We start from the raw sequence: 57671 nt of genomic DNA on the forward strand, positions 1-57671 counted from the left end.
CATCGACGAAGCCGTTGGAGAACCGGAACGCAACGCCGTCATCATGTGTGCGCCGGAGCGTCGGCTCGAGCTGGATGAGGACTCCTTTCCCGCGGTCATCGCCGCGGAATTCCAGAGCTGGTCCATCCGGCGCCCGCGGCTACGCTCGATCACGCTGCGTTCGGACTAAATCGTCCAAACGCAGCGTGATCGACTCTCATAGCTTAGAGCATGCTCTGGCGGCGGGCCGCGAGCGTCACAGCGAGGCGCCTGCCTTACCGTACACCATGAGTGCAAGCAGCCCCTTGAGCAATGCGACCGGGGTCGGCGGGCAGCCGGGAATGCGCAGGTCGACCGGAACGACCGCCGAGACGCCGCCGAGGCAGGCATAGCCGCTGGCGAAGACGCCGCCATCGCAAGCGCAGGCTCCGGCGGCCACGACCCATTTGGGCGCGGGAGTCGCTTGGTAGGTCCTCAGCAGAGCTTCGCTCATGTTCCTGGTGACGGGCCCGGTCACGAGCAGGACGTCGGCATGCCGCGGCGAGGCGACGAACCTCAATCCAAAACGCTCCAGATCGTAGAAGGCGTTGCCGAGGGCATGGATCTCAAGTTCGCAGCCATTGCACGAGCCGGCATCGACCTGCCGGATGGACAGGCTGTGGCCGAGCCTGGTTCGGGTGGCGTGGTCGAGCTGGGCTGCGAGCGCGGCGATCTCGGCGTCGGCCTCGCTGCGGATGGGTTCGGTGAGCGGGGCCTTGACGAGGCTTTCGAACAGGATCTTCCGCATGGCGCCTACCTAGAGGTCGTGCCCGGAATAGGAGCAGTTGAACGATTTGTTGCAGAGGGGGAAATCGGCGACGATGTTGCCCTCGATCGCCGCCTCCAGCACAGGCCACTGGAACCAGGACGGATCGCGCAAATGGCAGCGGTCGACGCTCCCGTCGGCCCGCAGGCGCAGCCAGGCGAGAACATCGCCACGGAACCCTTCGACCAGCGCCAGACCCTCGGCAGGCTTGCCCGTCGCTCCCAAAGGCGCGCGCAGCTCGCCGCCCGCCGGTAAGGCGTCGAGAATCTGCTCGATCAGTGCGAGGCTCTGCAGGACCTCCTGGATGCGGATCCAGACCCGTGCATTGACATCGCCATCGCCGCGCACGGGAACATCGAAGCGCAAACTGTCATAGGGCGCATAGGCGAGGTCGCGGCGGGCATCGAAGTTCCGCCCGGATGCCCGACCGACATAGCCTCCGCAACCATAGTGCCGGGCCAGCGTCGGGCTGAGAAACCCGGTTCCGACCGTCCTGTCCTGAAGCGAGGCGGTATTGTCATAGAGCTCKACCAGCGCCGGAAAGGCCTTCCCGGCGATACCGGCCAATTCGCGGATTTGCCCGGCGCCCTCCGCAGTGAGATCTGCAGCGCTGCCGCCGGGCACGATGCAGTCCATCATCAGGCGGTGCCCGAAGCAGGCAGCCGCGGTCCGCAGCACGCGCTCGCGCAGGACGCTGGTATGGGCATGCAGGAGCGCGAAGGCGGCGTCGTTGCAGATCGCGCCGATATCTCCGAAATGATTGGCGAGACGCTCGAGCTCGGCCATCAGGGCCCGCAGCCAGACGGCGCGCGGCGGCACGTCGACGCCAAGCGCCGTTTCGACGGCCCGGGCGAATGCGAACGCATAGGCGACCGTGCTGTCGCCCGAGGTGCGGCCGGCGAGGCGCGCGGCCTGTTCGATGGAGGCGCCCGCCATCAGCGACTCGATGCCCTTGTGGGTGTAACCCAGCCGCTCCTCGAGCCGCACCACCGTCTCGCCATTGGCGGTGAAGCGAAAATGGCCCGGCTCGATGATGCCTGCGTGCACCGGGCCGACCGGAATCTGATGCAAGCCTTCGCCTTCCGCGCCGAGGAATGGATAGGCTGCCGGCTCTCCGGCTGCTTCGGTATGGTGAGCCAATGGCTTGCGCAGCTCCCACCGACCATGATCGAGCCAGGGCCGTGCATCCGGCAGCCCCGCCGGCTCGATCCCGAACAGATCCCGGAGCGTGCGCTCCAGGCGGAGGGCCGGAGGATGGACCTGGCTGACCGAGGGGACCGGTCCCTCGGTCAGCGGCATCGTGACAACAACGACGCTTCCTCCGTCCTCGTCGAGGAGGGCCATGTGAACCGCTTCGGCCTCCCCCCAAAGCCCGAGCAAGGTGCAATGCCCTTGGGCAAGCCACAACATCACGGTCTGCCAGAGGGATTGGCTCACCACGACCCGCGGGCATGGTCGATGCGCTTCGATCAGGCGGCCGGTCGCGACCATGTCGAGCAGCGTCGGCATCCGCTCAGTCCTCCCATCCTATCCGAGCAAGCTTGCGACGTGCCGGAACCAAGCGACGAGCGGTGGCGGCAGGTAGATGCCCGCCATCAGGACGAGGCCGAGATGTCCTATCATCGGCAGATAGGATGCCTGCACCGGCTCGCTGCTGCCAGTGGGCTCGCCGAATGCCAGCCCATGCACCCGCAGCAGAAGGGCGCCGAAAGCGACGAGCAATCCCACGACCAGCGGCAACGCAAGCAAGGGCTCGCGGGCGAAGGTCGAGCTGACCACCAGGAACTCGCTCATGAAAATGCCGAGCGGGGGCATTCCGGCGATGGCGACGACACCGACGACGAGGCCCCAGCCGAGGAGAGGGTGGGTCACCGTCAGGCCGCTGATGTCGGCGATCTTCTGCGTGCCCTTGGCTTGGGCAATATGGCCAACGGCGAAAAAGATCGCCGATTTTGTCAGGCTGTGCATCGTCATGTGCAGAAGGCCTGCGAAATTGGCCAGCGGCCCGCCCATGCCGAATGCGAACACGATGATGCCCATGTGCTCGATCGACGAATAGGCGAACATCCGTTTGATGTCGCGGCGGCGATAGAGCATGAAGCCCGCGAACACGAGCGAGATCAGGCCCAGCGTGACCATCAACGGTCCGGGCGTCAGCGCCGCCGGATTGGCCGCGAGCAGCAGCTTGAAACGCAGGACGGCATAGAGCGCGACATTGAGCAGCAGGCCGGAAAGCACGGCTGAAATCGGCGTCGGACCCTCGGCATGGGCATCCGGCAGCCAGGCGTGCAATGGTGCCAGGCCCACTTTGGTGCCGTAGCCGAGCAGCAGGAAAACGAAGGCGAGGTTGAGCAGCGCGGGATCGAAGGTAGAGACGCGTTGGATCAGCACGCTCCAAACCATGCCGTCGAGACCTTCGCCGACCACGGGGCGGGCGGCCATATAGACGAGGATCGTCCCGAAGAGCGCGAGCGCGATGCCGACGCTGCCGAGGATGAAGTATTTCCAGGCCGCCTCGATCGCGGCGTCGGTGCGGTAAATGCCGACCATGATTACCGTGATGAGCGTCGCCATCTCGATCGCCACCCACATCAGGCCGATATTATTGGCCACCAGCGCCAGGTTCATGGCGAACAGCAGGGCCTGATACATGGCGTGGTAGAAGCGCAAATGAGCCGGGGTGAGCCGCTCCGTCTCCAACTCGTGGGCGATGTAACTGGCGCTGAAGACGCTGGTGGTGAAGCCGACGAAAGTGTTGAGAACGACGAAGACGATGTTGAGATCGTCGACCAGGATGTAGGGACCGGGCTCGGGCTTCGACGCGAACAGGGACAGCGCCGCGAGGAGGGTCAGGAAGGCCGAGAGCATGTTGAGCCGCGCCGACAGGCGATAGCCTGGCAACAGCGCGAGCAAGACGGCCGTCGCGGCGGGAACGACCAGGATCAGGGTGACGCCGTCGACCGGAACCGGGTTCATCGCTGGTCCCCGCGGAAGCGATCGAGCGCGTGGACATCGACGGTGTCGAAGCGTTCGCGAATGCGAAACAGGAAGATGCCGATGACGATGAAGGCGACGAGAACGGAAAAGGCCACGCTGATCTCGACCACCAACGGCATGCCCTTGGCGCCGGTCGCGGCGAGGATCAGTCCGTTCTCCAGCGACATGAAGCCGACGACCTGACTGACCGCATTGCGGCGCGTCACCATCATCAGCAGGCCGAGCAAGATGACGGATAGGGCAAAGGCCAGGTCTTCCCGCGCGAGCGGGTCGGCGTCGGCCGTCACCTTCAGCATGACCACCATGGACAGGGCGACAAGTCCGATGCCCGCCAGCATGGTGGGGCCGATGCTGACGACGTTCTCGATCTCGCGGTGGATGCCGAGCCGGGCGATGATCCTATGCAGCGCGACCGGGATCACGATCGCTTTGACGATAAGTGCGATCATCGCGGTGATGTAGAGATGCGGGGCACCCTGGACCCAGGCCTGCCAGGCAACCGACAAGGCGAGTACGGTCGCCTGCAGGGCGAACACGTTGAGAAGCGCGTAGAGACGGTCCTGATACAGCAGCATCAGGCTGACCAGCACCAGGCCGCCAGCGAGCAAATGGGCGATATCGAAGGCCAGGTTGCCCATCTAGAGGCTCCGCGACACGAAGAGCAGCAAGGTCCCGAGCAGACCGAGCATGAGGGCGGCTCCAAGGAAGTCCGGCACGCGGAAGACCCGCATCTTGGCGATGGTGGTCTCGAACAGGGCGAGCAGAAAGCCGCCGAGGGCAAGCTTGGCTATATAGGCCGCGACGCCTGCGATCTGGGCGCTTGCGCTGGCACCGGGCGGCGCCAGGCCCCGGGGCAGGAACACGCAGCTGATCAGCGACATGTAGAGCAGGAGCTTCAGCGAGGCCGCGAACTCGATCATGGCGAGATGACGCCCGGAATATTCCAGCACCATCGCCTCGTGGACCATGGTCAGTTCGAGATGTGTCGCCGGATTATCGATCGGGATGCGCGCGTTTTCGGCGATGGCCACCATCACGAGGGCGACGAGCGCAAGCGCGAGCGAAACCCGCACGCCGACCGACGGGGACAACATGAAGCCCGCGACGTTCGAGAGCTGGGTCGATCCGGCGAGGAGCGCCAGCGTGAACACGATCATGATCATTGCAGGCTCGGCGAGCGTCGCGATCATCACCTCCCGGCTCGAGCCGATGCCGCCGAAGCTGGTGCCGACATCCATCCCTGCGAGGGCCAGAAAGAACCGCGCGCTGCCGAGCAGGGCGATGATCGCGATCAGGTCGGCGGACCAGCTGAACAGCAGGCCGGCCGCGAAGGTCGGCACGAGCGCAGCGGCCACCCAAGTCGCCGCGAAGATCAGGTAGGGGATCACCCGAAAGAGCCAGGACGCGCTTTCGGCAAGGATCACCTCCTTGCGCAGCAGCCGCAGGAGATCCCGGTAAGGCTGCACGATCGGCGCGCCGCGGCGGCGCAGCAGCCGCGCCTTCACCTTGCGGACGAAGCCGGTGAGCAACGGCGCCAGCAGCAGAACCAGCAGCATCTGCGCGCCCTGAATGGCGAGATCCGCGATCACGACCATAGCGCCAGCACCAGCAGAAGGAAGACGAGGGCGGAGAAGACCAGGCTGAGATATTGGCGGATGGTCAGGAACTGAAACCGGTTGAGCCGCTCGGCCGCGACGGAGACGGCGCTGGTGACGGGGATATAGATCAGCTCCCAGGCGAGATCGCGCAGATCGACCTGGAACCGGGCCGGACGCAGGTCTCCCGGCGGAGGCATCTCGACGCGTTCCCGGGCCTGAAAGGCGTAGCCGCCGAAGACGCGGCGGATCGGCTGGGCGAAGCTGCTGGCGGTGTATTGCGTCGCCGGGCTGGATTGCGGAAAGCCGCAATCCCATGCCGGTCCGCGGCGCAGCGCATGCGAGGCCAGGCGGTGGATGGCGTAGGCCGCGAGCGAAGCGGACGCCGCGATGAAGCAGAAGACCAGGAGGCCGTTATAGGAGCTCCGGCTTTCGGCGATTGGCACGATCGAGAGCCAGCCGATTCCGGCCTGTGTCGGCATCCGGCCGCCCACGACGCCCTGCACCACGGGCGCGATGGCGTCGATCACGAAACCGGGCAGGATTCCGGCGAGAATGCACAGTCCGGCGAGGATGACCATTGCACTGAGCGAGAAGCGGTCGACCTCCGCGGCCTGTTCCGCTGCCGGCGTGCGGGGCCGGCCGAGAAAGACGATCCCGAAGACCCGGACGAAGCAGGCTGCGGCGAGCGCGGCTGATAGGGCAAGCATCGCTCCGACGGCAGGCACGAGCAGCTTCAGTCCCCATAGCGGAAGCTGCGGGCTGAGCAGGACCGCCTGGAAGGCGAGCCATTCGGAGGCGAAGCCGTTCAGGGGCGGCAGGGCTGAGATCGCGGCGCAGGCCACCAGCACCACGGCGCTGGTGACAGGCATGCGGTGGATCAGCCCCCCGAGATCCTCCATCTGGCGCTTGCCGGTCGCGGTGAGCACGGCGCCGGCTCCGAAGAACAGAGCACTCTTGAAGAGAGCGTGGTTGAAGGCATGGAACAGCGCCGCGGTCAGCGCCAGCGCGCCCGCCGCGGACAGGTCGTTCGCGCGGAAGGCGAGTGCGAGGCCAAGCCCGACGAAGATCAGGCCGATATTCTCGATCGTACTGTAGGCGAGCACACGCTTGAGATCATTCTCCATCAGCGCATGGAGGACGCCGAGCACGGCGGTCCAGCCGCCGATCGCCAGAACGGGAAAACTCCACCACCAGGCTGTCGGGCCGAGCAGGTCGAAAACGATCCGGATGAAGCCATAGACCGCGACCTTGGTCATCACCCCGCTCATCAGCGCCGAGACGTGGCTCGGCGCAGCCGGATGGGCGAGCGGCAGCCAGACGTGCAACGGCACCAGGCCGGCTTTCGAGCCTGCGCCGAGCAGTGCAAGGCCGAGGACGAGCCCGGCGGGCAGCGGTAGGAGATGGTGAGCACGGATCGATGCGAAAGCGTAGCTTCCGTCCGGCCCCGCCAGCAGGCCGAAGGCAAGCAGCAGGGCGAAGGTGCCGAAACTCGCCATCACGATGTAGACGTAGCCGGCGCGAATATTATCGCGCTCCTGGTGATGCGCCATGACCAGCGCCCAGGATGCAAGCGACATGAATTCCCAGGACAGCAGGAAACTGAAGGCGTCATCCGCCAGGAGGACGAGATTCATGCCGGCAAGGAACGCTGGAAAGAATGGCAGCACGCGTTGCGGGGCGTGCTCGTGCTGGCCGTAGCCGATACCGTAGAGGCTAGTGACCGCTCCGCCGAGATTGATCACGGCCAGGAAGAAGGCCGACAGCGCGTCCATGCGGAAATGCGCGCCGATCCAGGGCAGGCCAAGAGGCAATACGACGCCGGGTGATGCGCCGGCCCCCTCGACAAGATGGAGCAGCGCCGTGATCAGCGCGATGGCACTGGCGATGCCGGCCGCGCCATAGACGATGCGTGACCCTTGGCGCCAATTGCTTGCGACGATGCCGACCCCCGCGATGCCCAGCAGCGCCGCCACGCACCACAGTCCGACGATCGTGACCATCGCGCTTGCTCCTAGGCTGCTCTAGCCTTGGCCGTCTGCGGCATTTTGCGGGAGTGTGGTTCGGCACTGGCGGCAGCTTCCTTGAGCCGAACGCCGCGCCCCTCACCCTGACTCGGCGCTCCTTCTCCGATGAGTTCGATTCCGGCCGTGTTCAGCGCGCCGACCAGCTTCATCAGTGAATCGACATTCCCGCGGATCACACCGTCGCTGCCTTCCATGCGCTGGATCGTCGGCACAGAAAGCTGGGACAGCGCTGCAAGGCCGCGCTGATCGATCCCGAGAAGGGCGCGTGCGGCCCTTAGTTGCGCTCCGGTGATCATGGGCTTGCCAGTGATAGCTGCGCACCGAATGTCGAAAATAATTTGTACGCCCTGAGGAGCTTTGCTTCAACTATGGCTTTCGATGTCTAGAGCATCAAACTGCAGGACCATTCGTTGACGTGGAGCAACGCCAAATGGCCAAGCCTGAGGGATTGATGAGCTTCTGGGCGTACGGCTCGCACCTCAGTGCAGATTCCTTGACCCGAGCGCGAGCGACCATCGGAGCAATTCGCAATAGGTCCAACTTGGATGCCGCCTGTGTGATTATGTTCGTTCAACTATATAGGCGGTGAGGGAGAGGCGATGCTTAAGGATATTCGGACTGGTATAATCCTGGTTGCAGCAATTGCGCTCTCCTGGGGTGCAATTTACATTTTAATGGGCGTCACACCCATCTCTGCTGTCTTGGCTGCTGTTATTGCAGGCGCCATTCGAATTTATGCTGCCAGGTAATGACTTTAACCGATACCAGAATATGTTGTTTATTGGTGATTGTGAGTCGATTTCTGCCGCGCATGAATATTGGATACGTTTGAGGTTCATGAGGCTTGATTCTGTGCGAACGTTGCTGGAATCATGGACTTGCCATTGAATGCTATGCGCCGAATGTCGATTTGAGACGCCCGGCGACCCGCAGTCGTCACAATGAAACCAGTCCTGTCTCAACTTGCCCCTCCGGGAAACGCTCATCGACACTGCGGCGACCATCGCGCCGCGTGTCATCGTCCGGCAGGGCAAATGACTGGTCCCTGAACACTACGCATCGACGAGAGCCTGTGCCGTGCCGAATTGTTCCCGGCCGAGCGCGCGGTACAGGCGGATAGGGCGCGCGACCAAGAAGTTGATTGAGATCAACCAGCCCATGCTCGAGGTGCATATAGTCCCGCCGCAACGAGCATAGATCAGCAGTCATTGCACATCGGATAATGCCCGCACGCGATGCGCGCTAGGGAGGCGCATATGACGGGAAAAACCTACGCGGAATGGCTGAAACAGCTAGAGAAACTGGAGCGAGAGCAACTCCGCCACTATGCCGCCAACCGTCAGAAGGAAGGCGACGCCGTTGGCAAACAGATCGAACAATGGATCTGCGGCGGGCGCGCGCACGGTTTCTGCACGCCAGACGGGCGGCCATTGCCCAAATGGCCACGCCCATGTTGAGCAGACGGCGCGGCGCAAGGCCGCTTTCGATTGAGGGCGAGAACGCCGCATGAGCGGCGGGGTCAGGATGCAAAGCCTCAACTGCCCACAAGCAGACGCTGCGAAGGGCAGCTAAGGGCCAGAGAATGCCCTGAGCGGCGAGCGGCAACCAAACAATTCTCACGTGTTGTAGCCCCATTCATTTCCCCAGATCATGACCGAGTGCCCCGTCGAGACCGCCCGGTACTGGCGGTCTGGTGGCTCGAAATCGGCCGGCCTGATCGGGCTCCTGATCTCTGCGTTCGAGACGAACCGGGGTTGATGGCGGCGGGCGGGATCCGCAATCGGGACCGCAGCGAGCAATCGTTTCGTATAGGGATGCTGCGGGTTGCCGAAGATCGCGGCGCGGGGCCCGATTTCGACGATCTCGCCGAGATACATGACCGCGACCCGGTGGCTGAGCCGCTCCACCACGGCCATGTCGTGCGAGATGAACACGTAGCTCAACCCCATCTGGGCTTGCAGATCGAGCATCAGGTTGACGACCTGGGCCTTTACCGAGACGTCCAGCGCCGAAACGGACTCGTCGGCGACGATCAGGCGCGGTTCGAGCGCCAGCGCGCGGGCAATGCAGATGCGCTGGCGCTGCCCTCCCGAAAACTCGTGAGGGTAGCGGCGGGCCATGTCGGCCTGCAGGCCGACACGCTCCAGCAGGTCCGCGACCTTGTCTCGGGCTCCAGCCCGCGTGGCGAGACCATGGATGACGAGTGGCTCGGCGATCGCCGCACCCACCGTCTCGCGCGGGTTGAGGCTTCCGAACGGATCCTGGAAGATCATCTGGATGCGCCGGCGCTGCTCGCGCAATTCGTCCGCCCCCAGCTTCAGCACGTCCACGCCGTCGAGGAGGATCGAGCCGGCCTCGGGCTCGACCAGCCGCAACAGGGAGCGCCCGGTCGTCGACTTGCCGCAGCCGGATTCCCCGACCAGCGCCAGTGTCTCTCCCGAGCGGACATCGAAGGAGACATTCTCGACCGCATGGACCCGCCCCGTGACGCGGCCGCGGATGGCGGAACGGATGGGGAAGCGCGTCGTCAGGTTGTTGACCTCCAGAACAGAGCGCTCGTGATCCTTCACGGTATCGGGCACCTCGACCGGGACATCCGACGTACCGGTGCTGCGATCGACGATCGGGAAGCGCATGGGCCGCTCGCGGCCGTTCATCGAGCCGAGCTTCGGCACGGCCGCGAGAAGCGCCTTGGTGTAGGGATGTTGCGGCTGCCGGAAGATTTCGGCCGTGGGGCCGGACTCGACCGCCTCGCCGTTGTACATCACCACGGTTCGATCGGCGATTTCGGCGACCACCCCCATATCGTGTGTGACGAAGAGGATCGACATGCCCTCTTCCTGCTGAAATTCCTTTATGAGCTCCAGGATCTGCGCCTGGATAGTGACATCGAGGGCCGTGGTCGGTTCGTCTGCGATCAGGAGCTTCGGCTTGCAGGCGAGTGCCAGGGCGATCATCACGCGCTGGCGCATGCCTCCCGACAATTCAAAGGGGTACTGATCGAGACGACGCTCCGGATCCGAAATGCGGACCTTCCGCAGCATGTCCAAAGCGAGGTCGCGCGCTTCCGATTGCGAACAATCCCGATGCGCCAGGATCGCCTCGGCAATCTGATCGCCGATCCGATAGACCGGGTTGAGGCTGGTCATCGGCTCCTGGAAGATCATCGCGATGTCGCTGCCGCGGAGCGAGCAGGCTGTCTCCTCCGAGAGCCGGGCGAGATCGTAGGTTCTGCCCGATTTCGCAGCGAATTCGATCCGCCCGCCGGTCACGCGCGCAACGCCTTTCGGCAGAAGCCCCATGATTGACAGGCTGGTGACCGACTTGCCCGAACCGGACTCGCCGACCACCGCAAGGGTCTCGCCGCGCCGCAGATCGAAGGAGATGTCCTTCACCGCGGCCACCGCGCCGTTCGGCGTGGCGAATTCGGTTCGCAGCCCCGCTACGGAAAGCTGGACGTCCTGGGGAAGAGGAGCGTCGGTCCGATCCTGAAAATCGCCTTTGCGTTCTCCGCCCTCGGGCAGGCCCCTCAGTTTGGTCGTGCGGGGATCGAACACGTCGCGCACGGCGTCGCAGAGCGCGTTGACGACGAAGATCGTCGTCACCAGTGCAGCGCAGGGCCAGACGAGGCCGAGCGGATTGATCTCCAGATAGGCGCGCGCTCCACGGATCATCAGGCCCCAGGATGGCGTCGGCGGCACGATGCCGAGCCCCAGGAAGCTCAAACCGGATTCGACGACGATTGCCGATGCGACCACCAGCGAGAACTGCACGAAGAGCGGCGCGGCGATATTGGGCAGGATCGTCCGCCGCAGGATGCGGGAGGGGCCCGCTCCAAGGGCGCGCATCGCCTCGACATATTCCTTCTGCTTGACGGCGCGGACCTCGCCATAAGCGATCCGGGCGAATTCCGGGGCGTAGAAAACGGCGAGTGTGACGATTAGGGTCGCAGTGCCCGGGCCGGTCAGGGCAATGACGAGCAGGGCGAGCAGGATCGGCGGGAAGGCCAGCATGAATTCCGCGGTGCGGACGGTGAGCACCTCGGCGACACCGCCGAAATAGCCGCCGACCATGCCGGCGCTGATGCCGACGAGGGCCGCCACAGCGCCGGTCGCGAGAGCGACGCTGAGCGACACCTGCGCACCGTAAAGCAGCCGGCTCAACACATCGCGGCCGAATTCGTCCTGCCCCAGCCAGTGCTCGGCCGAGGGCGGCGCCAGGCGGCCCGCGATATCCAGGCTCAGGGGATCGTAGGGAGCGATCACCGGCGCCAAGACGGCGATCAGGATCAGAATGGAAAGCGCGATCAGCGAAGGCGCGAGATGGCGCGCCCTGGGATTCCGCCACAGCGAGACGAGGCCGTTCATAACGCACGCACCTGTGGATCGAGAATCGAATAGAGGAGGTCGACAATGAGATTGAGCAGGATGAACAGCGTCGCGGTGACGAGCACCACCCCTTGGACCTCGGGATAGTCCCGGTGCTCGACGGCCCTGACGAGGAAGCCGCTCATGCCGGGCCAGTTGAAGATGAACTCGACGAGCACGGTTCCGCCGAGCATCGTCCCCATCTGGAGACCTGTGACGGTAAGGACGGGCCCCAGGGCATTGCGAACGACGTGCCGGCGCAGGACGCGCGGTTCACGCAAGCCCTTTGCCCGCGCCGTGCGCACCCAGTCCTGCTGGAGCACGTCGAGCACGGTCGCGCGCGTCATGCGGATGATGATCGCGGACAATCCCACGGCCACGGCCGTCGCTGGCATCAGCAACAGGGTGAGATGCGTTATCGGGGACTGGCTGAACGGGACAAATCCGCCTGCCGGCGCGATCCGCAGCATCAAGGCGAAGAGCAGGATGAACAGGGTGCCGAGCACGAAGGTCGGAACGGACAGTGCGAGGCTCGTCGCAGTGCCCAGCACCCGGTCGATTGCGCGCCCCCGATTGCGCGCCGCCAGAACCCCGAGCGGAATTCCTGCGAGCAAGGACAGGGCTGTCGCTGACGCGATCAGTTCGAGCGTGCGCGGCAGGCGCTGCGCGATGTTGCTCAGGACCGGCTCGTTGTCGAGAAAGCTCCTGCCGAGATCGCCGCGGGCCAGGCGCGACAGATAACCGGTATATTGTTCCAACAGCGGGCGATTGAGGCCGAGGCGCGAGCGCAGCTCGGCCGCGACAGCGGGGTCGGGCTTGCCGCCGTCGGCCGAGAGCATGACCTCGACCGGATCACCCGGCACGATATGCAGGATCATGAACACGGCCGTGGCCACCATGAAGATCATCACGGCGGCTACCGCGCATCTTTTTACGATATAGGCGAGCATGATGCGGCTCTCTGACCTCTCTGCGCGCTCAACCGATCGAGGCGGTGTCGAAGGCCATGCCGACCTGATTGTTCATCTGGTCGGAGAGGACCTTGAAGCCCTTGACCCGATCGCGCACGCCCCAGCCTTGAGCCCGGAAATTGAGGAAGGTGACGGGAACGCTGTCCGCGACGGAGCGCTGCAGGTCGGCATAGATCTTCACACGGGCGCCGGTGTCGCTTTCGTGGCGGCCCTTGTTCAGCAGTTCGTCGAGCTTCGGGTCCGACAGGCCGAAGGAGCGGCGATACGAATCGGAGCCCGAACCGAAGAAGGCGGTCAGATCATCGGGGTCGCCCAGATCCGGCCCGCCTCCGTTAATGGCGAAGTGATAGCGCCCTTCGTTGCCCTGGCTGACCCGGACGCCCCATTCCGGAAGGCTGAGCTTCACCTGCATGCCGATGGCGGCCAGGTGCTGCTGCATGATCTCGGCGATGTCCTTGTGGAAGCCGTAGGTGCTCGTGGCCAGCAGCGTCGCCTGGGCGTTCTGGGCACCGGCCTCCTTCAGCAGGCTCTTGGCGCGATCGGGATCATAGGGCCAGAGATGCTCGAGTTCGCTCACGGCATAGGGCGACCCGGCCGGAAGCGGTACGCCGTCCAGGACCTTGCCGGCTCCGAAGAAGGCCGCCTTGACGATGTCCTCGCGCTTGACGGCGTGAGCCACCGCCCGCCGCACCTTCGGATCGGTGAACGGGCCCTCCTTCAGGTTGAAGACCACGTACATGAAGGAGCCGAGTGAGTTCTGAAGCGTCAGGCCCTTGGTCTGCGACAGGCCCTTCATGCTCTGCCACGGGACATATTCGATGATGTCGACATCGCCGGCGTTGAGGGCAGCGATGCGAAGGCTGTCATCGGGGTAGGCGACGAAGCGGACGGTCTGCGTCGCAGGCTGGCCCGGCCGGTAGAAATCGGTCCTGGCCTTGAAGGTCAGCGACACGCCCTTTTCCGAACTTTCCAGCCGGTAGGGGCCCGCGCCGATCATCGCATCGGGATTGTCCATCTTCCCGGCGAAGACGATCGGCGCCATCTGGCCGGCCAGCGCCAGAATGAAGGAAGGCGTTGGCTGCTTGAGCACGATGCGGACGGTCTTCGGGTCCTCCACCGCGATGGTCTCGACCGCCTGGAAGGCCTGCCGGACATAGGCCGTGGACCTCTCGCCGCGGATGGCATCGAACGAGGCCTTGACGTCGTCGGCGGTCACCGGCTCGCCATTCTGGAAGGTGGCGTTCGGGCGGAGCTTGAAGCGATAGGTTCGGGGATCGGGCTGCTCCCAGGATTCCGCGAGCTCCGGTTGCACGCCCCCCTTTTCGTCGAAGCAGAGGAGCCCGCGGAACAGCAGAGCCTTGACCGTGACGGCAGCCTGGCCCGACCAGTCGAAGGGGCGCAGGTTCGGTGGATAAGCCGACAAGGCGTAGGTAATCGTGCCTGGGGCCGCCGCATCAGCGGGCCTGGAAAAAGCTGCGGGAACGAGCAAGCCAGCGCCAATTGCGGCGCTGCCCTGCAGGAACTGGCGCCGGCTCTTCGAGAAATACCGGCCTTCCGCCATGTTTCGATTGTTCGCCATATCCCCTCTCCGTCTTGTTGTTTCTTGAATTGCAGGGCCGCTGAGCTACAGGGCCATCATTCAGTTTCAGACGAGCCCTCCGTTTGACTTCGACGGGCCGTTCTTGCCCGTCGCTACGGCGGTCTCCCTCGCGAGCCCGGCGACTGAGCGGCCTCATGAGTTTCGCCGAGCGATCCGGTTGTCCCGCACCAGACTCCCGATCCTGACCCATAAGTCCAAGTMGAAATTCGGCAGCGTATATTCCCCAAGTTATAGCTTCGACGAAGCAGCAAAGGCCGTCGCTTCGAGCACCGAAGTGCCAGAGCGTTGCGTCGGGTGCTGAGCAGGCAGACGTGATCGCTTCCGGCCGGGCCATCAGGCCGCGGCGGCGTTCATGGTCGCGATCGGCTAAAGCATCGACCCGAAAAGCAGTACCCGGGGTTTCGGGACAAAGCTCATGCAAACACAAAGGGTTAGATCATCGGACCGGATACGGTTTCTTGTCCCATGATCTAAGCAGCCGACTGTCTTCGCCCTTCACGGAGCAGCGCCAACGCCTCATTGATCAGCCTGTCTCCGTATCCGGCGCGGGCGTACTCTTCGGTCATGATGTCGTTGAGCAGATCGGCTGCGACCATCGCGACCGACCGCTCGGCCGGACTGCCGAAGCCGCCGCCGCCGGGCGTTGCAATGCAAACAGTCTCGCCGGTGTCGATGAGGAGCTGGGCGATCTTCGAGGGCAGTGCCTGCTCGCGCCCGGTCCCGGGGTTGCGCGTGACGCGGCCCACGCCACCGTTCCCACCGCCTTCCGCACCGGGCGCGCCCGCCTTGTGCCGGTCCGAGCGCGCTTCGAGATTGGTCCTGTCATGCAGCGCCCGCACGGTGCGCGCGATGCCCATTCCGCCACGCCACTGGCCGCAGCCGGCGGAATCGCGAACCAGCGCGTACTCCTCCACATGCAGCGGGAACTCGTTTTCCATTGCCTCGGTCGGAAGGTTGAGCGAATTGGTCACGTGGACATGAATCCCGTCCATCCCGTCGCCGTCGCAGCGTGCGCCACCGCCGCCCCCGACCGTTTCGCCGCAGATATAGAAGCTGCCGTTCTCGGGGCGGTGGCCGGAGAAACCAAAGGAGGGCAGCACGTCATAGGCGGAGGCGATCCGCGTGCTCGGATCCACCAACGGCTGGAAGGCGCCGAAGATCGCGCCAGCAAGGCGCTGGCAGGCGATGGTTCGCGAGCCCACCGGTGCGGGGGAGCGCGGATTGACGATGGTGCCTTCCGGCGCCCGCAGCACGATTGAATCCATCATGCCGGAATTCGCCATGAGTTCGGGATCGAGCAGCGCCTTGACGCAGTAATAGGCCGTGGCCCTGAGCGCGTTCTCGGCGATGTTGATCGCTCCGCGCGCTTCCGGCCCGCTGCCGGTGAAATCGATCACGAGTTTTCCGCTCTCGACGCTGACCGCTGCGCAAAGTGGCACCATCTCGCCGTCGGGCAGTCCGTCATCGTCGAGCCAGGCCGTGAAGCGGCTGGGGCCGCCTTCCGCCAGACCGGCGATACGCAGGTCGAGCCGCCGCTTCGTGTAATCGAGAAGGTCGCGAATGCGCGCCCTGAAACCCTCTGCGCCGATGCGGCGCACCAGCTCAAGGGCCGCATCCGAGCCGCGCTCGTTGGTGGCGACCTGGACGCGCAGGTCGAGCACTCGCTCCTCCGGCAGGCGCGAGTTCAGCGCGATCAGGCTGAGCAGGTCCTCGTCGACCTTGCCCTGGCGGCAGACCCGCATCACCGGGATGCGCAGCCCCTCCTCGAAGATCGAACGTGCCGTCGGCGAGGTCGAACCCGGCACCGCCCCGCCGACATCGGTGTGGTGGCCGATATTGACCACGAAGGCGATGAGATCCTCGCCCTGGAACACGGGGGTCGCGACCGAGATGTCGGGCAGATGGGTGCCGCCGGCGGCATAGGGATCATTGGAGATAAATGCGTCCCCAGGGCGGATCTCGGCACGCGGATAGCGCGCCAGAAGTCCTTCGACCACGCCCATCAGCGAGCCGAGATGGACAGGGATATGCGTTCCCTGCGCGACCAGTCGACCCTTGCCGTCGAACAGCCCGACTGAGAAGTCGCGGCGCTCCTTGATCTGGGCCGAGAACGACGAGCGCATCATGTTGATCGCCATCGTCTCGGTGATCGAGAGCAGGCGATTGGCGAAAACCTCCATCGCGATCGCATCGAAACCGACGATCGACCCGGCATCTCTGTTGGGCATCTGCATGATCAAGTCCTCAACGCTGCAGCGCGATATGGATGTTGCCGAAACCGTCGACCTCGGCCGTCTGGCGCGGGAGAATGACGGTGGTGCCGCTCATTTCCTCGACAATCGCCGGCCCCTCGAACGGCACGCCGGCCGGCAGGAACGCGCGCCGGTAGATCGGGGTATGAACCCAGCCGCGATCGGTGCCGAAATAGACCTGGCGCGTGTCGATCCGGGCCGCGTCGAGCGAAGTACCCTTCGTCGGAGCGACGCTCTCGCCCTTCCTGACATGGCAGACGGCCTTGAGCCGAACATTGACGACCTCGATGTCGCGCCCGTCGAGGCTGTAGCCGAACTGGTCGGCATGGGCGCGGTGGAACCGGCCGACGAATTCGTCGCGCGCGCCGTCCCGCAGTTCGTCGAGAGGCACCGGGATGTAGTGGCTCTGGCCGCGATAGCGCGCATCGAGGGTGAAATGCAGTTCCCTGGCGGCATCGGGGATGGTTTCCGTCTCGAGCCACGCGTGACCGGCCGCGGACAATTCCGCACCGAGCGCGACGAGCTGCGTCCAGCTCTCGCCGCCGACGCGGATCAGCGCCGTGCGGACGTAGTCGCGGCTGAGATCCGACAGCAGGACGCCGCGTGCGCAGAGCGTGCCGGGTTCCTGCGGGACGACGATCTTGTTGAGGCCGCACTCCTCCGCGACGTCGGCGGCATGCAGAGGCCCGGCGCCGCCGAAGGCGAAGAGCGTGAAGGCGGCAAGGTCGTGTCCATGCTCGATCGAGACCGAGCGGATCGCCCTGCTCATATTGGCCGTGGCGATGCTGACGATGCCATGTGCGGCTTCCTCGACCGAGATACCGAGCGGATCGGCGATCTGGCTGCGGATCGCCGCATAGGCGAGACCGCGATCGACCTTCATCCTTCCCTCGAGCAGGGCCACGGGGTTCAGGCGGCCGAGCACGATATTGGCGTCGGTCAGCGTCACCTCGGTGCCGCCACGCAGATAGGAGATCGGCCCTGGCATCGCCCCCGCGCTGGTAGGCCCGACCTTCAGCGCGCCGGCATCGTCGAGCCGCGCGATGCTGCCGCCGCCCGCGCCTATCACGTGGATATCGACCATCGGCATCCGCACCGGATGTCCTGCCACCAATCGGCTTGAGGTGAACTGGGCACGGCCACCGGTGATCAGCGACACGTCGGTGCTGGTGCCTCCGACGTCGAACGTGATGATCTCGGTCTCGCCGATCTCGGCGCCGAGCCGGGCCGAGCCGATCACCCCGGCGGCCGGGCCTGAGAGACAAGTCAGCACCGGCAGTTCCTCGACGGTCTGCACCGGCAGCAGGCCGCCATTGGAATGGAAGGTCAGCGGTTCGACCCGGATGCCGGAGGCCGCGATCTTCTCGCGCAGCCGTCGCAGGTATTTCTGGGTATGGGGCCCGACATAGGCGTTGAGCACGGTCGTCGAGAACCGCTCGTATTCACGAAACTCTGCAACGACTTCCGAGGAAACGCTGACATAGAGATCGGGCGCAACGCGCTTGATCAGGTCGCGCACCGCCCGCTCATGCGCGGGATTGCGGTAGGAGTGCAGGAACCCCACCGCCACCGCCTTGACGCCGCTGTCCCGCAGCTGGATGACGAGCTTCTCCACCGCCGCGAGGTCGGGCGATGCCAGCGCCGTCCCCGATTTGTCGAGGCGCTCGTCGACCTCCACCCTGCGATGTCGCTCGACCAGTTCCTCGGGCTTGCGCACGGACCAGTCGAACAGAGAGGGCCTGGTCTGGCGCCCGATCGCCAGAACATCGCGAAAGCCCTTGGTGGTCAGGAGCCCGGTCGGGACGCCGCGCCGCTCGATCACCATGTTGGTGGCGACGGTCGTGCCGTGGCCGACATAGCCGACCTCCTCGGGCGAGACCGCGTTGAGTTCAAGCATCTCGACGATGCCGGACGAGATCGCCCGCGAGGGATCGTCCGGCGTCGAGGGCACCTTGTGGAAGGCGGTCGGACCGCCATTGGTGTTGACCATCACGAAGTCGGTGAATGTCCCGCCTACGTCCACGCCGATCCGATACATGTCGCATTTACTCCCTATGGTTGTCCGGCATCACGCCGCCGCCCGCTGCTGCATGAGCCGCGTGGCGCCGAAGCCTTCGATCGATCGCCGCGTCGTGCCGTGGATGACGAGATCGGCCATGATCGCGCCGACCACCGGCACGAGCTGAAATCCGTGCCCCGAGAAGCCGAACGCGTGAAACGCACCCTTCGCGTTCGGAGAGGCGCAGATCACCGGCAGATGATCCTTCGTCGTGGCCTCCATGCCGGCCCAGGTCCGTACGATGMGCAGCGCGCTGATCGAGGGGAACAGATCCGTCGCGGCGCGAGCGCCCTTGGAGAGCTTCTGGAAATCGACGTGGCTTTTCTGAACCTCGATATCCGCCCGGCCCTGCAGGCCGCCGCCAATGACGAGCGTTCCCTGGTCCGACTGCTTGAACGAGAGCGGCCGCCCGACCACACTGACGACGGGTTTGAGCAGCGGCGCAACGCGCTCCGTCACGATCATCATCGAGGCCTTGAGCCCCAGCGGAATGTCGTCGCCCAGCATTGCGGCGATCTTACCCGCCCAGGCGCCCGCGGCGTTGATCACCGTCGGGGCAACGAAATCGCCGGCATGCGTGCGCAGTCGCCAATCGGCCCCGGTCTGTTCGATCGCATCGACGCCAACGCCCTCGTGAATCGCCACGCCCGCGGCTTCCGCGCTGCGCCGGAACGCCTGCAAGGTCCGGTGCGGGTCCGCGGCACCGTCGCGCCGTGCGATCAATGCCCCCACGCAATGCGGTGAGATCGCCGGCACGAGCTTCAGGAGCTCGGCGCGGTCGATCAGTTCCTCGTGCGCGTATCCGGCCTCCCGCATCTGGGCGAGACGGCTCTCGAGCTTGGGCAGATGGCTCACATGCTCGGCGATGTTGAGCTGGCCATGGGAATGGAAACCGCAGCCGTCCCCGACGATCCCTTCAATGCCGTGCCACATCTCCATGGCTTCGAGGGAAATCGGGATCTCAGCGGGATCGCGATTGAGCGTGCGGACACCTGCCGCTGTCGCTCCGGACGCGTGGCGTCCGACCCACGATCTTTCGAGGATCGTGACGCGGCGACCGGCGCGCGCCAGATGCAACGCGGCTGACAGGCCGTGAAGCCCGCCACCGATGACGAGCGTGTCGATGACCTTCCCGCTCATGCCCCGGAATCCATCGTGTCGAGCGCCGCGAGTTCACCCAATGTAACGGGCTTGAGCGGCGGACGGGCCCTGTAGAGCCCCACATCGGGCACGCTTCGGCCTTCCGCCGCGGCGAGGACATGGGCAACCGTGTAGCTGCATTGGCGACCTTGGCAGGGGCCCATGCCGGCGCGCGTGAAGGCCTTGACCTGGTTCGGCCCGGGACGGTTCGCGCTGACCTGATCCCGGATCGACGCGACGCGGACCTCCTCGCAGCGGCAGGCGATCGTCTGGTCGGGCGGAATGAAGACTGCTGGTCGCGGGCGGAAATAGCGATCGAGGAACGCACGCGAGGCAAGCGCCCGCACCAGCCGGGAGCGGATCGGCTTCGCGAGGCTTTCGGCTTTTGCCTCTGACAGCCGGCCGGCCTTGGCCGCAATCTGCAGTGCAGCGAGTTCGCCCCGCAGGCATGCGGCCCTGGCACCACCGATACCGGCCCCATCCCCTGCGACGAAAACATTCCGCTCCGATGTCTCCCCCCAGCCGTCGAGTTCCGGCGCAAAACTGTCCTGGTCACTGTTCCAGGCATGCCGGCAACCGAGTGCGAGGGTCGGATGAATCGTTGGGACGAGGCCTTCATGGACGAGGAGAAGCCCCGCCCGCGCGGTCGCGGCACGGCCATCGGTCGTGACATAGCGGATGCGTTCGAGCGCCTGCTCGCCGATCGCCTCGATCTCGGCGACATGCCGGACATAGGGAACCTGCCGCCGCAACCGCGCGATCCAGGCCAGGCCCTTCAGAAGGTCGCCCGGCGCGCCGAACAGAGCCGCCGGCAACGTCGCCATGGTTTCTGCGGCCCGCCTGGGTGGCGTGGTATCCAGGAAACCGGCGATCGTTCCGCCCGCCTGCAACAGCTGGACAGCATACAGGAGCGGCAGGGGGCCGGAGCCAACGATCCAGGCCGGCTCGTCGGGAATCTGGCCCGAAGACTTCAGGACAATCTGGGCCGCGCCGACCGTCATCACGCCCGGCAGCGTCCACCCGGGAAACGGCGCCGGGCGTTCCTGTGCCCCCGTCGCCAATAGCAACCAGTCAGCCTCGACGGAGCTGGCGGCGCCGCCACGCCTCAGGAACGCCCGCATTCCCGCCTCGACGTGCCAGACCTGCGTCTCCGGTTCGTAATCGACGCCGCTCGCGCGAAACCGGCCGACCACGGCCGCGCCCTCGGCATAGGCCTTGCCGAGAAGTCCGGCCCGCGGGGTCCCGGCAACATGCTCGATGTTCCGCCAGATCTGCCCTCCCGGCGAGGGTTGCTCGTCGACGACGAGCACCTGCAGACCGTGCTGCTTCGCGATGATGGCCGCCGACATTCCAGCCGGGCCGGCTCCGACGATCAGGAGATCGGCACGCCGGCTCATGGCGTCACATCGGGCCGGCCGTGCTGACGCTCGATCCGCATGCCGTCGCGAACCTGCGCGAGGCAGGTCTGAACCGACGACACGCCGTCGACCACCGCAAGGCAATCGAAGCACACGCCCATCATGCAGTAGGGGGCCCGCCGCGCACCCGACACCGGGGTCGTCCGCGACCAGAACGATGCCTGCCGCAGAAGCACGGCTGCAACGCTTTCATCGGCGCCGGCAGTGACGGGATGCCCGTCGACATAGACCGTCAGCAAACCGCCGGCTTCCTGATCCAGCTTCCTGAACATGAGAGTGCCTTCTGGACGTTTCGACGTAAGACCGTGGCTCTTAGCGGGCGGCCGCCAAAGGCGATGATCCGCTGCGGGAACAGGCCGTCGGCGCGCGCTGCGTTCCCTGCCTTGGCATCTCGAAATGCTTCATCGGCCTTGGGCAATGCATGATGGTCCCTCCGTGTTGACGACGGTAGGAAGCTGCATACTATTATGTCCAATAGAAAAATGACCGCACTCTATTCCTAGAGTTATAGCATGCCGCGCGCGCTCAATCTGAGACAGATCGAAATCTTCAAGGCCCTGATCGAGCACGGCACAGTCAGCCGCGCGGCCGAGGCGCTCTACATCTCGCAGCCGGCCGCGAGTAAGCTCCTGATGCAGTTGGAGAAGGACAACGGCCTCAAGCTCTTCGATCGCTACAAGGGCCGCCTGGTGCCCACGGCCCAGGGCTTGCGCCTGCACGAAGAGGTCGCCCGGATCTTCGTCGGCGTGCGCCAGGTCGAAAGCGCGATCGGATTGATCAAGCGCGAGGATCAGGGACGCCTGGTCGTGGGCGTGATCCCTGCGCTCAGCGGCGCTTACATCCAGCGCACCACGATGAACTTCCTCAAGCGCAATCCGAACGTCTATTGCTGGATCAAATCGCCCAGCTCCCAATGGATCCCCGAATATGTCCTGACACGCGTTCTGGACATCGGGATCGTCACCGCACGCGTCGAGAATCCCTTCATCGTCACAGAACCGCTCTTCGAACACCCGTTGCTGTGCATCATGCCGGTCGGCCATCCGCTCGCCGATCGCAAAACCGTCCGGCCGGACGATCTGAACGGTGTTCCGTTCGTCGCCTTCAACACGGAGACCTATACGGGACAAAAGGTTTCCACGATGTTCGACAAATATAATGTCAGATCAAACATAGTCTTGACCGCCGATTCAAACTCGACACTTTGCCAATTCGTCGCGGCCGGCCTGGGCGTATCTCTTGTTCACCCCCTCTTTATCGCAGGGGTCGAAAAACAAGTGGTCGTACGGCCGTTCGAGCCCATCATGCCGCTGGATTTCCTGGTCTGCTTTGGGCGCGATGCGAGAAACCCCCAGCTCATCTCCGAATTCGCGAGTGAGGCGAAAACAATGGCCACGCGTTTTGTCGATGATCTCTCAAAAAGCTGGAGCTGCGCCGGCCCCGCGGCGTTGCCCCTCGGCAGACAGCAAGCTATGGGCCGACGTCGGAGCAGCAGGAAAAACTAACGTGTCAATCGCGCCACAACCGGACTCTGGCTCTTTGCCCGAAAGCGGACCAACGCTGCGGCCTTGGATTGCCAACGCACGCCGGCACGCACCGAAGCACTCCATAGACCCGGCACACGGCCGACGTGTCCCGATCCGAGCCGGCAGGAAGTTCAGCGCCGCCTTCGACTAGGAAATCAGCCTGAGCGATGTGTCCCAAAGGCGCTCTGCGTTTCCGCTGTCGAGTGCATAGCGGGCAACGCCGGTGAAATCAGCGGGGCGGCGTGACACTGTCGTGGCCTCATTGCAATCCTCGAAATAGCGCCCGCCGACCCCCTGCAGCAATGGAGACGCTGCGAGAAGCACGGAGGTTGCCGCGCCTTGCCGCGGCGACTTCCGACGCTCGGGAGGTGTTTTGAGGCCACCCGTATGCTTCTGGAGATTGGTGGCGATCGCTCCTGGGTTTAGCGCGTTAGCAAAGATGCCATCGCTCGACCAACGTCGTGTTGCCTCTACTGCCAGAAGGGCACATGCCGTCTTGGACTGTCCGTAAGCGACGAGCGGATCGTAGGGCAGAAAATCAAAATTTAGATCATCAAAGATGACAGGTGCGATGAGGTTCCCGCTTGAGCTCACCGAAACGATCCGGGCGCCGCCCGCAGCCGCAAGCGCGCGCTGCAATCCGATTGCGAGTGTGAAATGCCCGAGGAAATTAGTGGCAAACTGCATCTCCCATCCTTCGGGAGTGCGTTCGAGGGTTGGCAACGCCATGATGCCAGCATTGTTGACCAGAATGTGCAGCGCACCGTCCCAATCGGCAACAAATCGGCGAACACTTCGCTGATCGGACAAATCGAGCTGCCTAACCAGGACGGAGGCGTCGTTAGACGCCGCGCGGATTTCGGCAGCCGTGGTCTCTCCTGCATCGATCCTGCGCACGGCCAGGGTGACCTCGGCGCCAGCGGCGGCGAGCGTTCGAGCGGTTTCCACTCCGATTCCCGAGGAAGCACCTGTCACCAGTGCGCGCTTGCCGCTCAGATCGATGCCTGAAAGGACCTGCTCTGCAGTTGTGCTGAAGCCAAAGGGCGTGGTGATGAGACTCATTTTGCATCCCTTCGGTGCCTCGTTGGGCGTCCGCTAGTCGAGCGACGGCGCCCATCCGTCCGCCTTTAGGGGCGGCGGGACGACCCCTGGCTGTGCTCGATCGTCTCGATCAGGCGGTGAAGCTCCACGGCGTCGTCGAATGTCGGTCTGAGCTGCGTTCCCTTCAGCAAGTCAGATGCGAGACGCTGGTATGAGAGAGCGAGAATCTGCTGTGGGCCCTCGCCAAAGCGGTCGGCTCTGTAATTCGCCGGAATATCCAGCTCCTCCAATGGTCCGCCCMCGCTTGCTCCCATCAGGTTGAAGCCGCCCAAACCAACATATCCGACGGGGCTCGTGATAATCAGATCGCCTTTTGTGCCATTGATCTCGACGTGAAAATTGGTGCCCCGCGAGAGGCCGCCGCGGAAATGCGCAGTGACCGCCACGCCATTCGCCAGTTGGCCGCTCACCATCACCTGGTCAGGGACCGTCATGGGCAGCTCAGCTCCAGTCTCCTCGAGGCGGATAGTCCGGCGACGGGTGATGAGAGTTCCGGCCACTTTGTCGAAGCGGCTATCCAGCGCATGAAGCAGCGCGTCGATCGAGTGAGCGAAAGGTACGTTCAGCATCGCCGCGCCGGCTGTCCGATCGAGCGTGTAAGCAAAGCTGCTGCTCATCGCTTCTCCCCAGACGATGCCGGAGCCGATCTGCGTGGCTGAAAGAACTTCGCCCAGATACCCGTCCCGAATGAGATCGCGCGCATAGGCGAAAGGCGGCGCAGCACGTGTCTGCAGGCCTATTGTGGTTGCGACGCCTTTGGATCGAGCAAAGTCACGCATCGCAACGGCGTCAGAGAGGTCCATCCCGAGAGGCCATTCGGAGAACACGGCCTTCTTCGCCGCGATCGCTTTGGTAACAAGGTCCTTGTGCCGAGTGACTTTGACCGCGATGACGACCAAGTCGACGTCAGGAGAGGCAACCAATTCCTCTGTCGTTCCCATTGCAAAAGGAACGCCGAATTTACCGGCGGCTGCGGTCGCGATATCGAGATTGCTGTGGCTAATCGCTGTAAGGCGGAAATCTGAAAGCCCCTTCAGCGCCGGGATGTGCGCGGTCGTCGCCCAGCCCTTGTCGGGATGGACGCCTATGATTCCGACCTTGATTGGGTTGCCGAACATGTCGCACTCCCTACGTCGGTGACGCGGCAGATCCCGAAGCCGACCGATGCTCCGCAGACAATGGCACGTCATCTCGAACCAGCGTCGAGCTCGAAGCAAAACGGCTGAGCAGCGGCCGGCTACTCGCGCCAAGTTATTCGGTGATCTTCACGAAACCCTGCTGAACGAGCTGAATCGTTCTCGCCATCGCGTCGAGGTTGATCTTCACATCCGGCAGCAAATCCATATTGCCCCAGCCGTTCGCTTTGGCGGTTGCGCCGCAGAGTTCAATGTTCACCCCGCGCTTCATCAAATCGGCGATCAGGCCCTGATACGGGTTGCCGGTCTTGATGTTTCGAGCGGCATTATAGGCCCGGTCGTTCAGCGTCGCGTGCCCGGCGTTGGTATGGAAGACCGCAATGACCTCGGACTGGGCATTCCAATCGCTGATGTCGCCGGTGATCAGATCAAGATGAAACAGCGACGCTGGGAGATCGCCTTCGAACGCAAGCCCGCCAATGCTGTGCACCGACTTTACGTTCTGCAGCGTGACCGGGATATCGATGACTATGGCATGTTCGGTTTTGGACATGGGGACACACCGTTCGGAAAAAGCCGTCACACGCCCTCGTGAACGAGCTTGGTGAAGAAGGCAGGGCCGATGACGAACTGGCCCCATTTCTCATCAAACTGAGCCGTCGGCTTGGCTGCGACAATCTCGTCCAGAGAGCGACCGTCACGTTTCAGCTTGGCGACATTCGCGCGAATGCCAACGAGCATGTCGTGGTAGTTCTGGAGCTCCGCCTTGTTGCTCACGGGTTGCCCATGACCCGGAATAACGATCGTCTGGTCGCTTATGCCAGACAGGATTGCCTCGATCGCGCGGATCGTGCCGTCAATGCTTCCTCCGGTCGAGTAGTCGATGAACGGGTAGATTCCGTTCCAGTAGATATCGCCAGCGTGGATGATATCCGCTTCTGCGAAGCTCACCGTGATGTCACCGTCCGTGTGGGCGTTCGGGCGGTGCTTGAGGAGCAGCGTCGCGTTGTTCAGCCGGATGGACTTCTCGTCGGAGATGGTTTCGGCCGGCAATGCGCCTGGGGGCGAGGGTGGGAAGTTGAAATCCCAATCCTCGACCCTCTGCGCTGCCATGAGGTGTTTGCGTGCATTGTCGTGGGCGAGGATCGCCGCTCCTTCCTTGTTGAGCCATTCATTGCCGTCCGCATGGTCGAAATGCCAGTGCGTGTTGATCAGGTGCTTCACGGGCTGGCGGCCGAGTGCGTCGAGAGCCTCGATGATCCGCGGCCGGGACGCCGTAATGCCAGCGTCGACGAGCACCTTCCCGTCGGGCCCGGTCAGTACAGCGATGTTTCCTCCCGATCCTTCCAGCACGGCCACATCGCCACGTAGCTTGTGGACGGCGATAGGCGCCTTCGCGGCTTCGGCGCGGATCATGTCGACGATGCCCTGGGCCTTGGCGAAGGCGTGCCTTGGGCTCAGCCAGCCATCGGTGGCCGTGATTGTGCCCGCGCCGATGCAGCACAGGCAAAATCCGCGGCGCGAAAGCCTGAATTCCTGGGTCATGACAATACCTTCCTCGGGCGCGCAGCCCGAGGCTGGCGCGTTGGTGGGTAAAGGCTGAGGGAGGGCGCTGATGGGCCGAAGCCGTCTGCGTCCAAGCTACGGTTGCTACGCCTTGATGAAGGCGAGCAAGTCCCGATTGATCTCGTCGGAATGCGTGCTGAACATGCCGTGCGGAAAGCCCTTGTAGACTTTGAGCGTTCCGTTCTTGAGCAGCTTGACCGACAGTTGGGCGGAGTCCGTGATCGGCACGATCTGATCGTCGTCGCCATGCATGACGAGGACCGGCACGTCGATCTGCTTGAGGTCTTCGGTGAAATCGGTTTCCGAGAATACCTTGATGCAGTCGTAATGCGCGTTGGCGCCGCCCATCATGCCCTGGCGCCACCAATTTCGGATCAGGCCTTCAGATACCTTCGCGCCCTTGCGATTGAAGCCGTAGAAGGGTCCGCTGGGTACATCGAGGTAGAACTGGGCCCGGTTGGCAGCGAGCTGGGCACGCAGATCATCGAAGACAGCGATTGGCGTGCCGTTCGGGTTGCGATCCGATTTCACCATGACCGGCGGGATTGCGCTGATGAGCACGGCCTTGGCGACCCGCCCCCTGCCATGGCGGGCAACGTAGCGCGTGACTTCGCCGCCGCCGGTTGAATGACCGATGTGGATCGCATCGCGCAGGTCGAGCGCGGCTGCCAGCTCTCCGACATCCGCCGCATAGGTGTCCATGTCGTTGCCCGTCGCGGTCTGCGAGGAGCGACCATGACCTCGCCGGTCGTGGGCGATGACCCGGAAGCCCTTGCCTAGGAAAAACAGCATCTGATTGTCCCAGTCGTCACCGCTGAGCGGCCAACCGTGATGGAAGACGATCGGCTGTCCCGACCCCCAATCCTTGAAGAAGATCTGCGCGCCGTCCTTGGTCGTGATCGTGTTCATCGGATGCTTCCCTCGTTCGCTGGAAAGATTGTTCGTCCGGTCTGGCTTTGCGATTTGGGCCTGCGCCGCGCTGGGAAGCCCGGCTGCGGCCGCTGCACTCGCCGCGGTCACCAGGACATCGCGCCGTGAGGCGCCCCACGCAGGTGACGGATTTGATGTCGTCATCGCCATCTCTCCTCTCGCTGCCGGTTGCACTTGCATGCAGCCACGCAATTCCGCTGCGCCACCGGTCGGCAGGCGTTCAATGGTCAGCAGTCAGCGAACCGATCAGGCTCGGACGGGCGCGGCGGCGGCCAACTCACTCCGGGTGGTCGGCCTGCCGTTAATCGTCTCGTAGACGGCCTTGGATTTGCCGAGCGTGTCCATCAGCGACTTCGGCCCCTCGAACGGCCTTCCGCCGATATGCCAGCCATCGGTATGCAACTCTTCGATCAGCACCCATACGACCTCGCGGAACGCCTCCGATCCCTCGAATTGGACCATGACGTCGGTGAGGGCCTTGGCCATTGCGTGCTTCTCTTCGGGTGTGAAGACGCCGTCGACCAGCTTGACGTTGACGAAGGGCATGACATCGCTCCTGGAAAAGGTGAGTTGGAGTTCGCGTTAGTCGGCGATATCGACGACGATCTTGCCGTTGGCGCTGCGATTTTCGACCTCGCGGTGGGCGTCGGCCACTGCGTCGAATTCAAACCTGCGTGGATCGACGAAGGGTTTCACCTTCCCGTACTCTGCCAGCTTCGTTGCCTCGCGCATGATCTCGCCATGGTGCTCACGACCTTGACCCGTCAGCATCGGCAACAGGGTGAAGACGCCCGAATAGCTCGCGGCGCGGAACGACAGTGGAGCGAGCGAGTGAGTGCCCCATCCGAGGCAGCTCACCACATGGCCGAAGCGGCGAACTGCGGTGAATGAGGCATCTAGGGCTATGCCCCCCACGGTATCGTAGACCACGTCGAAACCACGGCCGCTGCTGTGATCGTCGACATACTCCTGAGGAGTCGTCTGCTCGCGGTCGATCGCCGTGGCGCCCAATTCCTCGATAGCCCCTCCCTTCGAGGCCTTATCGACCGCGAACACCTCGGCACCGAAGGCCCGGGCGATCTGGATCGCCATCAGCCCAACGCCGCCGGCGCCCTGAACCAGAACCCGCTGCCGGGCCTGGACCTGGGCTCGGTCGACCAGACCTTCCCACGCCGTGATGAACACCAGGGGGAGCGCGGCAGCCTCGCGCATGCTGAGATTGACGGGCTTCGGCGCAAGAAGGCTGGCATCGACCGCAGCAAACTGCGCCAGCGATCCTTGAAGGCCCCCGACGCCTCCGGTCAGCCCGTACACCTCGTCTCCGACGACGAAGCCGGTGACGCCGGTCCCGAGCGCCTCGACAGTGCCGGCGAGATCCATTCCCAGGATCGCGGGAAAGGGGTGTTTCGCGTGCGCCGCGTTTCCGCTCCTGATTTTGAGATCGAGCGGGTTCACGCCGCTCGCCTTGACGCGAACCAGGACCTGGCCTGGCGCTGGCTCCGGGCGAGCGATGCTCGCCCGAGTAAAAGGCGCATTGGTTCCGTTGAGGACGAGTGCATCCATTGCGGCTGCCGTGGTCATCGTCTGACGCCTCTGTGAGGACATTTGCCGCTTACCTGGCGGCACACAGACGATGACCAAAGGACCAACCGGCAGCCAGTGAATTCTCGTGAATTCTTGTGTGGCCGCGCCAGCGCGGCGCACAAGCGCTGTTGGTCAGGTCAGGACAATTCGGCCAGAAGAGACTTCGCGGCTCGCAGATCAGCCGTCTCAAAGCCTTCGCCGAACCGGCGGTACACCGTCGCCAACGACCGATGCGCCTGAACGATCTCCCCGCGGCCACGCAGAAAACGAGCAAGGCTCATGCTGGCTCGAAGCTCCCACGACAGAGCGTCCTGCTGTTGCGCCCGCTTGATGGATTCAAGGAAACACGGCTCGACCAAAGCTGCGCCGGCGCCTTCCTGCAACAGAATCTCGCCCATGACGCGCAAAAGCTCGGCAACGCACCAAAGCTCCTCTTTTTCCTCGCTCCGCAGGATTGCGGCTTCGACGAGCGCCCGGCCCTCAGCCACTTGTCCCGAGAGTGCTAGCGCTTCGGCTAGGAAGCCGGAAAATCTGACGTTATAGAGAGTGAACAATCTCCCCTGTTGAAGTTCGCCCAGCGCGGTCCGGAGAAGCGGAATTCCGCGGTCGAGAAGGCCCTGCTTGATCAAGAGCGTGCCCTTCCAGCAGCGGCCGAACACCTCCCATGGGCCAAGCGCATTTGTTGCCGCCTGGTCGAGCAAGGTTGTGATCGCAACGTCCGCAGCAGCCAGATCCCCGACATGAACCCAGACGGGACATGCCCAACGTGATAGGGCATCACACAGCGAAATTGCGTGGCCGGTTGCCCGCGCAGCATCAGTTGCATGTTGGACAGCCTCCACTGCCTGATCAGGGAATCCCTGCATCCAGAGGAGTTGAGCCGGCTGTACGCGGGCAGCCACTGATTGTCCGAATCGAAAGCGTACCGAACTGGTTGGGCTGGTTCCGGCGGCGGAGACATCGTGAGCAAGCATGCGATCGGCATGATTGCGAGCGCCCCGACAATCCCCCATCGAAAACAGCGTCATGCTGAGCATCCGATCACCGATGAAGCGATCGAGGCTGCTTTCGGCGAGCGACATGAACCGTTGTGCGAGTTCAAGTGACGTTCCGTACTCACCCATGCCGACCTGACAGAGCCACAAACCCCAGAGGGCCTCTGACTGAGCCTCAACATCGGCGAGGTCTTCGGCCATCTCCAATGCCTTAGCGAATGCGGCCGGCGCCTGCGGCGCGAAGCCAATCTTGAAAGCTTGTGACAGGCCGAGCGCTCGGTAAAGCTGCATGACTTGGCGCGCCTGCGCATCCCGGGCTGCTCCGGGACCGATGCCCGACAATGCGCGCTGAACGCCGTTCAGGCATTCGTCGACCGATGACAGCTGATACCAAAGAGGGATGGCGGCCACGGTTACAGCGAGGCCGACCTCCGGATCGCCCTGGGGCGAATAAGCCCAATCGAGAACCATGCGCACATTGTTGATGTGGCGGCCGTACCGGCTGAGCCACTCATCACCAGGCAGTGTTTCGACTTCGCCATGCGCGTGCTTCAGGACAGCGCACAGATAGTCGGCCACTCCCCGCACGGCGCCACTGAGCTCGCCTCGTTGTGAAAGTTTAGCCAGCGCGTAGGCACGGGTTGTGTCGAGCAACCGGTAGCGTGCGACTTTCCCGTGGGCTTCCGCTGCGACCAGAGACTTGGAGATCAAATTTGCCAGATGATCGCGGATGTCGGTGGCCGGGTCGCCGGCACCGCTCATGATGGCGATCACGGCCTCAAGCGTGAACTCGCCAGCAAACACGGCGAGGCGACGCAGGACCGCCTGCTCCGGCGCCGACAGCGCCTCGTAACTCCAATCGAGTGTAGCAGCGAGCGTCTGGTGCCTCGGGAGAGCAGTACGTCGACCGCCAGTCAACAGTCGGAAGCGGTCGTCGAGGAGTTCTGCGATTCCTCGCGTGCCGAACGCCTCGACACGGCCMGCCGCAAGCTCAATTGCCAAAGCAATCCCATCAAGCTGGCGACAAATGTCAGCGACGACGGGCGCCTCATTGTCGTCGAGCTCGAACCCACTGCCGCGTGACGTCGCGCGATCGACAAACAGCTGGACGGCCGGGAAAGTCAGTGCGTCCGCGGCGGTCAATCCAGCAGACACGGCGGGCATCTCGAGGGGAGCGAGCCGGTAAACGCTTTCGCCCTCAGCCCGCAAAGCCTCTCGGCTGGTGGCGAGGACGTGGAGTCCTGGAGCTTCCTTGAGAAGTGTTTCTGCCAACCGGGCCGATGCATCAAGAACCAGCTCGCAGCTGTCGAAAATCAGCAGCATCCGCCGCTTACGCAGAAGCGCGATCACACCAGGAAGCGGGTCGGAAGCACCGTCGGCAAGACCGAGTGCAGCCGCCAACACGCTTGGCACCAGCTGGGCGTTCGCGAGCGGAGCCAAGTCAAGAAAGCAGACGCCATGCTCATATGACAAAAGGAGTTGTTCAGCGACGGCGAGACAGAGTGTGGTCTTGCCGATGCCGCCCGGTCCCACGACCGTTGTCAGACGGGATCTTTGAAAGCGGCCTCGAACGGCCTTGATCGCCTCGGCACGCCCGATCGGCTGCGTCAGTTGTCGCGGGAGATTGTTTCGGGCGCCTGTTGCCCCAGCCTCACCGGAGACATCGGAGGATGAGATTGGAGCCACGAACCGGTAGCCGCGCCCCGGAACCGCAGCGATATAGCGCGCGCCGGCCTGGTTATCGCCGAGGGTTCGCCGAAGCAGAGCTACCTGAGCCCTGAGGTTCGACTCTTCGACGGTGGCTTTCGGCCAGGCGCGCGCCAGCAATTCATCCTTGGTGACGACCTCCCCGACGCGCTCGGTCAAGGCGATCAGAATCTCAAGGGCTCGGCTTCCGACCTGTAATGGTTCACTATGTTGAAACAGACGGTGTTGATCAGGACGGAGGCAAAACGGACCGAATGTGAGAGTTCCGCCGCGCGGGGGCCTCGCGAGAAATGGTGCCTCGTCCATTCAGCGACATAGCTCCGGCTGCTGTCGAAGTATTCGACTATCTGAGCGGTCAAGCAATATGTAAGCCGAGGTCTCACTCTCCTTTTTGCGGAGGCTATCCGTCTCGTCGAGCGCTGCCCCTCGGAGCACCCAATGCCCTGCAAGATGACTCGAAGCGCCATTTCCGGACATTGGCCCGCCAGCCTGAAGCGGACATTCAAACGAGCGCGCCTTGAGATTGGTCAGGACTGGGTGTTAGATTTCATGGAGCGATTTCTTGACGGAAAAGCGGGATCGAATGGATCTGCACATCAGCATTTCCGGACGGGTCCAGGGAGTTGGCTACCGGCAATGGTTCCGCGGCCGCGCGCTCACGGCTGGCGTAAGCGGTTGGGTGCGTAACTGCGTAGACGGCACCGTGGAAGCAGCGCTTTCCGGTCCAGCCGAAAGTGTCGAGCGATTAGTTCTTGAGGCGGGGCAAGGGCCCCGCGGCGCAGATGTCCAGGATGTTCGTCGCCTAGAAGCAGCACCGCCGCGGTTAGATGGCGGCGGCCAGACCTTCTTCATTGCCGCAACCGATAGCTTTCTACAAAAAGGGCGCGATACTCCTCATTCGCCTTAGCCAGTCGCCCTTGAAGTCCGGAGATTTCGCGAATTCGCCGACCCTGTAAGGCAGGGCCTCGATGCGCCAGAAGCGGACATTGGCCTTCTGCCGGAAGGCGGACCTTGGCGCGCTTCGCCGATCCTTGCCTGCATAGTATTTCGCGAGTTTCAGCGCGCGCGGGCCGCCCTCTGAGAGGCGCCTCATGATACTTCGTAGCTGAGCAAATTCCCTTTCCGTCAACGTTTCCGAAGGCGCMTCAGCTCGCGCCCGCGTGATTGCGGTCAAGCTCCTAATCTGGTCGGATGGTGTCGCGCACGAGAAGTGGCAAAGGCCCGATACGGAGGTCACCCCATGGCAATCGGCGAGGCTCGGCGAGAGCAGATTTTTCCGACACTGTCCGCCCTTCAGATCGCGACGGCGCGTCGCTTCGCGAGCGGTGCACCGCGCCGCTTCGACCCTCGTGACGTCGTCTATGAAATCGGCGCCCGCAACGCCCCCTCCTGGCTGATCCTCGATGGCTCGGCTGACGCGATCCGGCGTAGCGCAGCCGGCCAGTCGTCGGTGGTCACCACCTACGGTCCCGGTCAGTTCACCGGCGAGACCAATCAGCTCTCGGGCCGTCCATCCCTCATGTCGGTCGTGGCGGGTGACACTGGCGCGGTCGCGATACCCTTTGATGCGCCGCATCTCCGTGCGCTTGTCATTGGATCGGCGGATGTCGGTGAAACGATCATGCGCGCCTTTATCCTCCGGCGCGTCATGCTGATCGAGGAGGGGCAGACCGGCGGCGCAGGGTCGATCCTGATCGGACGCCGGGATGATCCCGACATCGTCGGGTTGTCGGGGTTTCTCACCCGCAACGGCTACCCTCACACTGTCATTGCCGCATGCGAGGCAGAGGGTCGCGAACTGGTCGAACGGCTCGGCGTCGCCCCCGAAGATCTGCCGCTGATGATCTGCCCGAACGGCACATTGCTCAGAAGCCCGAGCAATGCGGATGCCGCGTCCTGTCTCGGCATCACACCTGATCTCGATMCGAAGATTGTCCATGACGTGGCGGTCATCGGGGCCGGGCCGGCCGGGCTTGCCACTGCCGTCTATGGCGCATCCGAAGGGTTATCTGTCCTGGTCCTGGACAGCCGCGCCTTTGGCGGCCAGGCGGGCGCATCCGCCCGGATCGAAAACTATCTCGGCTTTCCGACCGGCATCTCCGGACAGGCCCTCGCGGGGAGGGCCTTCAATCAGGCGGCGAAGTTCGGCGCCGAACTCGCCATTCCGCTGACCGTCGAATTGCTCCGCTGTAACGGAGCGGGTGCGGAAGCCCCGTTCACCCTCGAGCTCAGCAACGGTGGCACTGCGCGGTCGCGCACCATCGTGATCGCTTCGGGAGCGCGCTACCGGCAGCCCGACATTCCCAACATCGACGAGCTGGAGGGGGCCGGCGTTTCCTACTGGGCATCGCCCGTCGAGGCGCGACTTTGTGCCGGCGAGGACGTCGTCCTCGTCGGCGGAGGAAACTCCGCGGGCCAGGCGGTTGCCTATCTCGCACCGCAGGTCAGGCATCTGCACCTCGTGGTGCGCCGACCCCTCGAGCAGACCATGTCCCGGTACCTGATCGATCGAATCGCGGCGTTGCCCAATGTCGAGCTGCATGTGGGCAGCGAGATTGCCGATTTGCACGGCGACCGGGCGACAGGCCTGACCGGGACGACGTTTCGGGACAGCCGGACTGGTGCGATCCGGGAGTGCACGTCGCGCCACCTCTTCCTGTTCATCGGTGCCGATCCCAATACGCACTGGCTCGACGGCTGTGTGGCGCTCGACGGAACGGGCTTCGTCCTCACGGGGGAGCGCGCCGGTGACGGCGGGCGGCTGCCGCTCGAAACCAGTTGCCCAGGCATCTTTGCCGTCGGAGACGTGCGTGCCGGCTCGACCAAGCGGGTCGCCGCCGCCGTCGGCGAAGGTGCCGCCGTCATCGCGCAGATCCATTCCGTCCTGACACGGAACGTCGGACCCGCATTGAATGCGGTGCCGCAAGCTTGATGGAACGTGACCTCTACAACACCCCAGGGCCAGCTACGCTGAGGTGCATGCTCCGTTCAGCGGAATCTTGAAAGCCTTCGAGGGGCGGGACTGAAGTGCGCCACATCCAGACATTGGCTCACTGCCCGGAAGCGGACATCAGGATAGCTCGACCGCTTGCCCGGATCCGACCCATCTGAGACGTTGGGGCTGCTCGCTTCAGGGTTAGGTGGTTGTGGTCAGCCTCGCGACCGCTCCGACGATGTGCCGGAGCTGAAGTATTTTCTCCAAGCGCTCAACTTTTTCGAACTCCGGCGGGATCACCTCAGCGTCGTAGCCGGTCGTGAAGCCGAGCCGACAATTCCGAATGGTACGTCGAGATAGCGCCATTGTAAGGCTCCGCAGATTTCCGGGTCCTATTCACGAGCCATTCATAGCATGCAGCCAGTTTCGGCTAGCGCCAGATGCGGATTGGCTCCTGCCCGAAAGCGCACGTGGCCGATAGGGCAACGATACGCACGCTAGCGGGACGCGTCGGATTCCTGATTATCGGCGATCTGAAGAGGCCATATGGACATTTGGAGAGGTTTGTCTGGGAGACATCTAAAGTCGTGGCCGGTTCTTTAGTGTTCGGAGCCAGCATTCGCGGTCACGGCCGCACTGCAGCCCTGACCGGAATATCCAGCGCAACCATCAAACGGCCTCGGTCAGTTATCAAGGTCGTCCACGTCCGCGGAAAAATCAAACCCAACAGGGTTCGTTACGACGTAAGACCGCCCTGACTTCTTGACGTTGCCCCGTAATTTCACGGCTTGGTATCGGCCGTGAGCCTGGGTTGCCTTGTTGTAGTCGTCGAGCGGAAGTGTCACGACGACCTTACGGAGCACTTCGTCGATCGGTGCGTAAATCGTCACGCGCCCGCTAGGCTCCCCATCMTCCCTTTCCAGCCTGACAACAGGTCCTTGGACTAGGTAGTCTTCCAGAGTGTCCGTCGCTCGAAAAAGTCTTGCCGCTTCGGTGATTGCCGGGACGACGTCCTTGCTGATCACGACCCGCGAAAGGACATCGCTTGGCATCGGCCGATTCTGTGCCCATGCTACCGAGACAGCAATCGACGTGGGATCGCCGACTTTGAAAAGGCGGCTCACGGCCTCGCACAGGTTTGCGCTGACGCCATCGGCGACGGCGTCCTGAAATGGCTGGAAGCTTCCGCTGATAGACGCTTCGGCGGCGGCATCCACGGTGAGGCTGACGGATCGTGACAGCGTGCGGGTTACCCGACGCTCGAAGGGGTCCTCCGGAAATAGGTTCGTGTCGCTGTAAGCGTTAAGCTGGGGGGCCACAGGCGAAAGCATGGTCAGAACATAGCTGCCGTGTTCGGTCTGTCCCAGGCGGGCCGTTTCCATGTACTCATTGGCCTGCTGCGGCTTCCGCGCGTGGAAAACCGAACGTGGCTTCACAGCTGCGCACGCGGCCGCGAGAAGGATCTCACGAGCCTCTTCGAACAGGGTTAGTCCCTCGTCGATGCGTATCGAGCCGCCTGCCGCGTCAGAAGACTTCGCGGCGACGCGTACGACATCGAAACCGGAATTCAGCAGGTCTCGGATGATACTCAGCTGGGACCGCTCCTCCGCGACCTCCAGTTCGCGCAGGACGCCGCTCAGGAGCGAKACGTAATCGGATGCCCGCTTGTAGGGTATCACCAGCTCCGCGTCGGGCTTCTGGTCGTTGACCCAGACGGAGAACTTTCCAGCCGTCTCGCTATATCGCGTCCAGCCCTTCGCGCGCAGGTAACCGATAACGCTCAGGGGGCTGAGCGCGGAGATCGCGTCCTTGTCGGTGATGAGCGCCTTCATTGCAGTTCATCCGCGGCGACGACGCCGGACAGATCCTGCCCATTGCTGATCCTCGTCATCATCGACTGCAACGATAGCGGGGAAAAAACGTTCAATCGTGGCAGGTGCACGACCCGCGAGTCCTGGTCTGGAAATTCCGGAAGCCCTTTCAGCGAGACCCAATAGCCGCAATGGCTCAGGGCGAGCTGTTGTTCGCTCTGGGCGAGCCAGTTCGGAAGCGACTTTGGCGTGAGAACCACAACCAAGATCCGAGGTATCGAGACCTGCTCGTCCMGCAGGATGTCATAGGTCTCGATGTCGAGGGCATAGGAGGTGTGCTCCCCTTCGGCTGCGGAACTCAGCAGACTTTTCGCCTGCACGGCGATCATCGGTTTCGTAAACATCGTGCCACGAACCCGGGAGCCTATCAGCCAGTCGATCTTGTCGTTGTCCGGTCGCGGCGAAGAGATCGAGCATCCCGCCACTGCCGCCACGGCCTGAATGTAGGCGCTTGAGAATGCTTCCTGCCGGGCCGTAACGTCATTGTAGGGTCTCAGAATAGAAGCCGATGACACATCTACCCCCGACTGCGCCGACGTTCCTCAGTATGGTCTTTACCTGCGTCAGTCTCCATAAATTCCTAATTTCGGGCGGGCCCATTCCTAAGGCTCTGCGGGCGGGGCATGCTCCCGACACCGGAAGAGAAGCACAGGGCGTGAATTGATGTCGTTCGATATTGCCGAGTTGAAAAATAACAAGCTGTGCTTCGAATGCGTCGGCGAGAGCTTTCTAAAAAGAGAAATGCTGACCCACGGCAAGGTCGCTGAGTGTTCGTATTGCGGCACTCAGCAAGAGAGCTACACGCTCGCGACCATGGCAGAGCGGATCTCCGAAGTGTTCAACGAGCACTACAGGCGCACCTCCGATCAGCCCAATTCCTTCCAGCAGATGATGCAGGCGGATAAGGAGGGGACCTATGAGTGGGAACGGGATGGCGAGGAAGTCATCAATGCCATCGCCAACGCCGCCGAGATCTCCGCCGATGCCGCGCGAGACATCCAAGAGATCCTCGACGACGAGAACGGTGACTACGACGCCTCTATGAGTGGTTTGGAAACCGAATTTGCTGCGGAATCCTACTATGAGGAAAGGAGGTCGACCATCGATGCCTGGCATGGGGAATGGAGCTCATTCGAGCGATCGCTGAAGACGGAGGCGCGCTTCTTCAGTCAGACGGCCACGAAACACCTTGTTTCGGTATTTGGCGACATCGAGACGATGCGAACCAAGAACGACGGCCCCCTGCTTGTCGATGCTGGTCCGGGCACGCCGCTGGAGGCCTTCTACCGGGCCAGAGCGTTCCAATCCGAGGACAAGCTCGTCGAAGCCATGGGCCGGCCAGACAAGCATCTGGGATCGGCCCCTGCGCACCTATCGAGTGCAGGACGGATGAACGCTCGCGGCATATCGGTATTTTACGGCGCGAGCACGGCTCTCGTTGCTCTTGCCGAGGTCCGACCTCCAGTCGGCAGCCAAACCCTGGTCGGGCGGTTCGAGATCATCCGACCTCTGCGCCTGCTCGATCTCACGGCGCTGAGCGATGTCGTGGAGCGCGGAAGCATCTTCGACCCAAGCTTCGGAAGGCGGCTAGAGCGAGCGATGTTCCTCCGGTTCCTGAGCAAGAAAATCACGCGACCAGTGATGCCGGACGATGAGGCTTTTGAGTACCTGCCCACTCAGGCGATCGCCGATTTCCTCGCGACCCAGAAGGAGCCTGCGATCGATGGCATCCTGTTCCCATCGGTGCAGGCGGCAGGCGATGACCTGAATGTCGTGCTCTTCCATAAGGCCGCACGCGTCGAAACCTATGAGGTGCCGAAGGGGACGAGGATCGAAGGCAAGACCTACGAACAGCATGCCGATGGGGAGGACATCGATTATTCCGTGATCGAATGGCTCCCGCCCGAGGAAAGGAAGATGGCCGCTCCGTCACCCGGCTGGCCGGATTTCGCCGCGATACATGGCAACCCTTGGATCGAACCCGACGTGGATAGCAGAGAGCCGGCTCTGCGCGTCGACATGAAATCGCTCAGAGTCCACCACGTGGACAGGGTAAAATACGACACCACCGACTACCGCGTGTCGCGCAATAGCTACCAATGGCGGGATGGCGGATTCTAACGTGACGGACAGCGCGTCGGCGGTGGGAGTAATCTAGATGGGTGGAGCGGCTGCTTCCGCGGTGGCGACCGCAATGACGACGGCTGACTGGGCGTTCGTCGTCTCGATCTTCTCGGCGATCGTCTCGCTGGTCAGCCTGGCATGGACGGTGTGGAGCAAGTGGCTTCACCCCAAGCCAAAGATCCGGATCGGCTTTGCCGTCATGCACATCATCGACGAGAACGGTAAGTCCCCTCCCTTCCTAGAAGCAAACGCGACGAATTTCGGTCCCACAGACACGACGATCACTAACCTCGTCGCCCGGTCACGCGCGGACGGCTGGTGGTACAAACTCGGGCGAGACAGGTGGACTTGGGGCGTGATGGTCACCGCCAACAACATCCCCGATGCAATCCATGCCAGAAGGGCCGCCCATGGCGGCATGCCAGTGACCGGTGGGAGAGAAGTTCTCAACCTACCTGCCGTTCCGGCACGAACACCTCCGTGATGACAACGACGTCGACATCGGCTTCAGCGACATCTTCGGCCGGTATCACTGGGCGCCTAGAAAGAGCCTCAAGACGGTGGTTGGCAGCATTAGAGAAAAGTGGCCCAAGGTGACCGACGGCAAGGGGGAGTAGGGCGATGGAACCGTACACGAAAGGCACCGCCGAGATCCGGCACCGGACGACCGGGGTCGTCTACGAAATCGAGAGCGACGAACTCGAATGGGAGCAGAACGGCGGCGAAGAGCGGGGCATGGGGTCCGAGCTGCGCTATGAGGCCATCGTCGAGCACCCGCATCTAGGGACACTCACTTGGGCTTTGTGGGAATACCCGCTCGGGATCGAGAATAACGACGACACCGATGTCGGCCGGCATGAGGTCATCAAGAACTTCGACTTCGGCCTTGAACATGTGCCGGACGCGGAGGACGAGTATTGGCTCAATGACGATACCCCGCCTGATCCGTTCCGAATCTACCACGATTCTTATCACATGACCGGTGACCTGCTAGCCGACCATGGTGGGCTAGGCGGGGGTCATCTCCTCAACCGGATGATCTTCTCACATCAGATCACGGCGCTCGAAGCTTACCTAGGCGACACCCTGATCAATGCGACGTTGAACGATCCCGCGGCGATGGGCCGGTTGATGGAGAAGGACACTGAGCTGAATAAGCAGAAGTTCACGCTGGTGCAGATCGCCGAGGAGCCTGATCTTGTCGAGAGACGCGTGCGGACCTACCTCCAAGAGATCCTCTATCACAACCTGGAACGGGTGAACTTCCTCTATTCGACCGCCTTGCAGTTCCAGATCCTGCCGTTGGCGAAGGATAGCGCTGCGCTGATCGCAATGATCAAGCTCCGTCACGACTGCGTTCACCGGAACGGCTTCAACAAGGACGGAACGCAACTTACGATGTTCACAAAGCAGTATGTCCAGGCTGCTGCCGATATGATCCGGGAGTTCGTGGAAAAGATCGAAAAACAGGTGCTGTTGGTCAGTAGGCCACCTCAGCCGAAGGCTGCTAGGCGGGCCAAGTCGACCTTGTTCCCCAACTCTCCTTAGGGCGCCCTCCCGATGCAACATACCGCATGACGCTGCATGAAAAAGTGCCAGCAGTTGCAATAGTGGGACGTAAAAAGCGCGCAGGCGCATCATCTCTCGGCGCACTCGGAAAATGGATTTGAATGCGCCCACAAGCTGACATTCCGAAAGTCGGGTGAAGGGCCACCCGTGGCTGCTCGATCAACAGGCCCAGCAGACTGCCCTGAAGCAGACGTTCCGCATGTCTGCAAAGGGCCATCTTCCCCCGTCTGGCGCTCTGCCGCGAACGTCTCACTTGGGTCGCGAGCGGCCATTTCGCCAATAACCGACATGGGTGGCTAGCTGAAGTTCGCTAGGTCCGCTCCGCAGGACCGGATGTGCCCATATCGGCCCTTGGGATCACCTCTGCCAGCGCCCGAAGGCGGACGTTAGCCGGTTCTCGCGTGGAAAATTTGGAGGGAGCGGCATGTCCATTCAACGGCGAGGTTGGCGACAGCGGCGGCTATAGCACTATTGAACTATAGGTCGCCGTGACGCTCGCGATCTGTTTTGCTTTTGCTTGCCGGAGAACACCGCGTGCCTGCAGTTTGGATACTGGCTGCAGCCGACGAACGAGCGCCCGGTCTTCGTTTTCCTTTCGACCAACTGACCAACTCGGCAGGCCGGGCATCGCTGTAGCGCTTGGCCGTCGATGGTTTCGAAGCGGATCTCCTCACCAGCGGCCTCGCAGAGTTCTTGGATGTAGCGCGAGGGTCGGGCACTGTCGGCCAGCATGAAGACGCCGCGGCTGGCCCGGGTCAAGGCGACGTAAAACAGGCGTCGTTCCTCTGCGTACTCGAAGGTCTCGGGATTGGGAATCACTAGGTTCAGCAGCTCGTCGTCTTCGACACGGCTCGGAACACCATAGTCGCCCTCGCTGATGTCGAGCAGGATAGTGTAGTCCGCTTCGAGACCCTTCGAGCGGTGGAAGGAAAGCGCCGAAACCTCGATATGCGCGAATGCCGGCATACGGCCGGCGAACGGATCGAGATGGTTGTAGCGCCAGAGAACGAGTACTCTAAGCTTCTGGCTTGCCGTGTCGCGCCGCTGCTCCGCGACGATGCTTCCCAGGAACACATCCAGCCGGGATAATATCCGCAGGCAGGCTGCGCCGAAGTCCGGCCTCTTCTTTGCGCCTTCGATCGGGATGACGCGGATCGATTTGGGTATAGCGGGCCGTATAGACCGTACCGACTTCCTGAGTTGCTCTGGGTTCCGTTGAACGAAACGCGCAGCTGTCTCCGCGATTAGCTGGTTGCAGCGGTAAGTTTGCTCGAGCCGACCTTGCCAACTTGTGCCGAAGTTCGGCTCGAATCTTGTGAAGAGGGTCACATCCGAGCCAGCAAAACGGTAGATAGACTGCCAGTCGTCGCCCACGGCAAAGAGTTTGGAGAACGGCTTCTGGTCTCGCAGCGACTTAATGAGTTTAGCCCTGGGTCCAGATATGTCCTGGAATTCGTCCACTAGGATCAGCGAGTACGGACAGGTGTATCGTTTCGTCTCAACCAGCTGCGTCGCGTCGGCGATCATGGAATCGAAATCGATCCGTTCGGCATCCACGAGCTTTTTGGAATAGGCTTGGGTGATTCTGTAAACGACGCCCGAAAATATCCGTGCGCGTTCCTTATCTTGGAGCGACTGCGCAAGCTGCAGCAGCGTATCGAGCGTCAGGTGGCTCGCCCGGATGTGCTTGACGCACGTGCCGATGATCTGGTGGTAGTGCCTGACCACCACTGGCTCCAGCGCCTTCGCAATATCGCTATACTGCTTCGCCACGAGTGGTATCCCGCGACGCTCAAGTTGCTCGCGCATGACATCGAAAATCGTGCCGTCCTTGGCCTGGGCGGATCGCGTCTCGAAAAAGTCGATCTGCCCGACCTGATAGTCCCGGCGCTTTGCCTCGGCGTGGACGACATAGTCCTCGAACGGTGAGGCGCCGTTTGCATCGATCGCGAAATGCTCGTGCACGGTACCGGTCGCCGGATAATAGAAGTCGGGATGAATATGGCGGACGGCGCCTTCCGCGTCCCGCACCTCGACCTGTCGTTCGTATTAGAACGCGACCGAGTTCAACCAGAGCCAGTTGGCGATCGACTGTTCCTGCAATGATTTGACGTAAATTCCGGCCAGCGAGCCGATCGTCGCCTTACCCCTGGTCCGCCGCTCCGTGACGTATCGTTGGTAGTCAACCTCGCTGTCGAACGTTTCCCGGGGGATATCGGCCTTGGGATGCAAGACCAGGAGATCAACCCAAAGTCGCATAAACTCCCCGTCGGAGCTGACTAGTTCAACGATGATTTCCTCAATCGCCTTGGCTTCCCCGGCGGGATGTTCGACCCAGTTGGCAAGCTGGGGCGGCCGCCCGTCGACCTCCTGGATTATGCCGCGGCCCAAAGCGTGGAAGGTCGTCACACGACATTCAAGTTTGTCGGGCTCCACCTTCAATTGCCTGGCGATGCGCTCCCTAAGCTCACCGGCCGCCTTCTTGTTGAAGGCCAAGACCAGTATTTCGTCAGGGCGTACTAACTTCTTCGCGAGCACATACGCTACCTTGCCCACCATTGTGGCGGACTTGCCCGATCCCGCCGACGCAATGAGCAGGTTGTTGTCCTCGAGGCGGATACAGGCCTCACGCTGCTGCCCGGACAACGACCGGCCGTCCAGGTCGTCGAAGAACGCCGCAAAAGCGGCCAATTCGGCCACGACGAACCGCTCGTTGTAGTGATGGCGCACGTTCGGATCGGTTAGGAAGGAGTGGGAGGCCGGCAAGGCGGCCTCGAGCGTCTGCGCCATCCGCCTGGGATCGAACAGGGGGTGCGAAAACGCCGTTGCCGCCTTTCCTGGCACGCCGGCAATTGCGCTGGCGAGGTCCGAATTCGCCAGATACCGGTGGTTGTCCGTCACGACCGCGCCGAGTCTCGCGTCGATCTCGCGCAGCTGATCAGTCTCGGAACGGATCAGCTCGCCCAGATATTCGTTGACGAACGCCACGAGGTCGGCCGCGAGTTCGTCTGCGGCGTTTCGGCCGAGGCCCGATAAGCGATCCACCTTGGTCCTCGAGCGGATCTCAACGGCGTGCCACAGGGCCCCTTTCGCGGTTTGGACCGACACGAGGTCTAAGCATTCCAACTCGGTCTCGCCGCCGCCCGACACCAGGCAGATACCGGCAGTCGAACGCTGACCGGGTGTCAGTTTCCAGTTCTCGCCGGAGAACAGTCGGGCGAATAGTCCGGGACGATATGTGCGGGCGCGCTTCAGCATGGCTGTCTTAATCGAGAACATGGCGAGCGTGAGCTTAGCAAAGTGCGAGTTGACAGGGCTCGACAGCTGTTTGCCCTCGAGAGCGGAACGTCAACTATTTGCTGAATGCGAACATAGCGGACGGGCAGCTTCCGGCCCTGGCCGGCGCACGCATCAGACTGTCTGAGAGCAGACGTTGTCAGAGTCCGGAATGGGCCATCTTCCCCAATCTGGCGCTCTGCCGCGAACGTCTCGCTTGGGTCGAGAGCCGAACTCTTGTCAGCACACTCGTAGCGTCTGCTTCTTCGGCAATGCGCCAATGTCCGCATCTGGCGCGGGACGGAAGCGCCTTCACGCGCCTTCCAACTCTTGTGGTCCGCGATGGCCACGCGACCGCCGCTTCCGCGCGCTCGGAGCAACGCAGTAGGTCGCCGCCGTGCCGCCGTGCCAAAGCCGATGTGAAGCTCGCGCCGAACGCTGGCCGGAAACCCCGACCGTGGCGATCACAAATCATGAGGAGTACCGTGTGGTGCTCGAACGCATTGGCCAGATCGAGGATCTCAGGAAGATCAGCGATTCCGAACGCCTCAAATTGAGCATGCTGAGAGCTGCAGTCGAGGATTATCAAGCCCTATCCGATTGCAGCTCCAAGCCAACGGCGTCATCTGATCTTGTCTAGCCGCCTCGCTACCTGAGGCGAGACGCCACTAGGCGTGCGGCGGCGCCATCGGCGCGACCGCCGAGTAAGATCTCACGCAAGCGACGGAGATCTCGGTGACGGAACCGGTGACGAACGGGTATCCGACAAAAGTCGTCTACATCGGCGCGCCTATCGTACTGGTGTTAGACCCGCCGATCTGTATGGTTTGCCCCAAAAATTAATGGGGGGATCAAACAAATAATGCCCGAAAAATATAAGGGCTTCGAGCTCAAGGGGAGCACGCTTCGCAAAAAATGCGAGGTTGCGATTAATCTGGGCGACAAGCGGCACCACATCGCCACAGGCGATACAATGGACGACGCCTATATCGCAGCCCGTGCCTGGCTTGATCGGTCCTTTGCTGCTGCAAAGCAGGGCCGACGCGAAACCCACATCGCAACTGCTGAACAGTATGAGACGTACCTTCGCACCCAACTTCTAAAGCGGTACGAGCGCGCGATGCTGGCGGAGAACGCAGCCGGAATCAAAACGGCAGGCGAGCTCGCTCGCGCTGCTGGATGGTCGGATTACGGGACGGCGAATCTCCATTACGGCAAGTTGGGTCGAAAGGTCGGTGAGGCGCTTTCGCTGACCTTCAAGAAAATGGAACATGATGGATCGGATTTTCTGATCAGCGCTCTCGCCAACGAAGTTAGCGGGACTAAGACAGAGCGCGTGAATTGGAAATTTGAGATGCACCCAGAACTTGTGCAGGCACTAAAAACCGTTGGCATTGTCGAGTAGCCGTTGGCGATGGTGATTTCACCCCGCACGCGTCATTGGGGGCCTCGGCGCCTCGGCGCCTCTGGTTCTTCGGCAGCGGCGAGTGGTGTTGATCCGCCCCCGCCGAGAGGTCCGGGTTGAATGTTAGTGGGCGGTTGGCAACGGCAGCCGCGCGCTTCCCGCTATGACGTCGTGAAGACCGCGCTATCTCGCTAGATTGCTCTTTTCGGGTAGAACAGCACCTCCTCACGTCAGCCACAGCGGGGCTTTGATCGCCGGAGGGGCATATTCGAAATAAACCGAGTCTCCTCGGCGGAACCCGTAGTCAGGGACCCCATTAGCTCGCGTGACACGATTCTGGTCGGCAATGAAGCCATTGGGAGTCCGATTTTCGGTGAACTTAGCGGATTGGTGTCGGGTTATTCGTGTGCAAACCGGCATGCGATTGGCCGCACATAATCGACATTTTTCTTAATCCTACAGGCAACAAATAACTGATAAATTTGACGGCCCCTACGCTCGAAATTGCGGAGGCTAGCTTCGGCGCCCAATGGGAAACAAGCCGCGCCGATACACATGTTGGCCCAGCGCAATTCGCTTAGAGACATTGCGGCACTGCATAATCAGAGGATTCTCGCTCCTCAAGGAGTGAATTCCAGGCCAATAGCGTTTCGAACAGTTGGTTCGAAGTTACGCTATTCGGGCGCGCCATTTTTGGCTCCTTCTCAGGAGCACTGCTTACGGTTCGTTTTCAGGGCCATTTGTAAGCTTTCATTCAAGCACGATTCAGCGCTCTGCACTCGGCCGAAGGCCATGGGGTGGTCGATCTTCGCCAACGCGTGTCGTTCTGCCAGCGATCGATCCGGCCGCGTGTCGGTCATGTGCCCGGTCGTCCCATGATTTCGGCGCGGTTCGCGCGATCATGGCCCATTTTACCCCACGCGCCTATCGCGGGGCCTGCTGGGCCGAATCGTCGTGCATCCAGTCTCTCGATCGCCTGCTGAGCATTCCCCGTGAGCAGGGTGGTTGTTGCCGCTCCTTGTCGACCGCAAGGCAGCGCCGCTGCCAAGCGCTGGCGACTGCGCGCCAATTCGAAGCGGCGTGGCTCAGCGTGAGATCCGACGAACGACCGGGCGCAATGGACTGAGCATGATGCGGCACCGTCACTGCTCAGATGCTGCGATCCGTTTTGGGGGCGAAGCCGAAGAGATTGCCACCCGATCGGTCCACGGCAGGGGAACAGCTGCCGTTCAAGGACGTTGCGCAACCAGGAGGACGCGCGATGAAGGCTTCAGTGATGACGCTATTGCTACTCACCGCATTGGCGGCGAGCGCCTGCAACACGACCCAGCAGAGGATCGGCGGTGCCGCTGCCGGAGCGGGAACGGGCGCACTTGTCGGTGGTCCGGTCGGTGCGGTCGTTGGGGGCGCTGCGGGGGCGGTCACGGCTCCCACCGTGGTGCGCGCAACACGGCGTGCGACGCGTTAGCCGTAGGCGCTGAGCGGCCGCTGACTTCGGACCATTTCAGCCTCTTCCACCGCCTCAGGCTCGGCGCGGACGCATATCATCGCTTGCGGGTTGCGGGTGGTTCAGCCGTAACGCCCCTCGAGCCGCCGATCGATCCCTAGTGCCGCGAGCGTGCAGAGCGCGCCCGAGAGCAGATAGACGCCAACCCAGGCGAGCCCGAATTGGCTGGACACGGTCAGCGCCACGAGTGGCGCGAAGCCCGCGCCGAGCAGCCAGGCAAGATCCGAGGTCAGCGCTGCGCCGGTATAGCGGTACTGGGTGCCGAAGCTCGAGGCCACGGCGCCGGCAGTCTGGCCGTAGGAGAGCCCAAGCAGGCCAAAGCCGATGATCACGTAGATCGTCTGCCCGGCCAGGCTGTCGCCGAAGAGCAGGGGGGCGATGATGCTCGACAGGCTGAAGAGCGCGATCATTCCGCCAGAGACAAGGAGCGTGTTGCGGCGGCCGATCTGGTCGGCGATCAAACCGGAGGTGACGATCGCGCCGAAGCCAACCACGGCGCCGGCCGCCTGCACCATCAGGAATTCCGAAACCGAACGTTCGGTGAAGAGGTTGATCCAGCTCACCGGGAAGATGGTGACGAGGTGGAACAGCGCGAAGCTCGCCAGTGGCACGAAGGCGCCGAGGATGAGGGTGCTGCCGCGCGCCCTGACCAGTTCAAGGACCGGCATGGGCATGAGCTCGCGGGTTTCCATGAGCTGGGCGAACTCGTGGGTTGCGACCATCCGCAGCCGCGCGAACAACGCCACGACATTGATCGTCAGCGCGACGAAGAAGGGGTAGCGCCAACCCCAGTCGAGGAAATCTTCCCGCGACAGCGAGCCTTCGAAATAGGCGAACAGCCCGGCGGCAAGGATGAAGCCAAGCGGAGCACCGAGCTGTGGCAGCATGGCGTACCAGCCGCGGCGGCCGGCGGGCGCGTTGAGGGCGAGCAGGGAGGAGAGCCCATCCCAGGCTCCGCCGAGCGCGATGCCCTGCAGGAGCCGGAAGATCGCGAGAATGATGCCGGACCAGATGCCGATCGTGGCATAGCCGGGCAGGAAGGCGATGGCGGCCGTCGCGCCACCGAGGAGGAAGAGCGCAACGGTAAGCTTGGCCGCGCGGCCGTGGCGACGGTCGATCGCCATGAACAGCACTGTGCCGATCGGGCGGGTTATGAAAGCCAGCGCGAAGATCGCGAAGGCATAGAGCGTCGCGGTCAGCCGGTCGGCGAAGGGGAACACCAGCTCGGGAAAGACCAGAACGCAGCCGAGACCGAAGACGAAGAAGTCGAAATATTCGGAAGTCCGGCCGATGATCACGCCGATCGCGATCTCGCCGGGCGAGACATGGTCGCGCCCGTGCTCGTCCGTCAGGTGGCCCGATGTATGGTTCGCTGCCTCAGCGCTCATGACCGGGAACCCCTCGTTATCGGGCGGGTCGGATCGTACGGGCTTGCCCGCACCTCATGCAAATGGATACGGTGGATCGCAGATACCCGTCAAACCTTCGCAATGGGACAGATTGTCTGATGGGTGATGCGAAGGAATGGGCATAGAGAAGGTTGTTCCGGCGGCAGGGAGGTCTCGAGTCTCTTGCGGATCCTTCGATTTCTAACGGTTCTGCCTGTTTTCGCGATGCTCGGCGGCTGCCAGATGGTGCTCTTGGCACCGTCCGGCGATGTTGCCGTGCAGCAGCGAAACCTGCTGCTGACCTCCACGGCGCTGATGCTCCTGATCATCGTGCCGGTGATGGCGCTGACGGTGTTCTTCGCCTGGCGCTACCGCGCTTCGGCCAACGCGACCTATGACCCCGACTGGCACCATTCGCTGCCGCTCGAGGTGGTGATCTGGGCGGTTCCGTTGCTGATCATTATCGTCATCGGTGCGATCACCTGGATGGCCACGCATCTGCTCGACCCCTACCGGCCGCTCGGGCGCATCAGCGCGGCGAAGCCGGCTGCCGCTGCGAGGATGAGCGAGAACGCGCCACCGCAAGGGCCGTTGGTCATCCAGGTGGTGGCGCTCGACTGGAAGTGGCTGTTCCTCTACCCGGAGCAGGGCATCGCCTCGCTCAATGAGGTCGTGGCGCCGGTCGACCAGCCGATCGAATTCCGGATCACGTCCTCCACCGTCATGAATTCCCTCTTCATTCCGGCGCTGGCGGGGCAGATCTACGCCATGCCGGGCATGCAGACGAAACTCAACGCCGTGATCAATCATCCCGGCGATTTCGAGGGCTTCTCGGCCAATTACAGCGGCGCCGGCTTCTCCGACATGCGCTTCCGTTTCCGCGGCGTCGACCGCCAGGGCTTCGAGGCCTGGACCCGAGCCGCGCGCGAAAAGGGCGGGCCACTCGGACGCGAGGAATATCTGGTGCTGGAACGCCCAAGCGAGCGCGAGTCGACGCGGCAGTTCCGCGATGTCGCACCGGACCTGTTCCAGGCGGTCCTCAACATGTGCGTCGATCGCGCCAAGATGTGCACGCGCGACATGATGGCGATGGATGCCAAGGGCGGCGGCGGCAGGGAGGGGATCTCGACCGTGATGGCGCTCGAATACGACAAGAGCGTGCGCCGGGGCGGGCAGCCGATGCCGCCGCGCCCCTTCGTCACGGCGATCTGCACACCCGCCGACGTCTACGGTACCGCGGGCGTCACCGCCCGCGTTGCCAACTGAACCGCGTCCGAGATGGTCGCCGCTAGCGAGACGAGGGATCCATGACCTCCTATCCCGAATGGTGGAAGCTGGTGTTCGGCCGTTTCACCTTCGAAGCGCTGCCGCTGCACGAGCCGATCCTGGTGGCGACCTTTGCTGTCGTGGTGCTCGGCGGCCTTGCGCTCCTCGTGCTGATCACGCGGATGAAGGCCTGGGGCTATCTCTGGAACGAGTGGTTCACCAGCGTCGACCACAAGAAGATCGGGATCATGTACATGATCCTGGGGGTCATCATGCTGCTGCGCGGCTTCGCCGACGCGCTGATGATGCGGGGCCAGCAGGCGATCGCTTTTGCCGGCAGCGAGGGCTACCTGCCGCCGCACCATTACGACCAGATCTTCACCGCCCATGGCGTCATCATGATCTTCTTCGTGGCGATGCCCTTCGTCACGGGGCTGATGAACTTCGTCGTGCCGTTGCAGATCGGCGCGCGGGATGTCGCCTTCCCATTCCTCAACAATTTCAGCTTCTGGATGACGGTGGGCGGCGCCGTGCTGGTGATGGCCTCGCTCTTCATCGGCGAATTCGCCAAGACGGGCTGGCTTGCCTACCCGCCCCTCTCAGGTGCCGCCTACTCACCCGGGGTGGGCGTGGACTACTATCTCTGGGCGCTGCAGATCGCGGGCGTGGGCACAACGCTCTCCGGCGTCAACCTGGTGGCGACCATCATCAAGATGCGCGCGCCCGGCATGGACATGATGAAGATGCCCGTCTTCACCTGGACGTCGCTGTGCACCAATGTCCTGATCGTCGCGACCTTCCCGATCCTGGCGGCGACGCTCGCGCTGCTGACGCTCGATCGCTATGTCGGCACCAACTTCTTCACGAACGATCTCGGCGGCAACCCGATGATGTACGTGAACCTGATCTGGATCTGGGGGCACCCCGAGGTCTACATCCTGATCCTGCCGGCCTTCGGCATCTTCTCGGAGGTGGCCTCGACCTTCTGCGGCAAGCGGCTCTTCGGCTATGCCTCGATGGTCTATGCGACGGTGGTGATCACCATCCTGTCCTACCTCGTCTGGCTGCACCATTTCTTCACGATGGGCTCGGGCGCCAGCGTCAATTCCTTCTTCGGCATCACGACGATGATCATCTCGATCCCGACGGGCGCGAAGATCTTCAACTGGCTGTTCACGATGTATCGCGGCCGCATCCGCTTCGAGCTGCCGATGATGTGGCTCATCGCCTTCATGCTGACCTTTGTCATCGGCGGCATGACCGGCGTCATGCTGGCGGTGCCGCCGGCCGATTTCGTGCTGCACAACAGCCTGTTCCTGGTTGCGCATTTCCATAACGTCATCATCGGCGGCGTCGTCTTCGGCATCTTCGCCGGCATCGCCTACTGGTTTCCGAAGGCCTTCGGCTTCAAGCTCGATCCGTTCTGGGGCAAGCTCTCCTTCTGGTTCTGGGTCGTCGGCTTCTACGTCGCCTTCATGCCGCTCTATGTGCTCGGCCTGATGGGCGTGACCCGCCGCTTGAATCGCTTCGAGGACCCCTCGTTGCAGATCTGGTTCGTGATCGCGGCAATCGGCGCGGTGCTGATCCTGTTCGGCATCCTTTGCTTCCTCATCCAGATCGCGGTCAGCATCATCCGTCGCGATGCCTTGCGCGACACGACCGGCGACCCCTGGGACGGGCGCACGCTGGAATGGTCGACGTCCTCGCCTCCGCCGGATTACAATTTCGCCTTCACCCCTGTGATCCACGACCATGACTCGTGGTCCGACATGAAGAAGCGCGGCTATCAGCGCCCGCTCGCTGGCTTCCGGCCGATTCATATGCCGAGGAATACCGGGGCCGGTGTCATCATCGCGGGCTTCGCGACGCTCTGCGGCTTCGCGCTGATCTGGCACGTCTGGTGGCTGGCAGCGCTGACTTTCGTGGGCGCCGTGGCGAGTGTGATCACGCACAGCTTCAATTACGACCGCGACTTCCACATCCCGGCAGAGACCGTACTGCGCGAAGAGGATTCGCGCAGCAAGCTGCTGGCCCGGGCCTGAGGAATGATGATGGCGAAGGCGGCAGCACAGGTCCCGGTCCGAAACGGCGCCCCGACGTTCTACGTCACGGAAGAGGAGCACGAGCACTCCGGCGGCTCGACCATGCTCGGCTTCTGGATCTACCTGATGAGCGATTGCCTCGTCTTCGCGGTGCTGTTCGCGACGTTCGGGGTGCTGGGGCGCAACTACGCGGCGGGGCCGTCCGGCGCCGACCTGTTCGATCTCAGGCTGGTGGCGGTCAATACCGGCCTGCTGCTGGTCTCCTCGATCACCTATGGCTTCGCCATGCTGGCGATGGAAAAGGGCCGGCAGGCCGCAATGCAGAGCTGGCTCGTCGTGACCGGCCTGTTTGGCCTCGGCTTCCTCGCGGTCGAGCTTTACGAGTTCGCCCACCTGATCCACGAGGGCGCGACGCCGATGCGCAGCGCGTTCCTCTCTTCCTTCTTCACGCTGGTCGGTACGCACGGGCTGCATGTCACTTTCGGCCTGATCTGGCTGGTCGTGCTGATGAGGCAGGTCGCAAGACACGGACTGATCGAGGCCAATTGCCGCCGGCTGATGTGCCTGAGCATGTTCTGGCACTTCCTCGACATCGTCTGGATCGGCGTCTTCACCTTCGTCTACCTGATGGGCGTGCTGAAATGAGCGGAAGCCAGAATCACGCCGAGCCGCATGGCGAGCACGGGGACGCCCATGGCGCTCCCCATGGCAGCCTGCGCGGCTACATCACCGGCTTCGTGCTTTCGGTCATCCTGACCGCGATCCCGTTMTGGCTCGTCATGAATGACGTGCTCGGTCACGCGACTTTGACCGCGCTCGTGATCATGGGTTTCGCGGCGGTGCAGATCGTCGTCCACATGGTCTATTTTCTTCACATGAACGGCCGCTCCGAAGGCGGCTGGTCGATGATGGCGCTGATCTTCACCATCATCATCGTGGTGATCGTGCTCTCGGGCTCGCTGTGGGTCATGTACCACCTCAACGCCAACATGATGCCGAGCGACATGCACAGGATGTGAGGCTGGCGTCGTGACGTTCCCGGACGCGGGGCAGGGGCGCCGACCGCGCACGGCCCATGTCGTTTTTGTCGCCGCAGCCTGCGTGCTTGCGCTCATCTTCGCAGGGCTCGGCATCTGGCAGATGCAGCGGCGGGCCTGGAAGCTCGACCTCATCGTCCGTGTCGAGGCACGCATCCACGCGCCGCCAGCGGCCGCGCCCGGGCCGGCGGAATGGGGCAGGATCAACGCCGCCACCGACGAATATCGCCGCGTTGCATTGCAGGGGCGCTATCTCCCCGGGCCGGAAACGCTGACGATGGCGGTGACGGAGCGCGGCCCCGGCTTCTGGGTGCTGGCGGCGTTTCGAACGGATGCCGGCTTTACCGTTCTCGTCAATCGCGGCTTCCTGCCGGAGGGGCGGCGTGGGCCGGACGAACGGCGCAAGGTTGCCGGCGAAGCGGCGAGTCCCATCGGGTTGCTGCGGCTGAGCGAGCCGGGTGGCGGCTTCCTGCGTGCGAATGATCCCGCCGCCGGGCGCTGGTATTCCCGCGATGTCGTGCAGATCGCGCAGGCACAGGGCGTCGGAGAGGTCGCACCCTATTTCGTCGATGCCGACGCTGTCTCCGAGCCTGGCCCGCTGCCGCAGGGCGGGATGACACAGGTCAGCTTCCGCAACACGCATCTTGTCTACGCGCTGACCTGGTTCTGCCTTGCATTGATGAGCGCGGGGGCGGCGGCCTATGTGATCCGGGGCAAGGCCGACGAGCCGCCGTCAGCATAAATGCAGCGAACCCGCGGCTTCCGAGGTTCACCAAGCCTCATCGTCCTTGCCAGGTCGGCGCGCGCTTGGTGAGGAAGGCCTCGATACCCTCTCGGAAATCGGCGCTCATATAGCACATCAGGATGAGGTCGCTTTCCCTTGTGCGGTCGGATCTGGTGATCCGTCGCATCGCTTCCTTGGTCGCGCGCAGGGTCAGCGGTGCATGGCCAGCAATGGTCGTGGCCAATTCCTTTGCCCGCTCCATCAGCGCGGCATGGTCGGAGACGAGTTCAGTGTAGAGACCGATCCGGTGGCCCTCGTCGGCATCCATCAGCCGCGCGGTAAAGACGATGTCCTTGACCCGCGCCGGTCCGAGCAGGGTGGCGAGCCGCGCATAATTGTTCATGGACAGGCAATTGCCGAGCGTGCGCGCAACCGGGAAGCCGAAGCGGGCGTTGCGCGTCGCAATCCGGAGATCGCAGGCGCAAGCGATGCCGGCGCCTCCGCCCGTTGCCGCTCCCGAGATCGCCGCGATGGTCGGAACCTGGCAACTTTCGATCTTCTGCAATGCACCGTCGATGCGTGCCTCATAGGTCAGCGCATCCTCCGGCTTGTCGAAGGCGCGGAACTGCGAGATGTCCGTTCCGGCGGCGAAGGCTTTCTCTCCCGCCCCGGTCAGAACCAGAACCTTGGGTGAGCCATGGCCCTTGAGATCGGAGCAGATCTCGGCGACACGGTCATACATCGCAAATGTCAGCGCGTTGCGCGCCTGCGGCCGGTTGAGCGTAATCCAGCCGATCCCGCTGTCGACCTCATAGCAGATCTCGTCACTCATCGATTCCTGCTCTCCTTCCTGCAGCCGGCATCAGGGGAACCGCTGTCGCCGGCGCCCGGCTGGAGCGCGGCGTCGGACCGGCGTGCGCCGGAACCTGTGTCGGACATCGTTTCAAGCTCAGTCCCTCAGGGCCTGGACCACGAAGGAGAAGCCGCCGAGCGCAACGACGCCGTCGAGCAGCAGCGTGTGGACCTTGAGCGGTATGCGGGCGAGCAGTGCTCTGGCGAGCCAAGCGCCCGGAAACATGCAAAGCCCGATCACCGCACCGAGCCAGACCTGCGCGCTGGTCAGGACTGCTGCCTGCCCGAAGACCAGTGTCTTGGTGAGATGCATGGTGAGACCGACGATCGCATCGGTCGCGACCAGCGCTGCACCKCCAAGCCCGGCGCCGAGCAGGATMGGGATCATCAGCAATCCGCCGCCGATCGTCGTGCCCGAGAGAAAGCCGAAGAATGCTGACGCGACGAGAACGCCGGTCGGCCCGATCTCGAAGCGCCGGCCGGCGAACAGGCGCTTGAGCACCACGATCGCGATCAGGAAGATCCCGAGCACCAGCCCGATCGCCGCCTCGTCGAGTCGGGTATAGAGCACCGCTCCGGCAAGGCAGCCGGGGATCGCCGCCGACAGGATGCGCCTCGTGACGGGCCAGTCGATCAGTGTCCGGAAGGCGCCGACGCGCGCGACATGACTGAGCAGCATCGCAACGCTGATCGTCTGCACCACGGAGGCGACGCCGATGATCGGGGCCAGCACCAGCGACAGCACGATCGCGCCGCCCGAGCCGGTGAGCGCACTCAGCAGCGATCCGACCAGGGCGGCTGTGCCGACGGCGAGCGCCGTCACAACCTGCACGGCCGATCCGAGCAAGGCCGGGTCGGCCACGAGGCTCATGGCAGATAGGCCCCGCCATTCACATGCATGGTCTGGCCGGTGAGATAGCGCCCGTTCGGCCCGGCAAGATAGCGCACCATCGCCGCGACCTCCTGCGGCCGGCCGCGGCGTCCGACCAAGGTGGTGCGGTGTTTGTGATGGTCCGGCTCGGCGGCGGAGTGGCCGCCGCGCACCGTATCGATCAGGCCGGGGGAGACGAGGTTGACGGTGATCCCGCGCTCGGCCAGCTCCTGCGCCAGCGCTTTGGTGAGACCGTCGAGTCCGGCCTTGGCGGTGACGACATGGGCGCGTTGCTTCGCGCCGGTATAGGCTGTCAGTCCGCCGATGTTGATGACGGCGCCTGCGCCGCTCGCGGTCAGCGCGTCCAGCGCCGCCTGCGAGCACAGGAACGGGCCGTCGAGCGTGACGCCCAGCACCTGATGCCATTGCGCCAAGGTCATCGCATCGAAGGCCACTTCGCCACGGATCGCGGCATTGTTGACGAGGATGTCGATCCGGCCGAAGCGCTTGAGCGTGGCCTCGACGGCGGCGCGGACCGAGCCAGGGTTGGTGACATCGGCCAACTGCCAGGCGGCACGACCACCCTCGGCCTCGACTGCGGCGACCATTTCGCCAAGCCCTGTCTCGTCCGAGAGCGCCACGCCCATCACCGCTGCCCCACCGGCGGCGAGTTCGAGCGCGATGGCGCGCCCGATATTGCGGGCTGCTCCCGTGACCAGCGCAACCTTGCCGTCGAGTTCAGTCATCGCTCAGCCCCGTGCCGCCGAGAGGTCGACGCTGCCGCCGGCGACGAGCGTGTCGAGCGCGGCGGCCATCTGCTCAGAGCGCTCGCGCGCCCAGCTCCCGAAGGCGGCGTTGTCGTGGAATTTCTGCAGGATATCGCCTGCGGAAAGAGGTTCATGCGCCCCGCCGCGCATGTGCGGCTGACGCAGCTCGCGTAGCGAGCCATCCGTGAGGGTGGCCCTGATATGGCCGCTGAAATTGCGCGGATACGCGTCTTCTGGATTGACGACATAGGACACCTTGGCGGCCAGCGCCCGCACGCTCGCCTCCGCCACGCGCTCCTCGGTGAATTGCCCAAGCCCGGCGCCGCCATCGATGAAACCGACGGCGACGCAATAGGGCGTCGAGAATTTTGCCGCATAGGCGTTGGGCGGCGCCTGTTTCAGCGCCAGTGGTTCCCAGAGCCGGTGCACCGTGCCTTCGCCGACCTCGCATTCGAGGCTGACGATGTCCTGCGCCTTGATACCCTGCTGCGCCAGTGCGATGGCGCAGTCGACGAAGGGCTGGGTCATCGTTCCGCAGGCATAGGGCTTGAAGGCGAGTGTCTCGAGCACCCAGCTCTCGCCCAACCCGTCGAGGAGCGGCGTGAAATCCGGTGCCTTCGACGGAGCGAAGGCGCGGTAGAAACCGTGATGGCCCTCGATCACGGTTGCGGGTCCGAGGAAGCCGGCCTCGGCCAGCAGGGCGGCCCGGATGCCGGCCTGCGCTGCCGCACCGGCATGGAGCCGCTTGGTCCAGCTGCCGTCGGCGAGATATTCGATGATGCCGGAGGCCAGGCTGCCGGCGACGCCGATGGCATGCGCGATCAGCTTCGGGGGCAGGCCGAGGGCGCTCGCCACCGCGGCGGCAGCTGCGGGAGCGCCGATCACCGCGGTCGGGTGAAAACAGGCCTTGTGAATCGCTTGCGGCGTCACCAGGCTCATTCGGCACATCAGCTCGGTGCCGACTGCAACACCGCGCAGCACGGCTTCGCCCGACAACCCGCGATGCTCCGCCGCCGCCAGCACGGCCGGCACGATCACGGCGCCGGCGTGGATCGGCCCGCCCTCGAATGTATCGTCAAAATCCTCGCCATGCGCCGCGGTGCCGTTGACCAGCGCGGCGTCATAGGGGCCCAGGCCCGATGCATGGCCGATCGCGGTTGCCTTGCCCGACGACGCGGTCGAGGCCAGGGCGGCGCGGACATAGTCGGTGCCACGCGCCGCGACGCAAAGCCCGGCGACGTCGAGCAGCAGCAGGCGGACGGTCTCCCGCGCCTTGGGGCTCACCCTCGCATGGGCGGCGAAGCTGGCGAGCCGCAGCGCGACCGGCTCATCGGCGATCGAAGTCTGGTGGTTCACGCGTGCGCATCCTTGAGCTTGGCATTGCGCGCGTCACGGAATTCGCGGACGAGCGAGAGGGTGACGAAGACGGTCGATGCCAGCAGCAGGCCGACCGCGATCGGGTCTTCGAGGAAGATCGAATGGTCACCGCCGGAGAGCAGCAGCGAGCGGCGATAGCTCGACTCGACCATGTGACCGAGCACGACGCCGAGGATCAGCGGCAGGAACGGATACCCGGCGCGGCGCATCAGGTAGCCGACGAGGCCCATGCCGAGCGCGATGCCGAGATCGGCAAGCGAGGTGTTGAGCGTGTAGATGCCCGACAGGATCAAGGCGAGGATGAAGCCGGCGAGATAGGCGCGGGGCCGGTTCACCAGCCAGACGCAGACGGGCAGCAGCAGGATGCCGACGACGATCTGTGCCAGGGTCGCGATGAACGAACCGAGATAGAGCCCGACCACGACATCGGCATTCTGCTCGAACAGGCGTGGCCCGGGCAGCAGCCCGTGGATCAGCAGGCCGCCGAGCAGCACCGCAGTCGAGTTCGAGCTCGGAATGCCGAAAGAGAGAAGCGGGATCAACGCGGTGCTGGCCACCGTGTTGTTGGCGGTCTCGGGCGCAGCGACGCCCTCCTCCGATCCCTTGCCGAATTTCTCCGGCTCCTTCGACCAGCGCCTGGCCTCGTTATAGGACAGGAAGGCCGCAATCGAACCGCCGCCACCCGGGGTCAGCCCCTCGAATGTGCCGAGCAGGCAGCCGATGAACTGCGAGCGCTTGAGCCTGTTCATCATGCTCAAGCTGGGCAGGCGGACCTTGACCTGTTCACGCAGGCCGCCAATGTCTCGCGAGCCGGACTGCATCATCAACTCGCTGACCGCGAAGATGCCGATCATGATCAGGACGGGTTCGACGCCTCCGAGCAGCTCCGGGCTACCGAAGGTGAA

At 63.4% G+C, this 57671-nt stretch carries 49 protein-coding genes and 1 pseudogene (2 of these 50 running past the window's edge); 15 read left to right on the forward strand and 35 right to left on the reverse strand.

Features of this window, described 5'->3' with window-relative positions; genetic code table 11:
• Nucleotides 1-169 carry the end of a spermidine synthase gene (locus tag AC1DIO_RS20765; RefSeq protein ID WP_476768003.1) on the forward strand. 566 nt of this gene lie to the left of the window's left edge, so 169 of the gene's 735 nt are visible here — the last part of the coding sequence; the start codon falls outside the window, past its left edge; its stop codon occupies nt 167-169.
• A gap of 66 nt (nt 170-235) precedes the next feature.
• Here AC1DIO_RS20765 and AC1DIO_RS20770 read toward each other — a convergent pair whose 3' ends face one another.
• The 7 genes from AC1DIO_RS20770 to AC1DIO_RS20800 are packed head-to-tail and all read right to left on the reverse strand — an operon-like array spanning nt 236 to nt 7699.
• Nucleotides 236-766 carry an NADH-quinone oxidoreductase subunit B family protein gene (locus AC1DIO_RS20770; RefSeq protein ID WP_476768004.1) on the reverse strand — a complete coding sequence of 177 codons (531 nt, stop codon included), beginning with the start codon at nt 764-766 and terminating at the stop codon, nt 236-238.
• Between the two features lie 9 nt (nt 767-775).
• Nucleotides 776-2293: a hydrogenase large subunit gene (locus AC1DIO_RS20775; RefSeq protein ID WP_476768005.1), complete on the reverse strand. Its 1518-nt coding sequence runs from the start codon at nt 2291-2293 to the stop codon at nt 776-778.
• Between the two features lie 18 nt (nt 2294-2311).
• Nucleotides 2312-3760, reverse strand: a complete 1449-nt coding sequence (locus tag AC1DIO_RS20780; protein ID WP_476854017.1) for a hydrogenase 4 subunit F — start codon at nt 3758-3760, stop codon at nt 2312-2314.
• Nucleotides 3757-4419, reverse strand: coding sequence for a hydrogenase-4 component E (locus AC1DIO_RS20785; protein ID WP_476834149.1), 663 nt, complete (start codon nt 4417-4419; stop codon nt 3757-3759). Before AC1DIO_RS20785 ends, AC1DIO_RS20780 begins: the two co-directional genes overlap by 4 nt.
• Complete coding sequence (locus AC1DIO_RS20790; protein ID WP_476854018.1) at nt 4420-5376, reverse strand: respiratory chain complex I subunit 1 family protein; 957 nt, start codon at nt 5374-5376, stop codon at nt 4420-4422.
• Nucleotides 5367-7379, reverse strand: coding sequence for a hydrogenase 4 subunit B (gene hyfB, locus AC1DIO_RS20795; RefSeq protein WP_476768009.1), 2013 nt, complete (start codon nt 7377-7379; stop codon nt 5367-5369). The genes AC1DIO_RS20790 and hyfB overlap by 10 nt, the downstream gene beginning before the upstream one ends.
• An 11-nt stretch (nt 7380-7390) precedes the next feature.
• A complete protein-coding gene (locus tag AC1DIO_RS20800) occupies nt 7391-7699 on the reverse strand; it encodes a helix-turn-helix domain-containing protein (protein ID WP_476768010.1) in 309 nt (102 codons plus the stop codon).
• Between the two features lie 960 nt (nt 7700-8659).
• Here AC1DIO_RS20800 and AC1DIO_RS20805 point away from each other — a divergent pair.
• Nucleotides 8660-8860: a hypothetical protein gene (locus AC1DIO_RS20805; RefSeq protein ID WP_476768011.1), complete on the forward strand. Its 201-nt coding sequence runs from the start codon at nt 8660-8662 to the stop codon at nt 8858-8860.
• Nucleotides 8861-9019: 159 nt separating this feature from the next.
• Here AC1DIO_RS20805 and AC1DIO_RS20810 read toward each other — a convergent pair whose 3' ends face one another.
• From AC1DIO_RS20810 to AC1DIO_RS20850, 9 genes and pseudogenes are all read right to left on the reverse strand, one after another.
• Nucleotides 9020-10840: an ABC transporter ATP-binding protein gene (locus tag AC1DIO_RS20810; RefSeq protein WP_476854035.1), complete on the reverse strand. Its 1821-nt coding sequence runs from the start codon at nt 10838-10840 to the stop codon at nt 9020-9022.
• Between the two features lie 111 nt (nt 10841-10951).
• Nucleotides 10952-11770 (reverse strand): annotated as a pseudogene (locus AC1DIO_RS20815) (ABC transporter permease); the annotation flags it as partial.
• Nucleotides 11767-12720 carry an ABC transporter permease gene (locus AC1DIO_RS20820; RefSeq protein ID WP_476770107.1) on the reverse strand — a complete coding sequence of 318 codons (954 nt, stop codon included), beginning with the start codon at nt 12718-12720 and terminating at the stop codon, nt 11767-11769. The gene AC1DIO_RS20820 and the pseudogene AC1DIO_RS20815, both read right to left, overlap by 4 nt.
• 28 nt (nt 12721-12748) lie before the next feature.
• Nucleotides 12749-14320, reverse strand: coding sequence for an ABC transporter substrate-binding protein (locus AC1DIO_RS20825; protein ID WP_476834146.1), 1572 nt, complete (start codon nt 14318-14320; stop codon nt 12749-12751).
• 491 nt (nt 14321-14811) lie between these two features.
• Nucleotides 14812-16575 carry a hydantoinase B/oxoprolinase family protein gene (locus AC1DIO_RS20830; RefSeq protein WP_476854019.1) on the reverse strand — a complete coding sequence of 588 codons (1764 nt, stop codon included), beginning with the start codon at nt 16573-16575 and terminating at the stop codon, nt 14812-14814.
• Nucleotides 16576-16585: 10 nt separating this feature from the next.
• Nucleotides 16586-18631, reverse strand: a complete 2046-nt coding sequence (locus AC1DIO_RS20835; protein WP_476854020.1) for a hydantoinase/oxoprolinase family protein — start codon at nt 18629-18631, stop codon at nt 16586-16588.
• A 30-nt stretch (nt 18632-18661) separates the two neighbouring features.
• Nucleotides 18662-19792: an NAD(P)/FAD-dependent oxidoreductase gene (locus AC1DIO_RS20840; RefSeq protein ID WP_476854021.1), complete on the reverse strand. Its 1131-nt coding sequence runs from the start codon at nt 19790-19792 to the stop codon at nt 18662-18664.
• Entirely contained in the window at nt 19789-21189 is a 1401-nt protein-coding gene (locus AC1DIO_RS20845; RefSeq protein ID WP_476770102.1) for an FAD-dependent oxidoreductase, read from the reverse strand. Before AC1DIO_RS20845 ends, AC1DIO_RS20840 begins: the two co-directional genes overlap by 4 nt.
• Nucleotides 21186-21482: a (2Fe-2S)-binding protein gene (locus tag AC1DIO_RS20850; protein WP_476770101.1), complete on the reverse strand. Its 297-nt coding sequence runs from the start codon at nt 21480-21482 to the stop codon at nt 21186-21188. The genes AC1DIO_RS20845 and AC1DIO_RS20850 overlap by 4 nt, the downstream gene beginning before the upstream one ends.
• A gap of 240 nt (nt 21483-21722) precedes the next feature.
• Between AC1DIO_RS20850 and AC1DIO_RS20855 the strand changes: the two genes are divergently transcribed.
• Complete coding sequence (locus AC1DIO_RS20855) at nt 21723-22715, forward strand: LysR substrate-binding domain-containing protein (RefSeq protein WP_476833666.1); 993 nt, start codon at nt 21723-21725, stop codon at nt 22713-22715.
• A gap of 168 nt (nt 22716-22883) precedes the next feature.
• Here the strand turns inward: AC1DIO_RS20855 and AC1DIO_RS20860 are convergent, their stop codons facing one another.
• The 8 genes from AC1DIO_RS20860 to AC1DIO_RS20895 form a co-directional block, all read right to left on the reverse strand.
• Nucleotides 22884-23798: an SDR family NAD(P)-dependent oxidoreductase gene (locus AC1DIO_RS20860; protein ID WP_476769997.1), complete on the reverse strand. Its 915-nt coding sequence runs from the start codon at nt 23796-23798 to the stop codon at nt 22884-22886.
• Between the two features lie 65 nt (nt 23799-23863).
• On the reverse strand, nt 23864-24955 hold the full coding sequence (locus AC1DIO_RS20865) for a Gfo/Idh/MocA family protein (RefSeq protein WP_476854022.1): 1092 nt from the start codon (nt 24953-24955) through the stop codon (nt 23864-23866).
• A gap of 133 nt (nt 24956-25088) precedes the next feature.
• Nucleotides 25089-25526: a DsrE family protein gene (locus AC1DIO_RS20870; protein ID WP_476770007.1), complete on the reverse strand. Its 438-nt coding sequence runs from the start codon at nt 25524-25526 to the stop codon at nt 25089-25091.
• A 26-nt stretch (nt 25527-25552) separates the two neighbouring features.
• Nucleotides 25553-26518 carry an MBL fold metallo-hydrolase gene (locus AC1DIO_RS20875; protein WP_476769999.1) on the reverse strand — a complete coding sequence of 322 codons (966 nt, stop codon included), beginning with the start codon at nt 26516-26518 and terminating at the stop codon, nt 25553-25555.
• Between the two features lie 105 nt (nt 26519-26623).
• A complete protein-coding gene (locus AC1DIO_RS20880) occupies nt 26624-27448 on the reverse strand; it encodes an alpha/beta fold hydrolase (RefSeq protein ID WP_476770000.1) in 825 nt (274 codons plus the stop codon).
• Between the two features lie 267 nt (nt 27449-27715).
• Nucleotides 27716-28015, reverse strand: coding sequence for a tautomerase family protein (locus tag AC1DIO_RS20885; RefSeq protein WP_476770001.1), 300 nt, complete (start codon nt 28013-28015; stop codon nt 27716-27718).
• 36 nt (nt 28016-28051) lie between these two features.
• On the reverse strand, nt 28052-29050 hold the full coding sequence (locus tag AC1DIO_RS20890; RefSeq protein WP_476770002.1) for a zinc-dependent alcohol dehydrogenase family protein: 999 nt from the start codon (nt 29048-29050) through the stop codon (nt 28052-28054).
• A 140-nt stretch (nt 29051-29190) separates the two neighbouring features.
• Nucleotides 29191-32061, reverse strand: coding sequence for an ATP-binding protein (locus tag AC1DIO_RS20895; RefSeq protein ID WP_476770003.1), 2871 nt, complete (start codon nt 32059-32061; stop codon nt 29191-29193).
• Between the two features lie 277 nt (nt 32062-32338).
• Between AC1DIO_RS20895 and AC1DIO_RS20900 the strand changes: the two genes are divergently transcribed.
• The gene (locus AC1DIO_RS20900; protein ID WP_476770004.1) at nt 32339-32662 is read left to right on the forward strand and encodes an acylphosphatase; all 324 of its coding nucleotides are present in this window, start codon (nt 32339-32341) and stop codon (nt 32660-32662) included.
• On the opposite strand, the gene AC1DIO_RS20905 is transcribed toward AC1DIO_RS20900, so the two are convergent.
• The gene (locus tag AC1DIO_RS20905) at nt 32627-32848 is read right to left on the reverse strand and encodes a hypothetical protein (RefSeq protein WP_476770008.1); all 222 of its coding nucleotides are present in this window, start codon (nt 32846-32848) and stop codon (nt 32627-32629) included. The two genes, AC1DIO_RS20900 and AC1DIO_RS20905, sit on opposite strands and share 36 nt — an antisense overlap.
• A 147-nt stretch (nt 32849-32995) precedes the next feature.
• On the opposite strand from AC1DIO_RS20905, the gene AC1DIO_RS20910 reads away from it, so the two are divergent.
• On the forward strand, nt 32996-34687 hold the full coding sequence (locus AC1DIO_RS20910; protein WP_476854023.1) for an FAD-dependent oxidoreductase: 1692 nt from the start codon (nt 32996-32998) through the stop codon (nt 34685-34687).
• 686 nt (nt 34688-35373) lie between these two features.
• On the opposite strand, the gene AC1DIO_RS20915 is transcribed toward AC1DIO_RS20910, so the two are convergent.
• Together AC1DIO_RS20915 and AC1DIO_RS20920 are read right to left on the reverse strand one after the other, a co-directional pair.
• Nucleotides 35374-36522 carry a hypothetical protein gene (locus AC1DIO_RS20915; protein ID WP_476854024.1) on the reverse strand — a complete coding sequence of 383 codons (1149 nt, stop codon included), beginning with the start codon at nt 36520-36522 and terminating at the stop codon, nt 35374-35376.
• On the reverse strand, nt 36519-37076 hold the full coding sequence (locus AC1DIO_RS20920; protein WP_476854025.1) for a DUF4365 domain-containing protein: 558 nt from the start codon (nt 37074-37076) through the stop codon (nt 36519-36521). Before AC1DIO_RS20920 ends, AC1DIO_RS20915 begins: the two co-directional genes overlap by 4 nt.
• Nucleotides 37077-37224: 148 nt before the next feature.
• Between AC1DIO_RS20920 and AC1DIO_RS20925 the strand changes: the two genes are divergently transcribed.
• From AC1DIO_RS20925 to AC1DIO_RS20935, 3 genes are all read left to right on the forward strand, one after another.
• On the forward strand, nt 37225-38682 hold the full coding sequence (locus tag AC1DIO_RS20925; protein WP_476768797.1) for an RES family NAD+ phosphorylase: 1458 nt from the start codon (nt 37225-37227) through the stop codon (nt 38680-38682).
• Between the two features lie 73 nt (nt 38683-38755).
• Entirely contained in the window at nt 38756-39169 is a 414-nt protein-coding gene (locus AC1DIO_RS20930; protein ID WP_476768798.1) for a hypothetical protein, read from the forward strand.
• Between the two features lie 137 nt (nt 39170-39306).
• Nucleotides 39307-40233 carry a hypothetical protein gene (locus AC1DIO_RS20935; protein ID WP_476854026.1) on the forward strand — a complete coding sequence of 309 codons (927 nt, stop codon included), beginning with the start codon at nt 39307-39309 and terminating at the stop codon, nt 40231-40233.
• A gap of 489 nt (nt 40234-40722) precedes the next feature.
• Here the strand turns inward: AC1DIO_RS20935 and AC1DIO_RS20940 are convergent, their stop codons facing one another.
• Both AC1DIO_RS20940 and AC1DIO_RS20945 read right to left on the reverse strand, forming a co-directional pair.
• A complete protein-coding gene (locus AC1DIO_RS20940; RefSeq protein ID WP_476854027.1) occupies nt 40723-42285 on the reverse strand; it encodes a UvrD-helicase domain-containing protein in 1563 nt (520 codons plus the stop codon).
• A gap of 18 nt (nt 42286-42303) precedes the next feature.
• Nucleotides 42304-43512, reverse strand: a complete 1209-nt coding sequence (locus AC1DIO_RS20945) for a UvrD-helicase domain-containing protein (RefSeq protein WP_476854028.1) — start codon at nt 43510-43512, stop codon at nt 42304-42306.
• Nucleotides 43513-44392: 880 nt separating this feature from the next.
• Between AC1DIO_RS20945 and AC1DIO_RS20950 the strand changes: the two genes are divergently transcribed.
• Complete coding sequence (locus AC1DIO_RS20950) at nt 44393-44935, forward strand: hypothetical protein (protein WP_476854029.1); 543 nt, start codon at nt 44393-44395, stop codon at nt 44933-44935.
• Between the two features lie 1261 nt (nt 44936-46196).
• Entirely contained in the window at nt 46197-46403 is a 207-nt protein-coding gene (locus tag AC1DIO_RS20955; protein WP_441492172.1) for a hypothetical protein, read from the forward strand.
• Nucleotides 46404-46504: 101 nt separating this feature from the next.
• On the opposite strand, the gene AC1DIO_RS20960 is transcribed toward AC1DIO_RS20955, so the two are convergent.
• Entirely contained in the window at nt 46505-47830 is a 1326-nt protein-coding gene (locus tag AC1DIO_RS20960) for an MFS transporter (RefSeq protein WP_441505619.1), read from the reverse strand.
• A 126-nt stretch (nt 47831-47956) separates the two neighbouring features.
• On the opposite strand from AC1DIO_RS20960, the gene cyoA reads away from it, so the two are divergent.
• Genes cyoA through AC1DIO_RS20985 form a run of 5 tightly spaced genes read left to right on the forward strand, consistent with a single transcriptional unit; the run spans nt 47957 to nt 52917 of the window.
• Nucleotides 47957-49096: a ubiquinol oxidase subunit II gene (gene cyoA, locus AC1DIO_RS20965; RefSeq protein WP_441505618.1), complete on the forward strand. Its 1140-nt coding sequence runs from the start codon at nt 47957-47959 to the stop codon at nt 49094-49096.
• Between the two features lie 41 nt (nt 49097-49137).
• A complete protein-coding gene (cyoB, locus tag AC1DIO_RS20970) occupies nt 49138-51138 on the forward strand; it encodes a cytochrome o ubiquinol oxidase subunit I (RefSeq protein WP_441505617.1) in 2001 nt (666 codons plus the stop codon).
• A 9-nt stretch (nt 51139-51147) separates the two neighbouring features.
• Nucleotides 51148-51783 carry a cytochrome o ubiquinol oxidase subunit III gene (gene cyoC, locus AC1DIO_RS20975; protein ID WP_441505616.1) on the forward strand — a complete coding sequence of 212 codons (636 nt, stop codon included), beginning with the start codon at nt 51148-51150 and terminating at the stop codon, nt 51781-51783.
• Nucleotides 51780-52157: a cytochrome o ubiquinol oxidase subunit IV gene (gene cyoD, locus AC1DIO_RS20980; protein WP_476854030.1), complete on the forward strand. Its 378-nt coding sequence runs from the start codon at nt 51780-51782 to the stop codon at nt 52155-52157. The genes cyoC and cyoD overlap by 4 nt, the downstream gene beginning before the upstream one ends.
• A gap of 10 nt (nt 52158-52167) precedes the next feature.
• Nucleotides 52168-52917: an SURF1 family protein gene (locus tag AC1DIO_RS20985; RefSeq protein WP_441505615.1), complete on the forward strand. Its 750-nt coding sequence runs from the start codon at nt 52168-52170 to the stop codon at nt 52915-52917.
• Nucleotides 52918-52954: 37 nt separating this feature from the next.
• On the opposite strand, the gene AC1DIO_RS20990 is transcribed toward AC1DIO_RS20985, so the two are convergent.
• The 5 genes from AC1DIO_RS20990 to AC1DIO_RS21010 all read right to left on the reverse strand — a co-directional run.
• The gene (locus AC1DIO_RS20990; RefSeq protein ID WP_441505614.1) at nt 52955-53731 is read right to left on the reverse strand and encodes an enoyl-CoA hydratase/isomerase family protein; all 777 of its coding nucleotides are present in this window, start codon (nt 53729-53731) and stop codon (nt 52955-52957) included.
• 117 nt (nt 53732-53848) lie between these two features.
• On the reverse strand, nt 53849-54622 hold the full coding sequence (locus tag AC1DIO_RS20995; RefSeq protein ID WP_441505613.1) for a sulfite exporter TauE/SafE family protein: 774 nt from the start codon (nt 54620-54622) through the stop codon (nt 53849-53851).
• The gene (locus AC1DIO_RS21000; protein WP_441505612.1) at nt 54619-55368 is read right to left on the reverse strand and encodes an SDR family NAD(P)-dependent oxidoreductase; all 750 of its coding nucleotides are present in this window, start codon (nt 55366-55368) and stop codon (nt 54619-54621) included. Before AC1DIO_RS21000 ends, AC1DIO_RS20995 begins: the two co-directional genes overlap by 4 nt.
• A 3-nt stretch (nt 55369-55371) precedes the next feature.
• Nucleotides 55372-56745 carry an MmgE/PrpD family protein gene (locus AC1DIO_RS21005; protein ID WP_441505611.1) on the reverse strand — a complete coding sequence of 458 codons (1374 nt, stop codon included), beginning with the start codon at nt 56743-56745 and terminating at the stop codon, nt 55372-55374.
• A protein-coding gene (locus AC1DIO_RS21010; RefSeq protein ID WP_441492162.1) for a tripartite tricarboxylate transporter permease crosses the window boundary here: on the reverse strand, nt 56742-57671 show its 3' portion. 567 nt of this gene lie beyond the right edge of the window; 930 of the gene's 1497 nt are visible here — the last part of the coding sequence; the start codon falls outside the window, past its right edge; the stop codon is at nt 56742-56744. The genes AC1DIO_RS21005 and AC1DIO_RS21010 overlap by 4 nt, the downstream gene beginning before the upstream one ends.

The organism is Allobosea sp. 05T439 (genome assembly GCF_056396005.1).

Excerpts from the sequence above, each read along its gene's own strand:
- AC1DIO_RS20770 (WP_476768004.1), bottom strand. The coding sequence starts at position 766 with ATGCGGAAGATCCTGTTCGAAAGCCTCGTCAAGGCCCCGCTCACCGAA.
- AC1DIO_RS20825 (WP_476834146.1), bottom strand. The coding sequence starts at position 14,320 with ATGGCGAACAATCGAAACATGGCGGAAGGCCGGTATTTCTCGAAGAGC.
- AC1DIO_RS20860 (WP_476769997.1), bottom strand. The coding sequence starts at position 23,798 with ATGAGTCTCATCACCACGCCCTTTGGCTTCAGCACAACTGCAGAGCAG.
- AC1DIO_RS20990 (WP_441505614.1), bottom strand. The coding sequence starts at position 53,731 with ATGAGTGACGAGATCTGCTATGAGGTCGACAGCGGGATCGGCTGGATT.
- cyoB (WP_441505617.1), top strand. The coding sequence starts at position 49,138 with ATGACCTCCTATCCCGAATGGTGGAAGCTGGTGTTCGGCCGTTTCACC.
- cyoC (WP_441505616.1), top strand. The coding sequence starts at position 51,148 with ATGGCGAAGGCGGCAGCACAGGTCCCGGTCCGAAACGGCGCCCCGACG.
- AC1DIO_RS20900 (WP_476770004.1), top strand. The coding sequence starts at position 32,339 with ATGGATCTGCACATCAGCATTTCCGGACGGGTCCAGGGAGTTGGCTAC.
- AC1DIO_RS20880 (WP_476770000.1), bottom strand. The coding sequence starts at position 27,448 with ATGAACACGATCACGACCAAGGACGGCGCGCAGATCTTCTTCAAGGAT.
- AC1DIO_RS20830 (WP_476854019.1), bottom strand. The coding sequence starts at position 16,575 with ATGCAGATGCCCAACAGAGATGCCGGGTCGATCGTCGGTTTCGATGCG.
- AC1DIO_RS20835 (WP_476854020.1), bottom strand. The coding sequence starts at position 18,631 with ATGTATCGGATCGGCGTGGACGTAGGCGGGACATTCACCGACTTCGTG.
- AC1DIO_RS20925 (WP_476768797.1), top strand. The coding sequence starts at position 37,225 with ATGTCGTTCGATATTGCCGAGTTGAAAAATAACAAGCTGTGCTTCGAA.
- AC1DIO_RS20820 (WP_476770107.1), bottom strand. The coding sequence starts at position 12,720 with ATGCTCGCCTATATCGTAAAAAGATGCGCGGTAGCCGCCGTGATGATC.
- AC1DIO_RS20780 (WP_476854017.1), bottom strand. The coding sequence starts at position 3,760 with ATGAACCCGGTTCCGGTCGACGGCGTCACCCTGATCCTGGTCGTTCCC.
- AC1DIO_RS20930 (WP_476768798.1), top strand. The coding sequence starts at position 38,756 with ATGACGACGGCTGACTGGGCGTTCGTCGTCTCGATCTTCTCGGCGATC.
- AC1DIO_RS20870 (WP_476770007.1), bottom strand. The coding sequence starts at position 25,526 with ATGTCCAAAACCGAACATGCCATAGTCATCGATATCCCGGTCACGCTG.
- hyfB (WP_476768009.1), bottom strand. The coding sequence starts at position 7,379 with ATGGTCACGATCGTCGGACTGTGGTGCGTGGCGGCGCTGCTGGGCATC.
- AC1DIO_RS20800 (WP_476768010.1), bottom strand. The coding sequence starts at position 7,699 with ATGATCACCGGAGCGCAACTAAGGGCCGCACGCGCCCTTCTCGGGATC.
- AC1DIO_RS20785 (WP_476834149.1), bottom strand. The coding sequence starts at position 4,419 with ATGGGCAACCTGGCCTTCGATATCGCCCATTTGCTCGCTGGCGGCCTG.
- AC1DIO_RS20905 (WP_476770008.1), bottom strand. The coding sequence starts at position 32,848 with ATGAGGCGCCTCTCAGAGGGCGGCCCGCGCGCGCTGAAACTCGCGAAA.
- AC1DIO_RS20935 (WP_476854026.1), top strand. The coding sequence starts at position 39,307 with ATGGAACCGTACACGAAAGGCACCGCCGAGATCCGGCACCGGACGACC.
- AC1DIO_RS20855 (WP_476833666.1), top strand. The coding sequence starts at position 21,723 with ATGCCGCGCGCGCTCAATCTGAGACAGATCGAAATCTTCAAGGCCCTG.
- cyoA (WP_441505618.1), top strand. The coding sequence starts at position 47,957 with ATGCGAAGGAATGGGCATAGAGAAGGTTGTTCCGGCGGCAGGGAGGTC.
- AC1DIO_RS20945 (WP_476854028.1), bottom strand. The coding sequence starts at position 43,512 with ATGCTGAAGCGCGCCCGCACATATCGTCCCGGACTATTCGCCCGACTG.
- AC1DIO_RS20890 (WP_476770002.1), bottom strand. The coding sequence starts at position 29,050 with ATGACCACGGCAGCCGCAATGGATGCACTCGTCCTCAACGGAACCAAT.
- AC1DIO_RS20955 (WP_441492172.1), top strand. The coding sequence starts at position 46,197 with ATGAAGGCTTCAGTGATGACGCTATTGCTACTCACCGCATTGGCGGCG.
- AC1DIO_RS20790 (WP_476854018.1), bottom strand. The coding sequence starts at position 5,376 with ATGGTCGTGATCGCGGATCTCGCCATTCAGGGCGCGCAGATGCTGCTG.
- AC1DIO_RS20805 (WP_476768011.1), top strand. The coding sequence starts at position 8,660 with ATGACGGGAAAAACCTACGCGGAATGGCTGAAACAGCTAGAGAAACTG.
- AC1DIO_RS20950 (WP_476854029.1), top strand. The coding sequence starts at position 44,393 with ATGCCCGAAAAATATAAGGGCTTCGAGCTCAAGGGGAGCACGCTTCGC.
- AC1DIO_RS20885 (WP_476770001.1), bottom strand. The coding sequence starts at position 28,015 with ATGCCCTTCGTCAACGTCAAGCTGGTCGACGGCGTCTTCACACCCGAA.
- AC1DIO_RS20875 (WP_476769999.1), bottom strand. The coding sequence starts at position 26,518 with ATGACCCAGGAATTCAGGCTTTCGCGCCGCGGATTTTGCCTGTGCTGC.
- AC1DIO_RS21000 (WP_441505612.1), bottom strand. The coding sequence starts at position 55,368 with ATGACTGAACTCGACGGCAAGGTTGCGCTGGTCACGGGAGCAGCCCGC.
- AC1DIO_RS20845 (WP_476770102.1), bottom strand. The coding sequence starts at position 21,189 with ATGAGCCGGCGTGCCGATCTCCTGATCGTCGGAGCCGGCCCGGCTGGA.
- AC1DIO_RS20960 (WP_441505619.1), bottom strand. The coding sequence starts at position 47,830 with ATGAGCGCTGAGGCAGCGAACCATACATCGGGCCACCTGACGGACGAG.
- AC1DIO_RS20850 (WP_476770101.1), bottom strand. The coding sequence starts at position 21,482 with ATGTTCAGGAAGCTGGATCAGGAAGCCGGCGGTTTGCTGACGGTCTAT.